This window comes from Micromonospora sp. NPDC049204 (assembly GCF_040647935.1).
GTDB lineage: Bacteria > Actinomycetota > Actinomycetes > Mycobacteriales > Micromonosporaceae > Micromonospora.
This window is the reverse complement of sequence record NZ_JBEZDC010000003.1, coordinates 168669-226339: the sequence shown is the minus strand read 5'-3', so window position 1 is coordinate 226339 and position 57671 is coordinate 168669. Positions and strand designations below refer to the sequence as shown.

51 protein-coding genes (2 of these 51 cut by a window edge) are annotated in these 57671 nt (G+C 70.4%); 23 read left to right on the top strand and 28 right to left on the bottom strand.

What is annotated here, in order from left to right; translation table 11 throughout:
* On the top strand, positions 1-463 hold the 3' portion of the coding sequence (locus AB0A90_RS07135; RefSeq protein ID WP_357243018.1) for a hypothetical protein. Its footprint begins 92 nt before the window's first position; 463 of the gene's 555 nt are visible here — the last part of the coding sequence; the start codon falls outside the window, past its left edge; its stop codon occupies positions 461-463.
* On the opposite strand, the gene AB0A90_RS07130 is transcribed toward AB0A90_RS07135, so the two are convergent.
* Positions 448-936, bottom strand: a complete 489-nt coding sequence (locus AB0A90_RS07130) for a MarR family transcriptional regulator (RefSeq protein WP_357243015.1) — start codon at positions 934-936, stop codon at positions 448-450. The genes AB0A90_RS07135 and AB0A90_RS07130 overlap by 16 nt on opposite strands.
* 118 nt (positions 937-1054) lie before the next feature.
* Here AB0A90_RS07130 and AB0A90_RS07125 point away from each other — a divergent pair, with 118 nt between their 5' ends.
* Positions 1055-1279: a hypothetical protein gene (locus tag AB0A90_RS07125; RefSeq protein ID WP_357243012.1), complete on the top strand. Its 225-nt coding sequence runs from the start codon at positions 1055-1057 to the stop codon at positions 1277-1279.
* Positions 1280-1289: 10 nt separating this feature from the next.
* Here the strand turns inward: AB0A90_RS07125 and AB0A90_RS07120 are convergent, their stop codons facing one another.
* From AB0A90_RS07120 to dnaA, 5 genes are all read right to left on the bottom strand, one after another.
* Positions 1290-1826, bottom strand: a complete 537-nt coding sequence (locus AB0A90_RS07120) for a DciA family protein (RefSeq protein WP_357244060.1) — start codon at positions 1824-1826, stop codon at positions 1290-1292.
* A gap of 61 nt (positions 1827-1887) precedes the next feature.
* Positions 1888-3021: a DNA replication/repair protein RecF gene (recF, locus tag AB0A90_RS07115; protein ID WP_357243008.1), complete on the bottom strand. Its 1134-nt coding sequence runs from the start codon at positions 3019-3021 to the stop codon at positions 1888-1890.
* A gap of 16 nt (positions 3022-3037) precedes the next feature.
* Positions 3038-3910: a phosphogluconate dehydrogenase (NAD(+)-dependent, decarboxylating) gene (gnd, locus tag AB0A90_RS07110; protein ID WP_357243005.1), complete on the bottom strand. Its 873-nt coding sequence runs from the start codon at positions 3908-3910 to the stop codon at positions 3038-3040.
* Positions 3911-3950: 40 nt separating this feature from the next.
* On the bottom strand, positions 3951-5084 hold the full coding sequence (gene dnaN, locus AB0A90_RS07105) for a DNA polymerase III subunit beta (protein WP_357243002.1): 1134 nt from the start codon (positions 5082-5084) through the stop codon (positions 3951-3953).
* Positions 5085-5856: 772 nt separating this feature from the next.
* Positions 5857-7686 (bottom strand): chromosomal replication initiator protein DnaA, encoded by a 1830-nt coding sequence (gene dnaA / locus AB0A90_RS07100; protein WP_357242999.1) that lies wholly within the window; start codon positions 7684-7686, stop codon positions 5857-5859.
* A 631-nt stretch (positions 7687-8317) separates the two neighbouring features.
* Here dnaA and rpmH point away from each other — a divergent pair.
* The 9 genes from rpmH (at position 8318) to AB0A90_RS07055 (ending at position 17319) form a co-directional block, all read left to right on the top strand.
* The gene (gene rpmH, locus AB0A90_RS07095; RefSeq protein WP_007453904.1) at positions 8318-8455 is read left to right on the top strand and encodes a 50S ribosomal protein L34; all 138 of its coding nucleotides are present in this window, start codon (positions 8318-8320) and stop codon (positions 8453-8455) included.
* Positions 8456-8488: 33 nt separating this feature from the next.
* Positions 8489-8905, top strand: a complete 417-nt coding sequence (rnpA, locus tag AB0A90_RS07090) for a ribonuclease P protein component (RefSeq protein ID WP_357242996.1) — start codon at positions 8489-8491, stop codon at positions 8903-8905.
* Positions 8902-9192: a membrane protein insertion efficiency factor YidD gene (gene yidD, locus AB0A90_RS07085; protein ID WP_357242993.1), complete on the top strand. Its 291-nt coding sequence runs from the start codon at positions 8902-8904 to the stop codon at positions 9190-9192. Before rnpA ends, yidD begins: the two co-directional genes overlap by 4 nt.
* A 2-nt stretch (positions 9193-9194) precedes the next feature.
* Entirely contained in the window at positions 9195-10190 is a 996-nt protein-coding gene (yidC, locus tag AB0A90_RS07080) for a membrane protein insertase YidC (RefSeq protein WP_357242990.1), read from the top strand.
* Between the two features lie 211 nt (positions 10191-10401).
* Complete coding sequence (locus tag AB0A90_RS07075) at positions 10402-11022, top strand: R3H domain-containing nucleic acid-binding protein (RefSeq protein WP_357242987.1); 621 nt, start codon at positions 10402-10404, stop codon at positions 11020-11022.
* 142 nt (positions 11023-11164) lie between these two features.
* Positions 11165-11875 (top strand): 16S rRNA (guanine(527)-N(7))-methyltransferase RsmG, encoded by a 711-nt coding sequence (gene rsmG, locus AB0A90_RS07070; RefSeq protein ID WP_357244057.1) that lies wholly within the window; start codon positions 11165-11167, stop codon positions 11873-11875.
* A gap of 256 nt (positions 11876-12131) precedes the next feature.
* Positions 12132-13451 (top strand): AAA family ATPase, encoded by a 1320-nt coding sequence (locus AB0A90_RS07065; RefSeq protein ID WP_357242984.1) that lies wholly within the window; start codon positions 12132-12134, stop codon positions 13449-13451.
* Positions 13452-13478: 27 nt separating this feature from the next.
* Positions 13479-14492 carry a ParB/RepB/Spo0J family partition protein gene (locus AB0A90_RS07060; RefSeq protein ID WP_357242981.1) on the top strand — a complete coding sequence of 338 codons (1014 nt, stop codon included), beginning with the start codon at positions 13479-13481 and terminating at the stop codon, positions 14490-14492.
* 1633 nt (positions 14493-16125) lie between these two features.
* A complete protein-coding gene (locus tag AB0A90_RS07055; protein ID WP_357242978.1) occupies positions 16126-17319 on the top strand; it encodes a hypothetical protein in 1194 nt (397 codons plus the stop codon).
* A gap of 239 nt (positions 17320-17558) precedes the next feature.
* Here AB0A90_RS07055 and AB0A90_RS07050 read toward each other — a convergent pair whose 3' ends face one another.
* Complete coding sequence (locus tag AB0A90_RS07050; protein WP_357242975.1) at positions 17559-18563, bottom strand: D-alanine--D-alanine ligase; 1005 nt, start codon at positions 18561-18563, stop codon at positions 17559-17561.
* 7 nt (positions 18564-18570) lie between these two features.
* Complete coding sequence (locus AB0A90_RS07045; RefSeq protein ID WP_357242972.1) at positions 18571-19887, bottom strand: PLP-dependent aminotransferase family protein; 1317 nt, start codon at positions 19885-19887, stop codon at positions 18571-18573.
* 295 nt (positions 19888-20182) lie between these two features.
* Here AB0A90_RS07045 and AB0A90_RS07040 point away from each other — a divergent pair, with 295 nt between their 5' ends.
* Positions 20183-20848, top strand: coding sequence for a GNAT family N-acetyltransferase (locus AB0A90_RS07040; protein WP_357242969.1), 666 nt, complete (start codon positions 20183-20185; stop codon positions 20846-20848).
* Between the two features lie 16 nt (positions 20849-20864).
* On the opposite strand, the gene AB0A90_RS07035 is transcribed toward AB0A90_RS07040, so the two are convergent.
* The 7 genes from AB0A90_RS07035 to murJ all read right to left on the bottom strand — a co-directional run bounded on the left by AB0A90_RS07035 (position 20865) and on the right by murJ (position 29212).
* Positions 20865-22028 (bottom strand): N-acetylmuramoyl-L-alanine amidase, encoded by a 1164-nt coding sequence (locus tag AB0A90_RS07035; protein ID WP_357242966.1) that lies wholly within the window; start codon positions 22026-22028, stop codon positions 20865-20867.
* A 163-nt stretch (positions 22029-22191) separates the two neighbouring features.
* Positions 22192-22515: a thioredoxin gene (gene trxA, locus AB0A90_RS07030; RefSeq protein ID WP_053651673.1), complete on the bottom strand. Its 324-nt coding sequence runs from the start codon at positions 22513-22515 to the stop codon at positions 22192-22194.
* A 31-nt stretch (positions 22516-22546) separates the two neighbouring features.
* On the bottom strand, positions 22547-23497 hold the full coding sequence (trxB, locus tag AB0A90_RS07025) for a thioredoxin-disulfide reductase (RefSeq protein WP_357242963.1): 951 nt from the start codon (positions 23495-23497) through the stop codon (positions 22547-22549).
* A 182-nt stretch (positions 23498-23679) separates the two neighbouring features.
* Positions 23680-24663, bottom strand: coding sequence for a hypothetical protein (locus AB0A90_RS07020; protein ID WP_357242960.1), 984 nt, complete (start codon positions 24661-24663; stop codon positions 23680-23682).
* Positions 24660-25376 carry an RNA polymerase sigma factor SigM gene (gene sigM / locus AB0A90_RS07015; RefSeq protein ID WP_357244054.1) on the bottom strand — a complete coding sequence of 239 codons (717 nt, stop codon included), beginning with the start codon at positions 25374-25376 and terminating at the stop codon, positions 24660-24662. Before sigM ends, AB0A90_RS07020 begins: the two co-directional genes overlap by 4 nt.
* 43 nt (positions 25377-25419) lie before the next feature.
* Complete coding sequence (locus AB0A90_RS07010; protein ID WP_357242957.1) at positions 25420-27027, bottom strand: protein kinase family protein; 1608 nt, start codon at positions 27025-27027, stop codon at positions 25420-25422.
* Positions 27028-27472: 445 nt separating this feature from the next.
* Positions 27473-29212, bottom strand: a complete 1740-nt coding sequence (gene murJ, locus AB0A90_RS07005; protein ID WP_357242954.1) for a murein biosynthesis integral membrane protein MurJ — start codon at positions 29210-29212, stop codon at positions 27473-27475.
* 127 nt (positions 29213-29339) lie between these two features.
* Here murJ and AB0A90_RS07000 point away from each other — a divergent pair, with 127 nt between their 5' ends.
* Positions 29340-30800, top strand: coding sequence for a CCA tRNA nucleotidyltransferase (locus tag AB0A90_RS07000; protein ID WP_357242951.1), 1461 nt, complete (start codon positions 29340-29342; stop codon positions 30798-30800).
* Between the two features lie 168 nt (positions 30801-30968).
* Here AB0A90_RS07000 and AB0A90_RS06995 read toward each other — a convergent pair whose 3' ends face one another.
* Both AB0A90_RS06995 and AB0A90_RS06990 read right to left on the bottom strand, forming a co-directional pair.
* Positions 30969-32504, bottom strand: coding sequence for an SPFH domain-containing protein (locus tag AB0A90_RS06995; RefSeq protein ID WP_357242948.1), 1536 nt, complete (start codon positions 32502-32504; stop codon positions 30969-30971).
* 28 nt (positions 32505-32532) lie between these two features.
* Entirely contained in the window at positions 32533-33054 is a 522-nt protein-coding gene (locus AB0A90_RS06990) for a hypothetical protein (RefSeq protein ID WP_357244051.1), read from the bottom strand.
* A 79-nt stretch (positions 33055-33133) separates the two neighbouring features.
* Here AB0A90_RS06990 and AB0A90_RS06985 point away from each other — a divergent pair, with 79 nt between their 5' ends.
* Positions 33134-33613, top strand: coding sequence for a methylated-DNA--[protein]-cysteine S-methyltransferase (locus tag AB0A90_RS06985; RefSeq protein WP_357242945.1), 480 nt, complete (start codon positions 33134-33136; stop codon positions 33611-33613).
* Positions 33614-33731: 118 nt separating this feature from the next.
* Positions 33732-34673 (top strand): hypothetical protein, encoded by a 942-nt coding sequence (locus tag AB0A90_RS06980; RefSeq protein WP_357242942.1) that lies wholly within the window; start codon positions 33732-33734, stop codon positions 34671-34673.
* A gap of 92 nt (positions 34674-34765) precedes the next feature.
* Here the strand turns inward: AB0A90_RS06980 and AB0A90_RS06975 are convergent, their stop codons facing one another.
* Both AB0A90_RS06975 and AB0A90_RS06970 read right to left on the bottom strand, forming a co-directional pair.
* Positions 34766-35845 (bottom strand): inositol-3-phosphate synthase, encoded by a 1080-nt coding sequence (locus AB0A90_RS06975; protein WP_357242939.1) that lies wholly within the window; start codon positions 35843-35845, stop codon positions 34766-34768.
* 23 nt (positions 35846-35868) lie between these two features.
* A complete protein-coding gene (locus AB0A90_RS06970; protein WP_357242937.1) occupies positions 35869-36507 on the bottom strand; it encodes a PadR family transcriptional regulator in 639 nt (212 codons plus the stop codon).
* Positions 36508-36683: 176 nt separating this feature from the next.
* On the opposite strand from AB0A90_RS06970, the gene AB0A90_RS06965 reads away from it, so the two are divergent.
* The gene (locus AB0A90_RS06965; protein ID WP_357242934.1) at positions 36684-37133 is read left to right on the top strand and encodes a DUF5318 domain-containing protein; all 450 of its coding nucleotides are present in this window, start codon (positions 36684-36686) and stop codon (positions 37131-37133) included.
* 139 nt (positions 37134-37272) lie between these two features.
* Here the strand turns inward: AB0A90_RS06965 and AB0A90_RS06960 are convergent, their stop codons facing one another.
* Positions 37273-38028, bottom strand: coding sequence for a hypothetical protein (locus tag AB0A90_RS06960; RefSeq protein WP_357242931.1), 756 nt, complete (start codon positions 38026-38028; stop codon positions 37273-37275).
* Here AB0A90_RS06960 and AB0A90_RS06955 point away from each other — a divergent pair.
* Positions 37991-40243 carry a transglycosylase domain-containing protein gene (locus AB0A90_RS06955; RefSeq protein ID WP_357242928.1) on the top strand — a complete coding sequence of 751 codons (2253 nt, stop codon included), beginning with the start codon at positions 37991-37993 and terminating at the stop codon, positions 40241-40243. The genes AB0A90_RS06960 and AB0A90_RS06955 overlap by 38 nt on opposite strands.
* Before the next feature lie 127 nt (positions 40244-40370).
* Positions 40371-41879 (top strand): glycosyltransferase 87 family protein, encoded by a 1509-nt coding sequence (locus tag AB0A90_RS06950; protein WP_357242925.1) that lies wholly within the window; start codon positions 40371-40373, stop codon positions 41877-41879.
* Between the two features lie 120 nt (positions 41880-41999).
* Here AB0A90_RS06950 and AB0A90_RS06945 read toward each other — a convergent pair whose 3' ends face one another.
* Positions 42000-44504, bottom strand: a complete 2505-nt coding sequence (locus AB0A90_RS06945; RefSeq protein WP_357242922.1) for a hypothetical protein — start codon at positions 44502-44504, stop codon at positions 42000-42002.
* Complete coding sequence (locus tag AB0A90_RS06940; RefSeq protein ID WP_357242919.1) at positions 44501-45292, bottom strand: deoxyribonuclease IV; 792 nt, start codon at positions 45290-45292, stop codon at positions 44501-44503. Before AB0A90_RS06940 ends, AB0A90_RS06945 begins: the two co-directional genes overlap by 4 nt.
* Positions 45293-45930: 638 nt before the next feature.
* Here AB0A90_RS06940 and rpsF point away from each other — a divergent pair.
* From rpsF to rplI, 4 genes are all read left to right on the top strand, one after another.
* On the top strand, positions 45931-46221 hold the full coding sequence (rpsF, locus tag AB0A90_RS06935) for a 30S ribosomal protein S6 (RefSeq protein ID WP_036391391.1): 291 nt from the start codon (positions 45931-45933) through the stop codon (positions 46219-46221).
* A gap of 80 nt (positions 46222-46301) precedes the next feature.
* A complete protein-coding gene (locus AB0A90_RS06930; RefSeq protein ID WP_181518404.1) occupies positions 46302-46838 on the top strand; it encodes a single-stranded DNA-binding protein in 537 nt (178 codons plus the stop codon).
* Entirely contained in the window at positions 46838-47119 is a 282-nt protein-coding gene (rpsR, locus tag AB0A90_RS06925; protein ID WP_051723758.1) for a 30S ribosomal protein S18, read from the top strand. Before AB0A90_RS06930 ends, rpsR begins: the two co-directional genes overlap by 1 nt.
* Before the next feature lie 14 nt (positions 47120-47133).
* Positions 47134-47580 carry a 50S ribosomal protein L9 gene (gene rplI, locus AB0A90_RS06920; protein ID WP_357242916.1) on the top strand — a complete coding sequence of 149 codons (447 nt, stop codon included), beginning with the start codon at positions 47134-47136 and terminating at the stop codon, positions 47578-47580.
* Between the two features lie 119 nt (positions 47581-47699).
* Here rplI and AB0A90_RS06915 read toward each other — a convergent pair whose 3' ends face one another.
* The gene (locus AB0A90_RS06915) at positions 47700-49250 is read right to left on the bottom strand and encodes a hypothetical protein (RefSeq protein WP_357242913.1); all 1551 of its coding nucleotides are present in this window, start codon (positions 49248-49250) and stop codon (positions 47700-47702) included.
* Between the two features lie 396 nt (positions 49251-49646).
* Here AB0A90_RS06915 and dnaB point away from each other — a divergent pair, with 396 nt between their 5' ends.
* Positions 49647-52469, top strand: a complete 2823-nt coding sequence (gene dnaB, locus AB0A90_RS06910) for a replicative DNA helicase (RefSeq protein WP_357242910.1) — start codon at positions 49647-49649, stop codon at positions 52467-52469.
* A gap of 22 nt (positions 52470-52491) precedes the next feature.
* Here the strand turns inward: dnaB and AB0A90_RS06905 are convergent, their stop codons facing one another.
* The 5 genes from AB0A90_RS06905 to AB0A90_RS06885 all read right to left on the bottom strand — a co-directional run.
* Positions 52492-53166, bottom strand: coding sequence for a maleylpyruvate isomerase N-terminal domain-containing protein (locus tag AB0A90_RS06905; RefSeq protein WP_357242907.1), 675 nt, complete (start codon positions 53164-53166; stop codon positions 52492-52494).
* 105 nt (positions 53167-53271) lie between these two features.
* Positions 53272-53646, bottom strand: a complete 375-nt coding sequence (locus AB0A90_RS06900) for a zf-TFIIB domain-containing protein (protein WP_357242904.1) — start codon at positions 53644-53646, stop codon at positions 53272-53274.
* A gap of 22 nt (positions 53647-53668) precedes the next feature.
* Positions 53669-54301 carry a phosphoribosyltransferase gene (locus AB0A90_RS06895; protein ID WP_357242901.1) on the bottom strand — a complete coding sequence of 211 codons (633 nt, stop codon included), beginning with the start codon at positions 54299-54301 and terminating at the stop codon, positions 53669-53671.
* A gap of 41 nt (positions 54302-54342) precedes the next feature.
* Positions 54343-55680, bottom strand: coding sequence for a glycosyltransferase family 87 protein (locus AB0A90_RS06890; protein ID WP_357242898.1), 1338 nt, complete (start codon positions 55678-55680; stop codon positions 54343-54345).
* Between the two features lie 67 nt (positions 55681-55747).
* Positions 55748-57671 carry the 3' portion of a bifunctional diguanylate cyclase/phosphodiesterase gene (locus AB0A90_RS06885; RefSeq protein WP_357242895.1) on the bottom strand. The gene runs 605 nt beyond the window's last position, so the window shows 1924 of its 2529 coding nt (coding positions 606-2529); the start codon falls outside the window, past its right edge; it ends in the stop codon at positions 55748-55750.

Below are 57671 nucleotides of genomic sequence, written 5' to 3'. Positions count from 1 at the left end.
CGTCGATCTGCCACGGATCTCCGCGCCGACGGCGGCGCTGGCCGAGCTGATCGCGAAGACCGGCACCATCCGGGCCACGGCGTACACCGAGTTGGTGGATCTGCTCCTCGGCCTGGAAGGTGTGTTGTACGCCACAGATGCCGCCGCCGAGGACGAGGACCCGGTGATCGACCCGGACGGCTGCGCCTGGATCGCCAGCGGCATCGAGCGGTTCGTGGCCGGGCACCGCCCGCACGGTGAGGTGGTCACCTTCGAGTCGGTGAGTACGGTGCTGCGCTCGCTGCTCGGCGACGGCAGATTGGCCGAGCAGCAGCTGCGGTGGCTGGAGAGCCGCCTCGACGCGCTGCGCGACGAGCGCGGCGACCCGCCGCAGTGGAACTTCACCTGCGCCGAGATGGGCGTGCTTGCCGCTTTCTACCGGCGCTGCGCGGAGCGCGGGTTCGCCGTCTACGCCGACGTCTGACCCGCCGCGTCGGCCTCCGAGGCGGCCGGTCGGTTGGCGGCGGCGATCACCTGGGTGAGCACCGCGTGCAGGTGTTGCAGGTCCTCGACCGGCAGCCCGAGCCGCTGCACGATCGCGGCCGGGATCAGCTCCGCCTGGCTCCGCAGGGCGGCGCCGCTGGCGGTGAGCGTGACGGCGAGACTGCGCTCGTCGCCGGGGTCGCGTTCGCGGCGCAGGTAGCCGGCCGCTTCGAGCCGCTTGAGCAGGGGTGAGAGTGTGCCCGGATCGAGCTGTAACAGGCGGCTGAGGTCGCGGCCGGACAGCGGGGCGTGTTGCCAGAGCGCCAGCATCACCAGGTACTGCGGGTGGGTCAGCCCCATCGGTTCCAGCAGCGGCCGGTAGACGGCCACCACGCTGCGCGCGGCCACCGACAGGGCGAAGCAGACCTGCTGCTCCAGCGCCAACGGGTCGTCGCGATCCGGTCGATCGCTCATCGGTTGCTCGTACCAGCCACGGTGACTACTCTACCGATCATTGGTGTACCAATCATTGGTGCCCCAACCATCTGCTCGTGGAACGGGCGGACGGACACGCGGCGGGAGAGGGCGGAAGATGAGCGAGGACGGTGCGGTCACCAGGGCGCCAGGCGAGGGCGGCCGACTCCTGAGCTGGGCCTTCCGGCACCTCGCCGGCCCGGCCGAGGGTGTCCAGGGTGCGGTTCAGGGCGGTTCGACCGAGGCTCGCGAGGCGTGGAAACGCGACCTGGCCGAACGCAAGCGCTACACCCGGGAACAGCGCGAACGCAGGCGAGCGGCCCGCGAGGCAGGAAAGGGCTGAGGAGCCCGACTCAGCCGTACGTGTCGCGGGGCCCCCGGCCGCGTACCCGGCGCGGCCCCTTGCCCCAGGAGGGCGCGGCCGGGCCATGGATGTGCAGCTTGCGCACCACGTTGTGGCCGACCTCGCTGGCGATCTGCTTGAGCAGCGAGCCGGCGAGCAGACGCAGTTGCGTCGCCCACGCGGTCGAGCGTGCCTCCACCGTCAGCTCGCCGTTCTCCAGTTTGACCGGGCGACTGTGCTGGGCGACCTCCGCGCCGACGACTCGCTCCCAGGCGCCGAACACGGTGGCCTCGGCCGCCGGCTGCTGCCAGCCCCGCGCCTTCACCAGCCGGTTCAGCACCGCGCTGAGCGGCTGCGGGTCGCGCGGGTCGGGGCCGGGGCCGGAGTAACCGCGCAACCGCCGTCCCGACCCGCCGGCCGTGTCGCCGCCCGCACCACCAGGGGTACGCCGGGCGCGGGCCGCCGCCTGCCGCCGGGACAGCGCCGCGTCGAGCACCGCCCGAGCCAGCTCCGGACCGCTGGCCTCCGCACCGCCCGCCGCTTCCACCCCCGGGGTACGCGCGCCCGCGGCGTCGCCCTTACCGGCCTCCGGTCGCTTGGGGCGTGGCTCATCCGACACGGCGTACCGTCCCTTCGCCGACCTGGTAGCGGGCACCGCGCAGAGCGGCTGGCACATCATCGTCCACCGCGCAGGTGACGAGCAGTTGACTCGCCCCGCCGACCAGCTCCGCCAGTCGCTCCCGACGGCCGGTGTCCAGCTCCGCGAAGACGTCGTCGAGCACCAGCACCGGCTCGATACCGTCGGCGCGCAGCAGGTCGTACCCGGCCAGCCGCAGCGCGAGCGCGAACGACCACGACTCGCCGTGGCTGGCGTACCCCTTGGCGGGCAGCGGGCCGAGAGTCAGCGCCAGCTCGTCCCGGTGCGGACCGACCAGGGTGGTGCCCCGTTCGATCTCGGCGGAGCGGGACGCGGCCAGTGCGGTGGTCAGCGCGTCGGTCAGCGCGGCCCGGTCGGTGGTCGGCTCGGCCAGTTCGATCGAGGGTCGGTAGGCGATGCTCGCCGCGCCCCGGCCGGCGGCCACCGCGTCGTACGCCTTGGCGACGTGCGGGGTGAGCGCGGCCACGAGTTCCAGTCGGCCGGCGAGCAGCTCCGCGCCGTGCTGGGCCAGGTGGGTGTCCCAGACGGCGAGGGTGCCGAGGTCACCGCCGCGCGACCCGCCGGTCTTGCGAGCCAGGTACGCGGTACGCAGCAGGGCGTTGCGCTGCTTGACGACCCGCTCGTAGTCGGCCCGCACTCCCGCGTACCGGGGCTGCCTGTTGACCAGCAGGTCGTCCAGGTAGCGGCGGCGCTCGGACGGGTCGCCCCGGACCAGCTCGAGGTCTTCCGGGGCGAAGAGCACGAGTCGCAGGGCACCGAGCACGTCCCTCGCCCGCCGCGCCGGTGAGCGGCCCAGCCGTGCCCGGTTGGCCTTGCCGGGCACGATCTCCAACTCGACCAGCAGCTCCCGGCCGTCGTGCACCACCGCACAGCGGATGACCGCGGCGGTGGCGCCCATCCGGACCAGCGGCGCGTCGGTGGCGACCCGGTGTGAGTCCAGGGTCGCCACGTAGCCCAGCGCCTCGACGAGATTGGTCTTGCCGACGCCGTTGGGGCCGGTCAGGACGTTCGCCCCCGGCTGGAGGTCGACGGCCACCCGCTCGTACGAGCGGAAGTCGACAAGTTCCAGCCGGTGGACATACACAGGTTGTGGATACCGCTCAGCGCTTGTGGACGGCGTGGCCACCGAACTGCTGACGCAGCGCGGAGACGGCCTTCATGGTGGGCGAGTCGTCCTGCCGCGAGGTGAACCGGGCGAACAGCGAGGCGGTGATGACGTTGAGCGGCACCCCCAGCCGGACCGCCTCGTCGACGGTCCACCGGCCCTCGCCGGTGTCCTCGGTGTAGCCGCTCAGGTCGGCCAGCTCCGGGTCCTCGTCGAGCGCCCGGTCCAGCAGATCGAGCAGCCAGGAACGGACGACGGTGCCCTCCCGCCAGGACTTGATGACGCCCGGCACGTTGGTCACCAACTCCGAGGCCGCCATCAGCTCGTAGCCCTCGGCGTAGGCGTGCATCAGGCCGTACTCGATGCCGTTGTGCACCATCTTCGAGTAGTGCCCGGCACCGACCGGCCCGGCGTGCACGAAGCCGAACTCTCCCTCCGGCTTGAGCGCGCTGAAGATCGGCATCAGCCGGTCCACGTGCTCCTGGGCGCCACCGACCATCAGCCCGTAGCCGTTCTGCCGACCCCAGACGCCGCCGGAGACGCCGACGTCGATGTAGCCGATGCCCCACTCGTTGAGCCGCTCGGCCCGGGGTGCGTCGTCGCTGAAGCGCGAGTTGCCGCCGTCGATGATGATGTCGCCCTCGCCGAGCACCTCGGCCAGTTCGTCGATGGTGGCGTCGGTGACACCGGCGGGCACCATGACCCAGACCGCGCGGGGCGACTCGAGCTTCTCAGCCAGGCCCGCGAGGGTCGTTACGTCGCTGATCTGCGCATTGTGGTCGAAGCCGACAACGTCGTGACCAGCGGTGCGCAACCGCTCCCGCATGTTGCCGCCCATACGGCCGAGTCCTACAAGGCCGAGCTGCATGTGTTTCTACCTCCGTGGATCTGGGTGTTGCTGGGCGCGATCAGCGCGAGACGCGGATCGGCATGATGAGGTACCGGTACCCCGGAATGACCTCTCCATCCTCGCCGGCGGGCGAGATCACCGCGGGCTTGAAGGCGTCGACGAACGAGAGCACGGCGGTCTGCGAGCCGAGGTTGGCCAGGCCGTCGATGAGGTACTGCGGGTTGAACCCGATGGTCAGCGCGTCACCGGTGAAGGTGGCCTCCATCGCCTCGCTGGCTCGTGCCTCCTCGGAACCGCCGGCCTCGACCACCAGGCCGTCCGCGCTGAAGCTCAGCAGCACCGGAGTGGTCCGCTCGGCGACGAGCGCGACCCGCTTGACCACCTCGATGAGGGTGCTCACCGAAACCCGGGCGGCGGCGTTGTGGGTGGCCGGGAAGAGCGAACGCACCGGCGGGTAGTTGGCGCCGTCGAGCAGGCGGCTGGTGGTACGCCGGGTGCCGCCGGCCAGACCGACCATTCCCTCGCCGGCAGCGCCCTGGGCGAGGGCGAGGGTGACCTCGCCGCCCAGCGGGCCGAGAGCCTTGGCGGTGTCGTTCAGGGTGCGGGCTGGCACCAGGGCGTTGATGCTGACCTCGGGGTCGTCCGGCTGCCACTGGATCTCGCGCAGCGCCAGCCGGTATCGGTCGGTGGCGAGCATCGACAGCGTGTTGCCGGAGAGCTCGACGCGGACGCCGGTCATCATCGGCAGCGTCTCGTCCCGACCGGCGGCGATGGCCACCTGGGAAACCGCGGTGGCGAACGCTGCCGCGTCGACGGTGCCGGCGCTCTGCGGCATCTCAGGCAGCGCGGGGTAGTCCTCCACCGGCATGGTGGGCAGGGTGAACCGGGCGCTGCCACAGACCAGCTCAAGGTGCGCGCCGACCGCGGCGATGTCCACCGGCTTGGCCGGCAACGCCTTGGTGATCTCGGCGAGCAGGCGGCCGGAGACGAGCGCGGCGCCGTCGGCGTCGCCCTGCACCTCGACGGTCACCTGGCTGGAGACCTCGTAGTCGAACCCGGAAACCCGCAGGTTGCCGTCGGTGACCCGGAGCATCACCCCGGCGAGCACCGGTACGGATGGCCGGTTGGGCAGGCTCTTCGCGGTCCACGCCACGGCCTCGGCGAGCGCGTCGCGCTCCACTCGGAACTTCATCAATGCCTCCGCGTCGACGTCAGCGACAACTCTCTCATGCCGACCGCTGCCTACCGTCCCGCCCGACCGTGCGGGTACCCATCGCACCTTAGGGCGCGGGGGTATCGGCTGTGCGCCCGACCCCATGGTTCGTGTCGGTGCTGACCTGTCGATCGGGCAGCGTTCGGCACGATCCACAGAAAGCCCAACGGTGATGATTGGTTTTTGTTCTCTTAGAAGAGATAACTCATCGTCTTCATCGCACCTGTGCAAACTGTGGAAAACCCGAGTCTGCGCAGCTCAGACACCTTATCTACAGGTGAATTGGCTGTGGAGAACCGGGGGTACAACCGGCCTGCCTGTCCACAGGCCGATCTCGGCGCTCGGTTGTCCACCGTTGTCCACCGGTTGTCCACCGGTAATCCACCGACTTTCTCCCCAAGCCTGTGGATGACGATGAAGATCACCATTGCCGTCATCCCCAGAACCTTCAACAGCTCGTACACAGCTGGACGGTTGTCGGTGGATAACTCGACGGTTGTCCCCAGGCGTCCACAGCTCCGTACACAGGGTTTCTCCACAGCCTGTGGGTAACCGGCGAGGGACGGACCGTAGTTATCCACCGACGGTGGACAACGAGCTGTGGACAACGAGTGGGAGTCGAGGCGGTCACGGCCTCAATGTGTGGCCTACACCATGTCGAGAGTCCAGCCCCAGGCCCGAAAAAACGCCCGACCGGAGACCCGGTCGGGCGTTTCCTGGGCCGCGTGCCGCCGCGACGGCGGCGTACGCCTCAGCTGTTCTGCTTGATCCGGTTGGTCAGCTCGGCGATCTGGTTGTAGAGCGAGCGACGCTCTGCCATCTGCTGACGGATCTTCCGGTCGGCGTGCATGACCGTGGTGTGGTCCCGGCCGCCGAAGGCCTGCCCGATCCGGGGCAGCGACAGCTCGGTCAGCTCCCGACACAGGTACATGGCCACCTGGCGGGCGTTGACCAGCACCCGGGACCTGGACTGACCGCGCAGGTCCTCCAGACTCACCCCGAAGTAGTCAGCGGTCGAGGCCATGATCTGGTCGGCGTTGATCTCCGGCCCGGCGCCGTCGGGCATGAAGTCCCGGAGCACCTCCTCGGCCAGGGACAGCTCGACTGTCGACCGGGTCAGGCTGGCGAACGCCGTCACCCGGATCAGCGCGCCCTCCAGTTCCCGGATCGAGTTCGACACCCGGGAGGCGATGAACTCCAACACGTCCGGCGGGGCGTACATCCGCTCCTGCGCCGCCTTCTTCTGCAGGATCGCGATCCGCGTCTCCAGGTCCGGTGGCTGGATGTCGGCGAGCAGTCCCCACTCGAACCGGGTTCGCATCCGGTCCTCCAGCGTGGCGAGCTGACGCGGCGACCGGTCGGAGGTGATCACGATCTGCTTGTTGGCGTTGTGCAGGGTGTTGAAGGTGTGGAAGAACTCCTCCTGCGTACGCTCGCGGTTCTCCAGGAACTGGATGTCGTCGATCAACAAGATGTCGACGTCGCGGTAGCGCCGCTGGAACGCGCTGGTCTTGTCGTCCCGGAGCGAGTTGATGAAGTCGTTGGTGAACTCCTCGGTCGAGACGTACCGGACCGAGCGGGCGTTGCCGAGCGTCGTGGCGTAGTGCCCGATGGCGTGCAGCAGGTGCGTCTTGCCCAGCCCGGAGTGCCCGTAGATGAACAGCGGGTTGTACGCCTTCGCCGGTGACTCCGCCACCGCCACGCTCGCCGCGTGGGCGAACCGGTTGGACGACCCGATGACGAACGTCTCGAACATGTACTTCGGGTTGAGTCGGTTGCCGCCGGTGTCGGCGCCGGGCAGCCGGCGGTCGTCGCGGCCACCCGCCCGGTGGTCCACTCCGCTGCGCCCCGGGCCGCTGTCCGTGCCACCGTCGCGGGGCATCGCGCGGATCACGTGCTGGTCGCGCGGCGACCCCGGATCTTCCCGGTAGCGCGGCTCGTAGGGCCGGGTGTCCGGGCCGGGTGGGTCGAGGCGACCGGCCTGCTCGTCGTAGCCACGCCGGTCCGCTCCCGGTCGGGGCGACCGCATCGGCTCCGCGAAGGAGGCGCTGAACAACGCCTCCTGCCCGTCCCTGCTGGCGGGGATCATCCCGGGACGATGCGCGTCGACGCTCGGCGCGAGCGGCGGACCCGTGGGTGCGGGTGGCGCGACCGGCTCGGGCGTACGCGGCGCGTGTGACTGCTCGGGGATCATCGTGTCGGCGTGCGCTCGTGCGCCGTGGTCGGTGTCGAAGGGCGCGGCAGCCGGACCCTCGACCTCGAACGGGCTGGGCTCCGGGGCGCTGCGGTAGACGGTGCCGGCCGGTCGGCCCGTGGCATCCTCGGCCACCCGAACGGTGACCGCCACCTGGATCGGCCGGCCGAGCCGGCGAGTGAGGGCCTCGGTGATCGCCGGGCGCAGCCGTGACTCGATCACGTCACGGGTGAACGCGTCCGGCACGGAGAGCAGCGCGGTGTCCTCGACGATCGCCCGCAGCCGGGTCAGTCGGAGGTAGGCGCGCTGCTGAGCAGAGATGATCTCGTCGGCAAGCTCGTCGGTCGCCGCTAACCACACTGCGGCAAGGTCGGTCGTACCGGCCACCGTCGTGCCACCCCCTCGCCTCTGCTCCCGGCCGCCGCTGTCTGCCAGCCGGCCGTCCCGGGCCCGCCGCGTTCGCGGGTGGAACAACACCCCACCCGGACGATCGACCGGTGGTCATCCACAAGTTATCCACAGCCTGTGTACCGACCGATTGTGGCCGCTGCCGGACTCGGGTGGGACCTGCCCCCTGCCTGACCGGGCGCTGAAGCGGGTTCACCGTGCCGAACGATTCACTACCTTGTCCGGTCTTGCCTGTGCGACGACCGGACGCTTCCGACGCTCACCGCAATCGGGCACGGTAACAGCGTTGTCCCTGCGCCATCAACCGGCGACGCGGCGGCACCCTTCTCGGCATCAGCGAAAACCACCCTCCTGCCCCGGGCGCGTCCTGTTGGCCGCTCCTCGGGGTGTTTGACGGTCATTGCCCCCCTGCGTAGGCTGGAACGGCTGCTTTCTCGCCCTCTGCTAGGGTGATGGGTGCTTGCTGTCCGCGGTCGCATGCCCCGCGTCGTCGAGGTCTCGCCCCGCCGGACAGCACCGATCGGGGGCCACCGTCGAGGTGGCCTGGACACCACCACACGACCCCGGCGATCCCGTCGCGCGGGGCGCGTACGAAAACGGAGAGCCTGACGTGAGCAAGCGCACCTACCAGCCGAACAACCGCCGGCGCGCGAAGACCCACGGCTTCCGGCTGCGCATGCGCACCCGTGCCGGCCGTGCCATCCTCTCGAGCCGTCGCGCCAAGGGTCGCACCACCCTGTCGGCCTGAGCCGACCGGGCCGGTCAGGGGACGTGGGCAGTCGTGCTGGCCGCCGCGCAGCGACTGCGGCGCAGCACTGACTTCGCCGCAGCGGTTCGCGGTGGCCGACGCGCCGGACGTGGCGCCGTCGTGGTCCACCTGAGCGTGCCGGTGCTCGCCGACCCCAACCTTTCGACCTCGTCGGAGCCGGTGCGGGACGACAGTGCGGAGCAGTCATCCGCGTCGCCCCGCGCCGGCTTCGTCGTGTCCAAGGCCGTCGGCAACGCGGTGATCCGTAACCGGGTCAAGCGTCGGCTGCGGGCACTGGTCCAGGACCGGTTGACCGCCCTGCCCGCCGGCAGCACGCTTGTCGTCCGGGCGCTGCCCGCAGCGGCGGAGGCGTCGTATCCCCGCCTCGCCACCGACCTGGATGCCGCCATCGCGGTCGCCCGGTCCCCCCGCGAGCGGCGGTCCCGATGACCGGTGCCGAGAAGACCAGTCCACGCGCGTCGACAACCGGTGCCAAGGTGCTGATCGCGCCCATCATCGCGTACCGTCGGTGGATAAGTCCGGCGTTGCCGGCCCGCTGTCGGTTCTACCCGTCGTGCAGCGCGTACGCCCAGGAGGCGGTCGCTCGGCACGGCGCGCTCCGGGGAGCCGCGCTGGCGGTCCGGCGGCTGTTGCGCTGCCACCCCTTCCACCCTGGTGGGTATGACCCGGTGCCGGAGCCGGGCGGCCGCCGTCGTGCTGATGTGACTGGAGCCTGAGAGTGGACTTTAGCCTCGACTGGATCTACTACGCGATCTCGTGGATCCTGCTGACCTGGCACTCCGCCTGGGACGCCATCGGGGTGCCGGTTGGTGCGGTGATCGGCACCAACTTCGCCTGGATCCTGTCCATCATCTTCCTGGTGGTCACCGTCCGGGTGATCCTGTTCCCGGTCTTCGTCAAGCAGATCAAGTCCCAGCGGGCGATGCAGGCGCTCCAGCCCAAGGTCAAGGAGCTTCAGGAGAAGCACAAGGGTGACCGGGAGACGCTCCAGAAAGAAATGATGGAGCTCTACAAGAAGGAGAAGGCCAACCCGTTGATGGGTTGCCTTCCGATGTTCCTTCAGATCCCGGTCTTCCTGGGTCTCTTCCACACGTTGAAGCGACTGGACCCGGCGAACCAGGGCAAGACCCTGTACGGGTGGAGCGTCGACCAGTTCGAGAGCGCCTCGCAGGCGAAGCTCTTCACCGCCCCGATCGCCGGCAAGTTCGGCTCGACGGCCGACGAGCTGGCCCGGCTCGGCGCCACCGGCAGCACCGTCAAGATCATTGCTGGCATCCTGGTTCTGGTCATGATCGCGACCACCTACCTGACCAGCCGTCAGATGATCCTCAAGACCGGTTGGGCGGAGGACCCGCAGCAGCGGATGATCCAGCGGCTGATGCTCTACGGCATCCCGGCGTCGCTGCTGATCTCCGGCGCGATCTTCCCGATCGGCGTCATCATCTACTGGGTCACCAACAACCTCTTCACCCTCGGCCAGCAGCAGTGGGTGCTGCGGAAGTTCCCGCCGCCGGTGACCGCCAAGAAGGCCGTCGCCCCCGCGGCCACCCGCAACCCGGTGCAGCCCGCCAAGTCCGGTGGTCTGTTCGGTCGCGGCAAGGCGGCCCCGCCGGCGCCGGTCAAGGCGACCGCGCCCAAGGTGGCCGGGCCGAAGCCAGGTGCCAAGCCGGCGAACAACCCGAAGAAGAGCCGTCCCGCCAAGCGGCAGGGCTGAGCTCAGAGGGCCGTCGCCGGGTGACCGGCGGCGGCCCGTTCCGCACCGCGCAGCCGCCGTCCGGTGGCGCCGAGCGGAACCGACCGCGCATCGTGCGGCCACGGGCGACACTGCCCGTACAGACGTGCCCGCGGGCACCGGCGACCTCCAGCCGGCCCCGGGAAACCAGTCGGACCCGAGGGTCCGGCCGAGCGAGTACGGAGATGAGACCGTGACCGAGACCAGCATCCCCCGCGCCGAGCAGGCCCTGGACGAGGAGGAGACCGCAACGCTCGCGGTGGACGGTGACGACACCGAGACCGACGACGACAGCGCGGCCGACGACGACACCGATACCGCTGCCGGCGGCAGGGTGAAGAAGGCAGTGAGCGAGAGCGACCTGTTCCGGCAGAGCGAGATCGCGGCCGACTACGTCGAGGGGCTGCTCGACATCCTCGACTACGACGGTGACATCGACGAGTTGGTCGCCGCGGGGCGCCCGATGGTCGAGGTCGTCGGCGAGCGGCTGCAGAACCTGGTCGGCCAGCGGGGAGCCACCCTGGAGGCGCTCCAGGAGTTGACCCGCCTCGCCGTCTTCCGGCAGACCGGAACGCCGAGCCGGCTGCTGCTCGACGTCGGTGGCTACCGGTCGAACCGCCGTAAGGAACTCGCCGCGGTCGCCAAGAACGCCGTCGAGAAGGTCAAGGAGTACGGCGAGCCGGTTCGCCTGGAGGCGATGTCCGCGTTCGAGCGCAAGTGCGTGCACGACGTGGTCAACGCGATGTCCGGGGTGGCGAGCGAGTCCGAGGGCGTGGAGCCGAACCGGCGCATCGTCGTACGGCCAGCGGACTGACCGGGTGACCCACGACGACAACACGGCCGACGCCGTGACCGGCCCGGGCGGTACGCCGCTCGGGCCGTCCGCTGTCCAGCCCGATGGGGAAGGTGCCGACCCAGATCGACTCGGCACCACCCCGTCGCCCGCCGACGCGGCGCTGCCGCCCGAACTGGCCCCGGCCGCACTCTCCCTCTTCGGCGATCGTCTCGACCTGGCTGCCTCGTACGCCGAGTTGTTGGTCACCGACGGGGTGGTCCGCGGTCTGATCGGCCCCCGGGAAGCACCTCGCATCTGGGACCGGCACCTGCTCAACTGCGCAGCGGTCGCCGAGCGGATCCCGTCCGGCGCGTCGGTCCTCGACGTCGGGTCCGGTGCCGGCCTGCCGGGTCTGGTCCTGGCCATCGCGCGCCCGGATCTCACGGTCACCCTGATCGAGCCGCTGGCGCGACGCACGTCATTCCTGATCGAGGTCGTCGAACGACTCGGTCTGGCCAAGTCGGTGCGGGTGTTCCGTGGTCGGGCGGACGAGGCGGCTACCGGGTCGAGCGGTCGGGAACCCATAAGCGGCGACGTGGTGACCGCCCGCGCGGTCGCGCCGCTGGATCGCCTGGCGGGCTGGAGTCTCCCGCTGGCGGTCCGTGGTGGCCGGCTGCTGGCGTTGAAGGGTTCGTCCGCGGCGGCCGAGATCGAGGAGCACGCCGAGGTGGTGGCGCGACTCGGTGGCGGGGAGCCGGCGGTGCACCTCTGTGGGACCGGGGTCATCGATCCACCCACCACCGTCGTGGAGATCGTGCGCGAGCGGATGGTCGGCCCGGCACGCGTGGCGGCCAACAAGCGCTCCCGCAGCGGTCGCCCTCGTCGACGCTGACACTTCGCGTCATCGGGCTTCCGGCGGGTGGGTTGCCTCGTTGTACCGGTGCGGATGGACAAGGGGATGAGAACCCGACGTGGACCGGCCGCGCCCGTCCGCCGTAGGCTGACCGCGCGTCGATAGTGTGGAGCGGGCGACGGACGTCGCGGGTCTCCGACCGCTCCCGTGAGCCGTACGCTCTGGGTTGCGAGCGTGGGTGTGGCCAAGTTGACCGGGGCGCGGACCGACCATCCGAAGCGGGCAGGGATGACAGGTGCATGACGACGGCAGGTACGACGATCCACGCGTGACCGGGTCGACAGGCGATCCCGTTTCACGTGAAACCGACTACCCGAGCTGGTCGCCGGACGCGACCGGGCCGGCGACTCGACCCGCGGACGGCGATCCGCTGGTGTTCGGCGGAGAGCCGGCGGCTCAACAGACCGGGCCCGAGGTCGTGGACCCGGCGGCGGCTCGACGGACATCGGAGGGGTCGAGCCGACCAGCCAATGTCGCGGAGGTGCGGCAGACGTTGGGACGGCGCAACACCGCGAGAGCGGTTCGCTTCGAGCCGGCGGTTCCGCACCAGCCCAACGCGGCGGCCGTCCGGGACGCCGCTCCGGTGATCGCCGACCCACCTGTCGCTTCGACCGAGTCGTTGGCTGCCGTGGCGGCCGACCCCACGTACGTTTCACGTGAAACCCCGACGCGCGAAGAGGATGACCCACCGTTGGCTATGGAGGCGATGCGCGCCGTGCAGATCCTGAATCCCAGTGGCGAGGTGACCATGCCTCGGCCCGACCGGACCCGGGTCATGTGCGTCGCCAACCAGAAGGGCGGCGTGGGCAAGACCACGACCACCGTCAACCTTGCGGTGGCGCTCGCCCTGCACGGCAACCGGGTGCTCGTGGTGGACCTCGACCCGCAGGGCAACGCCTCCACCGGGCTCAACGTCCCGCACCACACCGGAATCCCGGACGTCTACGACTGTCTGATCAACAGCGTGCCCCTGGCCGAGGTGGCCCAGGCGGTCGAGGGCATCCCCAATCTCTGGTGCGTACCCGCGACCATCGACCTGGCCGGCGCCGAGATCGAGCTGGTGTCGGTGGTGGCGCGGGAGTCGCGCCTGGACCGGGCGATCGCCGCCTACCCGGGCGAGTTCGACTATGTCTTCATCGACTGCCCGCCGTCGCTCGGCCTGCTCACGGTCAACGCCCTGGTTGCGGCGCAGGAGGTGCTGATCCCGATCCAGTGTGAGTACTACGCCCTGGAAGGGCTCAACCAGCTGATCAACAACATCAACCTGGTGCGCCAACACCTCAACCCGAAGCTCGATGTCTCCACGATCCTCCTGACGATGTACGACCGGCGTACCCGGCTGGCTGACGCCGTCGAGCAGGACGTCCGGAACCACTTCGGCGACAAGGTTCTCCAGGCGGTCATCCCCCGCAACGTCCGGGTCTCCGAGGCACCCAGCTACGGCCAGTCGGTGATGACCTACGATCCCGGATCGCGGGGAGCCACGAGTTACTTCGAGGCCGCCCAGGAGATTGCCGAGCGAGGCGTCAAGGAGCCGGTGGGCCGGAATGCGTAGTGCGGACGAGTCGCTGGGAGGCGAGGCATGAAGAACCGTCCTCGGGGCGGTCTGGGTAGGGGCCTGGGAGCGCTGATCCCGACCGGGCCGGTTCCGGGTGCCGCCGGCACCGTCATGGCGGAGCCGGAGAACGAGTACGCGGACGACACCGGCACTGCGGCCGTCTCGACGGTGCCCGTCGAGCCGACGGTGCACGAGCCGGAGCCCACGCTCAGTCCGGTACCCGGAGCGCGATTCGCCGAGATCCCCGTCGACGCGATCCTGCCCAACCCGAAGCAGCCCCGCCAGGTCTTCGACGAGGAGGCACTGGAGGAGCTCAAGACCTCCATCCAGGAGGTCGGCTTCCTTCAGCCCATCGTCGTCCGGCAGCTCGACGACGAGAAGTACGAGCTGGTGATGGGCGAGCGGCGTTGGCGGGCCGCCCAGGCGGTGGGGCGGGACAGCATTCCGGCGATCATCCGGGACACCCGTGATGACGCCATGCTCCGCGACGCCCTGCTGGAGAACATCCACCGAGCCAATCTGAACCCTCTCGAAGAGGCCGCCGCCTACCAGCAACTGCTGGAGGAGTTCGGGGCCACCCACGAAGAGTTGGCCCGCAGGATTGGTCGGAGTCGCCCGCAGATCTCCAACACGATCCGGCTGCTGAACCTGCCGGCCCAGGTGCAGCGCCGGGTCGCCGCGGGGATCCTGTCGGCGGGCCACGCCCGCGCGCTGCTGAGCCTCGACGGCAGCGAGGCGCAGGAGCAGTTGGCATTGCGGATCGTGGCGGAGGGCCTGTCGGTTCGGGCGACCGAGGAGATTGTCGCCCTGACGCTCAACGACGGGCCGGCGAAGGGGCAGGCGGCGAAGCGCCGGCCGAAGGCGCACGCGCCGGCCCTGACCGATCTTGCCGATCGACTGTCCGACCGGTTCGACACCCGGGTGAAGGTCGACATCGGCCGGAGCAAGGGCAAGATCACCATCGAGTTCGCGACCGTGGACGACCTTGAGCGGATCGTCGGGATCATCGGAGTGCAGCAGGAGGAGAGCGGCGACTGAGTGCCGCCCTCTCCACCGACGGCCGCGCACCCCTCCGGGTAGCGCGGCCGTTCCGTATCCGGCTCACCGCGTTTCACGTGAAACGGCCGCCGTTTCACGCGCTTCCGGGACGCGGGTTTCTGCTGTGCTGGCGTTGTCGGTGACCCCCGCCGCGAGGCCGACCGCGATACCCCGCGCCGTCACCTGTCAGCGCCCCCGGGACCAGCCAGCAGTCGGCGCTCGGCGAATCCGGGCGAGGTAGGGCTACGGCTCGGCGTGCAGGGTGCGGCGTCGGCCCGGGGCGGACCGGGCCGGGCTCGTTTCACGTGAAACGGAGATCGCTGGACGGGAACGCCCTCGGGCCCACCCGGGAATGACCATGAGGCGTCGTTGCGGCCGCTGAGTGGCTCGCTGCGGCCTCGCGTGCCGCAGGGTGACCTCCCATCGGCCCACGCCGCCGTGCAGGCCTCTCGACGCGAATGCGGCCTCAGAGGGCTCTGCCGCGACTCCCCGCTCTACCGCTCGACGTGTGGCTGCTGCCACCGATCGTTCCTTCCGGTGCTCGGCGGCGGTGCCTTCAGGTCGGTCTGAGGTAGGCCGGGGGTCGCCGGCCGTCGGTGGTTGACACTTGGCGTCGTACGCCTGCCGCCGGTTCCTGACGGTGGACAAGGTCCTCCGGCGGTTGTCCGACGGCCCGCGAGGTGCTCCGGCGGTTGGTGCCCGACCGGTGAGGCTCGGCAGAGGCATGCGGTCGCCGGTGCGCTGAGGCTCGGCGAGAGGCATCCGGTCGTCGGTGCATGACCGTGAGGGCTTCCCGGCCGTTGGTGCCCGAGGTTCGGCGGAGGGCTCCGATCGTTGGTGCTTGACGCTCGGCCGGCACCTCCGTCGTCGTCCGGGTGCTGCCGCGCGCTTCCCCGATCTCCGGCGGCTTCCGACGTTGCTGATGCGCCACGCATCATCGGTCCGTTGCGGAGGCGGCTCGCTCCACGCCCGTGATCGCGGGCCTCCGCTCCCCGAGGCGTGGACGCGGCGTCAGGCGACCGACGCTGCCCCACGTGCCTCGGTCCAACGCGGCACTCGCCCTCACTCCGCGGCGCTCGCCGCGCGGAAGCGCGGCGACCTCGCAGCGACGTGTCGGCGTGGACGTACCCTCGGGGGGCGACGGCACGGCACGGAGATCGTCTCCGGGAGGAGGCCGCCGCCCGCCGTAACCCCCGTCCTTCCCATGGGTGTCGACCACCTATCCGCTGCCGATACCGACACCAGGACTGCCGGCGCGTCCAGCGGCCGGCGTAGGCGGTTGCTGAGGTCAGCTTCCGCAGCGGCAACGGACGGCAGTTCGGCCGGATCTGGCCGGCGCAGTCGAGCAGTTGCTGCCGCTCGTCCAGCAACCCGCGGACAACGACCGACCGGCCGAAAAGTTATCCACACCCTTTGTCCACAGGCACCCCCTGTTTCACGTGAAACAGCGCGTGAGAGCGGGTGTGAGCCTGTGGATGACGGCCTGTATTGGGGATCTCGGCAGCCTGTGGATATCGGTTCACCGCTCGGTGGTGACGTGGCACACGTGGCCGACCGAGGCTACTGATCTGGTCGGTCGGGAGCGGTCAAACAGGTAGGGACAGCGGTGCCAGACTCGGTTAGGGTCAGCGTCGTGCACGACACCCCTCCCTCAGTCCCGGACTTCACGCAGTGGCCGTCGTTTCCCTTCGAGGGGGACCTCCACGTGAAGCAACTCGATGATCCGGTCCCGGTCGAGCCGCCCCGGAAGGGCGAGGGTCTCCGGGAATGCACCGCCTGCAACGCACCCGACGAGGCCTATATCTGGGTCGGCGAGCGGTGGCGGGTCCGTGCCATGGACCGGCCCACCGGCCTGCCCATGGTGCTCATCCTGGAATCGCGAACCCACCTCGACCTCGGCGACCTGCCGAACCTGCTCGCCGCCGAGCTGGGCGTGATGACCGTACGGCTGGAACGGGCCATCCGGTCGCTCGACGGTGTGGCGCGGGTGCACGTCAACCGGTGGGGAGACGGCTCGGCCCACCTGCACATGTGGTTCCTCGCCCGACCGTACGGTCGCCTCCAGTTGCGGGGCACCTTCCTGTCACTGTGGGATTCGATCCTGCCGCCGATCTCCGAGGCACAGTGGCGGGAGAATCTGGCGCTCGTCGCGGCCTGGCTTGCCGAGTTCGGCGGCCGTCCGCTTGCCGAGCCACCCCGGATTCAATGGCAGGCACCGTCCAGTCTGCTGGCCCAGTCCGCCGCTGCAGACGCCGCTGCCGCCGCCCAGGCAGCATCGGCGGAGGCAGCTTTGGCTGCCTCGGTCATCGAGGCAGCAGAGGAAATCCCGGAACCAGCGCCGGAGCCCGACGCCAGCGCCGATCAGACCGGTGGTGACGGAGCATCCACAGCCGGTCCCGTCGTCCTGGGCTCGGACGCCGGCTCGGCGGTCGATACCGAACCGACGGGTGGATCCGCTCGACCGGCATCCGCCAGCAATGAGCCACCCGGTGCAACCACCGACCCAGCAGCCGGCACCTCAGCAGCCGGCTCCCGAGCAGTCGGCGAGCCCGCATCCGGCACCTCAGCGGCCGGCGCCGTTGGTACCGACGAGTCGGCTCCCGGCGGGTCCGCAAACCTCGGCGGTGCCGCAGCCCTTCGTGAGCGGGCGGGCAACACCGATGTCGAAGCCGCCCCCAACGCAGTCAACGAGACCGCCCCAGAGTTTGACCCGGACAGGGCCGACCCGGACAGCGGGGCTGCGGACGGCGACACTGCGGGTGCTTCACCTGCCGTGCCCGCCCACGGCAACGGCCCGGACGCATCCGACGTACGTAAGGCTCGCTGAGCAGGGACCGACCAGGAGGGTGGCGCGGCGGTCCGGGCTCGCGGCAGCCGGGCAAACCTTGTGGTCGGCCCGTGAGCGGTGTCGCACCACGAGACGGTTCGGCCCGCGAGCCGTGTCGCAACCGAGACGGTTCGGCCCGCGAGCGGTGTCGCAACCGAGACGGTTCGGCCCGCGAGCCGTGTCGCAACCGAGACGGTTCGGCCCGCGAGCCGTGTCGCACCGAGGCGGTGGCGGGTGGGTCAGGCAGTGGTGACGCGGGCCGCCGCTCGGGCGACCAGGGTGCCGAGGAGCCGGCCGAAGTCCAGCCCCGCTGCCTGCACGGCGAGTGGCAGTAGCGACGTCTCCGTCATGCCCGGCGAGACGTTGACCTCCAACACGTGCGGCTGCCCGGCAGCGTCCACGATCACGTCGACCCGCGAGAGGTCCCGCAGACCGAGCGCGGTGTGCGCGGCGAGGGCCACGTCGGCGACGGTGGCGGACACCTCCGGGTCCAACCGGGCGGGAGCGTGCCAGGTGGTGCGCCCGGCCGTGTAGCGGGCCGCGTAGTCGTACACGCCGTTGCGCGGCACGATCTCCACCGGTGGCAGCGCCTGCGGTCCGTTGCCCAGGTCGATCACGGAGACCGCGACGTCCATCCCGGGCACGTACCGCTCCACCAGGGCGGTGGAGTCGTACGCGAAGCAGCCCACCATCGCGGCGGGCAGCGCCGCGGCGTCCCGGACCACCGCGCCCCCCAGCCCCGATCCGCCCTGTGCGGGCTTCACCATCAGCGGCAGGCTCAGTCGGTCGACGATCCGATCCAGTACGGCGACCGCGCCGAGCTCAGAGAAGCGGTCGTGTGGGAGGGCCACCCAGTCCGGGGTGGGGATGCCGTTCTCGCGGAGCACCGCCTTGGCCGACGGCTTGTCCCAGGCGACCCGGGAGGCGCGGGCGTCACAACCGACGTACGGGATGTCGCACAGGTCCAGCACGCCGCGCAGCGATCCGTCCTCACCGGTGGCGCCGTGCAGTGCGATGACGACCGCGTCCGGCGGGTCGGCGGCCAGTGCCGGCAGCAGGGCCACGTCGGCGTCCCGCAGCTCGGCTTCCACGCCGATGGCGCGCAGCGCGTCGAGCACCCGGCGACCGGAGCGCAGTGACACGTCCCGTTCGTAGGAGAGCCCACCGGCGAGCACGACGACCCGCAGGTCGGCCGGAACGGCGGGATCGGTCACGAGGAGGCGCTCGGCGGCGGTCGTACCCATGCCGGCATCATGCCAAGTCGGGCCCTGGCACGTCGGAGCCGGCCCGGCCGCGTCGGCCGGCGGCGCCGCCACCCACGGCGCCGAAGACCCGGCGCATGGCGATCTCCTGCTCCATCACACCGGCCAGCCGGCGGACGCCCTCGCGGATCCGCTCCGGCGGCGGGAAGCTGAAGTTCAGGCGCATCGCGCCGGTGCCGGTGCCGTCGGCGTAGAAGCCGGTGCCGGGCACGTAGGCGACCCGGGCGGCGACCGCGCGGGGCATCATCGCCTTCGAGTCGAGCCCGTCGGGCAGGGTGGCCCACACGAAGAGACCACCGGCCGGCGTGGTCCAGCTGGTGCCCTCGGGCATCAGGTCGGTCATCGCGTCGAGCAGCGCGTCCCGGCGTTCCCGGTAGACCTCGCGGTAGACCTTGAGCTGCTGCCGCCAGGGCATCGTGCCCAGGTAGGTCGAGACGGCGGTCTGGGCGTAGACGCTGGGGCAGAGGATCTGCGCCTCGCTGGCGATGACCAGCTTGTCGCGGACCGCGTGCGGCGCCAGGATCCAACCGACCCGCAGGCCGGGCGCGAAGGTCTTGGAGAAGGTGCTGAGGTAGAAGACCCCGTCCCGGCGACGGGCCCGCAGGGGCGCCGGCGCGTCACCCTCGAACCCCAACTGACCGTACGGGTCGTCCTCGACGACGAGCAGGCCGGCGCTCTCACAGATGTCGAGCACCCGTTCGCGGCGTTCCTCGCTCAGCGTCACGCCGGTCGGGTTCTGGTAGGTGGGAATCGTGTAGAGGAACTTCACCCGCCGCCCGGCGCGGGCCAGGTCGGCGATGGCCGCCTCCAGCGCCTCCGGAATCAGCCCGTCCGCGTCCATCGGCACGTGCACGACCTGCGCCTGGGCGGCCTGGAACACCCCGAGCGCACCGACGTACGTCGGGCCTTCGGCGAGCACCACGTCACCCGGGTCGAGGAAGAGTCGGGCCACCAGGTCCAGTGCCTGCTGCCCGCCGACGGTGACCACGACGTCCTCGGGGGAGGCACCACACGCGGCGTCGATCCCGGAGAGGGACATCACCTCGCAGATCCGCTCGCGCAGCTCGAGGGTGCCCTGGCCGATGCCGTACTGGAGGGTGGTCACGCCGTGCTCCGAGCCGAGCCGGCCGAGCATCTCACCGACCGCGTCCAGCGGAAGGGCGGCGATGTACGGTGCGCCACCGGCGAGCGAGACGACCTCTGGACGGCTGGCGACCGCGAACAGTGCTCGGATCTCGGAGGCGGTCATTCCGCGTACCCGCCGGGCGTACCGGTCGGTGTAGTCGTCGAGTGTCGTGCCGGTCATGACCTCACCTCGATCGCTGCTCGGGTGGCTGCCGCCCCGGGGTACCCCATCCCCTGATGACCATGGCGGAAGGGACACCGATTGTCGATCCTAATCCGCCGGTGTCGTGTCGTCGCCGTACCGAAGCGGATCGACCACATGGCGGACCCTCGTCGGCGTCCCCCGATCTGGTGGGCATCTGCGCGTCCCCTCCCGGATCGCCGATCGGCGGCGTACGATCGCTCGTCGGAGCAGGAAGGCGGCGCTGTCGTTGCGTGCCGCTCCTACCACCGAGCCTATTGTGGGGATGCGCCATATGTCGCGACGTCTGGTCAGCCTGACCCTCGACACCCTGGAAGACCTCCCTCGCCCGTGCCGGCAGTGCGTCTACTGGGAGCTTGATCCGGTCTCCGCGGACCGGGCCTGCGCCGCCGGCGATCCGGGCCTGGAGAAGGAGGCGTGGGTCTCCCAGACGCTGCTGGAGTGGGGCTCCTGCGGCAAACTCGCGTACGTCGACGGCATGCCGGCGGGTTTCGTGACGTACGCGCCGCCCGCCTACGTGCCCCGCTCGATGGCGTTCCCGACCTCGCCGGTCTCCGCTGACGCGGCGCTGCTGATGACCGCCAACGTGGTCGCCGCGTTCGCCGGTGGCGGGCTGGGCCGGATGCTGGTGCAGGGCGTCGCCCGGGACCTGACCAAGCGGGGGATCAAGGCCATCGAGGCGTTCGGCGACGCCAAGTTCGGCGACGCGGACGACCCCGTGGGCGGCTGCGTGGCACCTGTCGACTTCTTCCTCTCCGTGGGGTTCAAGACCGTCCGTCCGCATCCGCGTTTCCCCCGGCTGCGACTCGAGCTGCGGACCGCGCTGAGCTGGAAGTCCGACGTCGAGTACGCGCTGGAGAAGCTGCTCGGCTCGATGAGCCCGGAGACGCTGCTCCGCCCGGTCCGGCCCGCTCCGGCCACCCGCTCCACCAACACCTGATCGCCGAACCGGCGGATCAGTCGATCACCGTGCCGGCGGTGACGACGGCCCGCAGTTCGCTGACGTCGAGCGAGCCGGTGGGCACGTCGCGCTCGATCGGGTAGTACATCCGCTGCACGGCCGCCACGATCGCCTCCACCACCCGGTCGCGGAACCGAGGGTCGACCAGTTGGGCGCGGTCCGTGGGCGAGGTGAGGTAGCCGACCTCGACCCGGACGGCCGGCATCCGTGTCAGCCGCAGCAGGTCCCAGGTCTTGGCGTGGGTACGGCAGTCCCGGAGCCCCGTGCGGGCCACGATCTCCCGCTGCACCAGCCCGGCCAGGCGTTCACCGGTCGCCGACGTCACGCCGTTGTCGGTGCCGTAGTGGTAGGTGGCGACACCCTCCGCGTCGGGGTTGGCGTGGCCGTCCAGGTGCAGCGAGATGAACACGTCGGCGCCCAGCGAGTTGGCCAGCAGCGCCCGGTCGGTGTCCGGCAGGCACCTGTCGGGCGACGGGCCGCGGGTGAGCTGCACCCGTACCCCGGTCGCGGCGAGTCGCCCCTCCAGCCGGCTGGCCAGGTCGTGCATCAGGTCCGCCTCCGTCCAGCGCAGCGACCCGTCGGGCACCACCATCCCGGGGTCGGTGCCGCCGTGCCCGGGGTCGACGACCACCGTTTTGCCGACCAACGCCGGCCCGGACTGCCGGATCGCGTCGGACTCGCGCAGCCACTGCGGTCGGCCACCGACGACCTTGCGGCCGATCCGGCGCAACGCGTTCATGGTGTGCGGGCCGCAGGATCCGTCGGGGGTGAGGCCGACCTCACGCTGGAACTGGGCGACCGCCCGGGATGTCCGGATGCCGTAGATGGCGTCGGCCCGGCCCACGTCGTACCCCATCTCCAGCAGCCGCTCCTGCAGTGACCGGACGTCCTCGCCGGTGAGCGGGTCGGGGACCGCGTGGTAGAGGGTGCGGGCGCCGAGCCGCCAGCGGGCGGCGTCCAGGGCGCGCCAGGTCTCCGCCCCGACCCGGCCGTCCACGCTGAGGCCCCGGGACTGCTGGAACGCGCGGACCGCCCGCTCGGTGTCGAGGTCGAATTCGTCGGCGGCCGGTCCGGCGGCGGCGAGCAGGTCGAGGCCGGTCAGGATGCTGCGGATCTCCGTGACCGCGGGTCCCCGGTCACCGGATCGGATCGGACGCACGGCACGACCCCCTCTGCACGACACTGGCTGGCCGGGCGGCCCAGGGTTGAGGCTATGCGTTTCGGGGTGGCGAGGTGGCACGGCCGGGAAAAACGTCGGCCGGAAAGACACCGAACCCCGCACCCGACGAGCGGGTACGGGGTTCGGTGAATGTTTCTGCTGGTCAGAGAGCCGACTCGATGAGCCGGACCAGCTCGCCCTTCGGCTTGGCACCAGCGATCGACTGCACCGGCTGGCCGTTCTTGAACACGGTGAGCGTCGGCACCGACATGACCCGGTAGGCGCGTGCGGTCTCCGGGTTCTCGTCGATGTTGAGCTTGACGATGCTGACCCGGTCGCCCATCTCGCCGGCGATCTCCTCGAGCAGTGGCGACACCTTGCGGCAGGGGCCGCACCACTCGGCCCAGAAGTCCACCAGAACCGGCTTGTCGGCCTGCAGTACGTCAGCGACGAAGCTCTTGTCGGTGACCGCCTTGGTATTTCCCACTGTGCCCCTCCTCCGGGATGTGTTACTTGGTTCAGCTGAGCGTCGCGATGAACCGTTCGGCGTCGAGCGCGGCGGCACAGCCGGTGCCGGCCGCGGTGATCGCCTGACGGTAGGTGTGGTCGACCAGGTCACCGGCGGCGAAGACGCCGGGGACGTTGGTGCGGGTGCCGGGGGCTTGGACCTTCACGTAGCCCTCGTCGTCCATGTCGACCTGACCACGGAAGAGCTCGCTGCGGGGGTCGTGACCGATGGCCACGAACACACCTGTCACGTCCAACACCTTGGTGTCACCGGTGTGCACGTTGCGGACCCGTACGCCGGTGACCTTGCCGTCGTCGCCCAGGATCTCCTCGACGGCGCTGTTCCACTCGACCTTGATCTTCTCGTTGCTCAACGCCCGCTCGGCCATGATCTTGCTGGCCCGGAACGAGTCGCGGCGGTGGATGATGGTGACCGACTCGGCGAAGCGGGTGAGGAAGCTGGCCTCCTCCATCGCCGAGTCGCCGCCGCCGACGACCACGATGTGCTGGTTGCGGAAGAAGAAACCGTCGCAGGTGGCGCAGGAGGAGACGCCGTGGCCGAGGAACTCCTGCTCACCGGGCACGCCCAGCGGACGCCAGGCCGAACCGGTGGAGAGGATGATGGATCGGGCCCGGTAGGCGGTCTCGCCGACCCACACGGTGCTCACCGCGCCGGAACCGGCGTCGCCGGTGTCCACCAGCTCGACCCGGGTCACGTCGTCGGTGAGGAACTCGGCACCGAACCGTTCGGCCTGCTTGCGCATGTTGTCCATCAGCTCGGGGCCGAGGATGCCGTCGGCGAAGCCGGGGAAGTTTTCCACCTCGGTGGTGGTCATCAGGGCACCACCGGACTGCACGCCCTCGATGATCAGGGGCTTCAGGTTGGCGCGTGCGGCGTAGACCGCCGCGGTGTAGCCGGCCGGCCCGGAGCCGATGATGATCAGGTTGCGGACCTCGTCCACTGCCGTCTCCCGAGTGTGTGTGTTCAGCGTCGGTGAGCGCACCGATGCTGATCCGAGTTGCCGACGCCTGGGTGGGGTCGACAGCTGACTTCCAGAACGTCATCGTACGAAGCGGGGATTCCCGAGACGGGCATCTGGTGGGTCAGGTCACGTGGGTGGTCATCGTGCCGATGACCGTGGATTCACCCTACCCGCGCCGAATACCGGCTGTCCGCGCCGGACCCCGGCACTCCGCACTCCGGGCCGCTCACCCAGGCCCAGCGGGCCCCGGTCGAGTCGGTGAAACGGATGATCAGCGTCTGCTCGCCCTGGAAACGCGCGTAGTCGATCACTTCGACCGCCAGTGGAGCGGATCCGTGCTCCGCCGCCACCTCGGCCAGGCAGGTGCTCAGTGCCGCCTCGGTGGTAAGCCGGGCCAACTGGTCCAGCCCGTCGGGCGACGAGCGTCGCTCCTGCTCGGTGGCCACGCCCGGCTGGGAGCCGGGGGCGGCACCGCTCGTCCGGCCGGGTGTGGTCTGCCGGTCGACGTTCGGCGCGTTGCCGAGGGTCTGCGGGGTGTAGTCCGTACCGCTGCGCAGTGTCGGGCCGATGGTGCGGGCCGCCGCGGCGTCCGCGGGCGCGCGGACCGGTTCTTCCAGGGCGCTGGTGCCGGAGTCGTCGCCCGCGCGCATCGACAGCTGGTTGAGGCCCAGCGCGAGCGCGACGACGGCGATCGCGGCGGCAGCCACCGGCGCACCACGGCGGAGCCAACCGGTCCGACGACCTGGGCCGGTGGATGCCCGGCGACCAGAACGGACCGGTGCGGGGATGGCTGCCCATCGACCGGACCCGCCCTGCACCGGTACGACAGGCGATGTCGTAGGGCGGTCGACGTCGGCAGCCTCGTCGGTCGTGGTGTCTTCCACCAGCGGCCCCGCGTCGACAAGCGCGGTGGCGAGACGGTCGAAGATCGCCTGCGGCATCCGCGGCGACGGCTCGGCCCAGCGGTCCAGGTCCGCGCGGACCTCCGCGAGCGCGGGTGCCAGCAGGGCGTACGCCTCGGCCCAGGCCGGGTCCGTGGACACCAGCCGGGCGACTTCCTCCTGCTGCGGGGTGCCGTCCAACGCCCCGCCGAGGTAGTCAGCGAGGAGGTCGTCGTCGACCTCCCGGAACCCCTCGGTCGTCACGTGTCCTCCTGGTTGGCGTCCCGCCGGAATCGACCCGACCCCGATCCGACGCCCTCGGCCGGGCCCGGGTTCCCCGGCGTGACGCCCGGCACCTCCCCGGTCGGGCCGGGTGGGTCCGGGCGGGCCGACGGCGGCGAGGTGCCGGCGGGCCGAAGATGCCCGAGCAGCACGGCCAGCCGCGCCCGCCCCCGGGCGCACCTGCTCTTCACCGTCCCCTCGGCGACACCGAGGATGCGGGCAACCTCGGCGACCGGGTAGCCCTGCACGTCCACCAGCACCAGCGCGGCACGTTGCTCGAGGGGCAGCGCGGCAAGCGCCTCGCGGACCACGAGCGCGGTGTCGTGGTCCGGTGCGGGCGCGACCGGCTCGATACCGCCGGTGCCCGAGCCGTCCCCCGCGCGGTTGCCGTCCGGCAGCGGCACGGTCGGGTGCGCCTGCCGGCGACGGATCCGATCCAGGCAGGCGTTCACCACGATCCGGTGCAACCAGGTGGTGACGGCGGAGTCACCACGGAAGCGGGCGGCGGCCCGGTGCGCGTTGAGCAGCGCGTCCTGGAGTGCGTCGGCGGCCTCTTCACGATCGCCGAGCGTACGGAGGGCGACCGCCCAGAGCCGGTCGCGGTGCCTGTGGAACAGCTCGGCGAAGGCCTGCCGGTCGCCGTCGACGTGGGCGCGCAGCAGCTCCAGATCCGAAGCGGCGGCGCGCCCGTCCATCACCACGTCCTGCGGATGCGGTGCCACGACGAAGCTGCCAGGATCACGACCCCTGGACCGTGATCTCCTGGACGTCGACCTGGAAGCCCCGCTCACTGGCCGGCAACTCGGTGATCCAGAACAGCAGGTACTGGTATTTCGCGTCAGCGTCGAAGCCGTCGAACGCCATCGTGGTGCCGTCGTGGTCCTGGAAGGGCTGCCCGATGGTGGTCTTCTCGGTCTTGTAGTTGGTGATCAGTTGCTTGTCGCCGTCGGTGGTCGACGGCGGGTTGATGGTGCCGGTGAGGAGCTGGGCGGACGCGCCGCGGGCCGAGAGGACGGCCTGCACCGACTTGACCGTGTGCGGCGCGCCGAGGTCCAGCCAGACCCCCATGCCCTGCTTCTTGTTGCCAAACTTGGCGGTCGTGTACGTGTCGGTGCCCCAAACCTTGTCCGGGTCGCCGTCGGTCACCTGTTTGGCGCCGTCCAGCTCGTCGCGCACCTGGCTGTCCGGGTCGATGATCCGAACATCCTTCACCGGAAGCTTGCGAACCGCGACGGCGGCCGGAGTGGTCTCGTTGGCCGGGGCGCTCGACGACGGAACGGGGCTCTGGCCCGCCTGCGGCTCCTTGTCGCCGAGCGTGCTGATCCCGATCAGCAGACCGACCAAGGCCACCGCCAGCAGGCCGGCGATGCCGATGGCGACCTTACGACCGCCGGCCGCGGCCAACGGCGACGGCTCTTCTCCGGTCTCGCCGGCGAACCGCAGCGGGCCGCTGTTGTCGAGGTAGTGCTCCTCCTCGGCCGGCACGTCCAGTCGGGCCAACTCGGCGGCGAGCACATCGGAGGACGGCGGCGCGATCTCGGCGTCGAGCAGATCCATGGTCAGGTCGTCCAGGTACGCGGGCACGCCCGCCCGGACCTGACGTGGTGCCGCGATGCCACCACCGGCGTCCCGAACGGCGTCCGGGATGGCGGCCCGTCCGTGACCGGCGGTGGCGCCGTGCAGCGGCGCCTCGGCGTGTGGCCACGAGCCGGTGAGGGCGAAGTAGAGGATGCCGCCGACCGCCCGGATGTCGTTCTCCTGGCTGTCCGCGCCGTCGGTGCGTGCGTCGGCCAGGACCACGCGGCCCTCGTCGCTGATCATGACGGTGCCGGGGTGGACGTTGCCGTGGACCATGCCGGTGGCGTGCACGGCCGCGAGGGCGCTCGCGACGGCGTTACCGATCGCGGTGGCGCGGGCCGGGTCCAGGGGGCCGTCGGCCGCCAGGTCGCGCAGGGACTGCCCGTCGACCCACTCGCGCACCACGTACGCCCGCTCGGCCTCGTCGATCGCGTCGTAGACGCCGACCAGGTTGGGGTGGATGACCCGGCTCGCCGCGACGGCGGCCTGGAGCATCTCGGTGGCGGAGTCGCCACCCGGGTAGCGCAGCACCACCGCGACGGGACGGCGCAGGATGACGTCGACCCCGCGCCAGACCAGCCGACCCGCGCTGTCGTTGTTGATGTGCTCAACCAGCTCGTACCGCTCGGCGAGGACTTCACCGGCCGTGGGAGCACCGAAGGTCATGACCGGAGGAGCGCTTTCGTCCGCCTCCTGACCCTCGCCGACCTGGGTCACCCGTCCTCCCTCGGTGATCGTGTCGATCGATGGACCCGCACTGCTGGGCATGTGGCTTCCCGCTCTGCCGTTGAAGGAACCGGCCGACCGGTGTCGACGCGCAGCGTCGGCCCCTGCCGTACCCGTCGAGAGCGACCTTACCCGGGTTGCTCGTCTCCCCGACATGTCATCTTCCCGCCGTACCCGACGGGCTTCCGGCAGTCGAAGAACTCGTCCGGTTACGACCGTTGTCAGCCACGTTGCTGGCACATGTACTAGCTAATCTACGGCTTCACCGCAAGTAACCGACGCCGGGGCTGGGCTGGTGTGGCGCTCCCGCCCCGGTGCCTGTTCCCGCCGATCGGCTTACCACGCTCAGCCGTACGGTTGGTTATCCACAGGCTGATGCGGTGGTTGACCGGCGAATCGCGGAGTTATCCACAGCTGTGTCCCCAGCCTGGTGATCCCTGGTCACGTTCCGTGTGTATACCAACTTTTTGTAATCGATCACTGACGGTCAGCGGCCAAGGCGGCGGCGGACCATACCGACCACCTCGGTGATCTCGCCGATCCGCAACAGCATGGCCAGGCCCAGGTAGCTGCCGCCGACCACCGCGCCGCCGATGACGAGTTGGATCGCCGCCTCGATCCAACTTGGCCGGTCGCCGCCGGGCAGCAGGCTGATCACCAACCATCCGACAAGTGCCGCGCCGAGGGCGGCGACCACGACGCGGCCGAGGGTGCGCATGATGGCGCCCAGCCCGATCCGGCCGACCCGGGGCCGCAGCAACCAGGCCGAGGCGACCGCCGCCGCCACGTACGAGACCGCGTTGCCGATCATCATGCCGGCCGCCGCGAAGTGCGCGGCGAAGGCGGCGAAGAGCACGATCTGTACGCCCACCCGCAGCGCCACCACCGGGATGTTGATCAGGGCTGGGGTGCGGGTGTCCGGCAGCGCGTAGAAGGCGAAGGTGAAGAGCTGACTGATCGCGAACGGCACCAGGGCGAGCGCGGCGGCCAGCAGAACGGTGGACGTCGCCGTCGCGTTCTCGGCGGTGAACGCGCCGTACCGGAAGACCACCACCGAGATCGGGGTGGACAGCACGGCGTAGCAGACCGCGATCGGCGCGAGCACCGCTGTCACCATCCGGACACCCCGGGAGAGGTCGGCGGTGACGTCGTGGAACCGTCCGTCCGCTGCCGCCGCGGCCATCCGGGGCATCAGCGCGGTGATGATCGAGACGGCGATGATGCCGTGCGCCATCATCAGCAACAGGAAGACGTTGTTGTAGATCAGGATGCCGGCCTGGTCCGTGCCCGCGGCGCGGGTGAGGAGGTTGACCACCACGAAGAGGCCGAGCTGGTTGACGGCCACGTAGCAGAACATCCAGGCGCCGAGCTTGGCCAGCTCGCGCAGCCCCAGCTCGCGGAAGTCGAACCGCCACTTCCAGCGGAAGCCGACCTTGCGCAGTGCCGGCAGCAGACCGGCGGTCTGCACCGCCACGCCGAGCAGGGTGCCGCCACCCACCAGCAGAATCCGCCCGAGGCCCATCTCCGACGGCTGTAGCCCCTTCGCCCCGTAGACCAGGATGTAGAGACCGAAGACGCCGATCACCACCAGGTTGTTGAGGATCGGCGCCCACATCGGCGCGGCGAAGTGCCCCCGGGTGTTCAGGACCGCGGCGATCAACGCGCTGACGCCGGTGAAGAACAGCATCGGCAGGACCAGCCACGACAGGCGGGTGATCAGCTCGGTGTAGGCCTGGTCCTTGCCGCTGGCGTAGATGGCGGTCAGCCAGGACGCCGACGCCACGGCGATCAGGGCCGCTACCGCCAGCGCCAGCACCGCGAGGGTGAGCAGCCGTTGGGCGTACGCCTCGCCCCGGTCCGCGTCGCTCTTGCGTCGACGGACCAGCACCGGGATCAGCACGCTGGTCAGCACCCCGCCGAGCAGGAACTCGTACACCTGGTTGGGGAGGAAGATGGCTGTCGTGTAGGCGTTGCCGATCAGGTTGCCGAGGGCGGCACCGATCATCAGGTTCCGAATGAACCCGGTGCCCCGGCTCACCAGGCTGCCGATCGCCATGACCGCGCTGTTCGCGGCGGCGCTGGTTTCGCCGACGACCTCGGGCGGGGGCGCCGTGGCCTCCACCCCGGGCTGGTTCAGCGGCTCCGCGGAGATGAAGATCGCCCCGTCAGCCGGCGGCACGTTACCGTCCGGCGTGGCGTTGGCGCTGCGGTAGAGCCCGCCGCTCATCTCCAGCCTCCCAGGGGTACGTCGAGCCGGACACCGACCCGCACGCCACAGACCATAGTCAACCCCCACCCGTTACCCCGCGCCCGGCGGATCGGATCACACCCCGGCCCGATAAGCTGGCGATCCCATGTCCGACGCCTCCGCTCCCCACGCCGCCGACCGCCGCGAACTCACCGCCGCGCAGCGCAACGCCGTCGCCGAACTGCTCCGGGTCTCTCCGGTCGCCGACGAGTTGGGCCGCCGGTTCGTCCGCGCCGGTCACGAGTTGCACCTGGTGGGCGGTTCGGTGCGGGACGCCCTGCTCGGCCGACTCGGTGACGACCTCGACTTCTGCACCGACGCGCATCCCGACGAGACGCTGCGGATCCTCAAGGGCTGGGCCGAGTCGATCTGGGAGACCGGTCGCGAGTTCGGCACCATCGGCGCGCAGCGCGACGGCCTCCGGCTGGAGGTCACCACCTTCCGGGCCGAGTCGTACGACCAGGTCAGTCGCAATCCGGTGGTGGTGTACGGCACCAGCCTCGACGAGGACCTCAAGCGGCGCGACTTCACGATCAACGCGATGGCGGTCAGCCTGCCGGAGCACCGGTTCACCGACCCACACGGTGGCCTGGAGGACATCTCGGCCAAGGTGATCCGGACTCCGAGCACCCCGGGTGAGTCGTTCGGCGACGACCCGTTGCGGATGCTGCGGGCCGCCCGGTTCGCCGCCCAGTTGCGCTTCGCCGTGCACCCGGACGTGCACCTGGCGATGAGTGAGATGGCCGCCGACCTGGACCGGATCACCGCCGAGCGGATCCGGGACGAGTTCACCAAGCTGCTCTGCGGCACCGACCCGATCACCGGTCTGCGGCTGCTTGTCGACACCGGCCTCGCCGAGCGGTTCCTGCCGGAGCTGACCGGCCTGAAGCTGGAGATCGACGAGCACGCGCAACACAAGGACGTCTACGAGCACACCCTGACGGTCGTCGAGAACGCGGTCTCCTACGAGGAGGAGGGCTGCGACTTCATCCTGCGGATGGCCGCCCTCCTGCACGATGCGGGCAAGCCGGCGACGAAGGCGGTCGGGTCCGACGGTCGGGTCAGCTTCCACCACCACGAGGTGGTCGGCGCCCGGCTGACCAAGGCCCGGATGAAGGCGATGCGGTACCCGAAGGACGTCACCGCGAAGGTGACCGCCCTCGTCGCGCTGCACCTGCGCTTCTACGGGTACGGGCGGGGCGAGTGGACCGACTCGGCGGTGCGTCGCTACGTCGCCGATGCCGGTGACCTGCTGCCCCGGTTGCACAAGTTGACCCGCTCGGACTGCACGACCCGTAACCGGCGCAAGGCCGCCCAGCTCGCGGCGGACTACGACGCGCTGGAGGAGCGGATCGCCCGGATCGAGGCCGAGGAGGACCTGGCCCGGGTCCGCCCCGACCTGGACGGCAACGCGATCATGGAGTTGCTCGGCGTACCGCCCGGGCCGGTCGTCGGGCGGGCGTGGAAGCACCTCAAGGAGCAGCGCCTCGAGCACGGCCCGCTGGACCGCGACGCCGCCGAGGCCGAGTTGCTGCGCTGGGCCCGCGCGGAGGGCCTGATCACCTAACCCCGCCGGGTCGCGTCGCGACCCGCGCCATGATCGACTCGGTTTAGGAGAAGTCGCGGCATCCCGGCACTTTCGGATGGCCCGACTTCCAGGAGACCGAGTCGATCATCCCGGCGTACGCCGACGGCGCCCCTCCCGAACCGGAAGCGGCGCCGTCGGCGTTCGTCGTCAGCGGCTCTCGACGGCAGTCCCGTCGACGGAGACGGTGCCCTTGCCGGCGGACGTGCCGTTGCCGGCCGGGGTCGACGCCGCACCGAGCCGGCCCAGCAGGCCGGCCAGGTCGATCCCGGTCAGGTCACTGCCGAGCTGGAGCCCCTGGGCCACGTTGCCAGCCACCGACTTCGTCAGCGACGACGCGCCGTCGGTCGAGATGACAGTCATCTTGTCGATCGCCCCGATCGGCGCGCTGGCCGCCTCCACCACCTGCGGCAGCACCTTGACCAGCAGGTCCAACACCGCCGCCTCCCCGTACGCGGCGAACGCCTCGGCCTTGCGCGCCATCGCGTCCGCCTCGGCCTCACCCCTGGCCAGGATGGCCGCTGCCTCGGCCTGACCCTCCCGCTCCACCGCCTCGGCGATCGCGGAACGGCGGCGCTGCTCGGCCTCACCCTCCTTGGCGCCCTCGATCGCGTTCGCCTCGGCGAGCGCGGCACGCCGGGCCCGCTCGCCCTCACCGGTGAGCCGCGCCTGTTCGGCGGAGGCCTGCGCGGCCGCGATGACCGACTGCCGCTGCGCGTCGGCGTGCAGCACCGCCGCCGCGCGGGACGCCTCGGCCTCCTGCTCCACCTTGTACCGGGCCGCATCGGCGGGCTTGCGCACCTCGGTGTCCAGTTGGCGCTGCTTGAGTTCGGCGTTGCGCTCGGCGACCTTCTGCTGCTCGGAGAGGATCGCCTGATCCCGTTCCGCCTGGGCGAGCGGCCCGGCGGCGGCGGACTTCGCCTTCGCCGCGTCGATCTCGGCCTGGATGCCGGCCTGCTTCAGGGACAGGTTCCGGTTGGCCTCCGCGATGGCCTCCTCGGCGAGCAGGCGTTCCTGCTCCGCCTGCTGGCGGGCGCGCGCCTCGGCGATGGCCGCGTCCTTGAGCACCCGGGCGGCCTCCGGCCGGCCCAGGTCCTGCAGGTAGGAGCCCTCGGCGAGGATGTCCTGGAGCTGGAAGGTGTCCAGCACGAGACCCTGGTTGGTCATCGAGTGCTCGGCCTCCTCGGCGACCGCGCTGGCGAACGCCGCCCGGTCCCGGATGACCTCCTCGACGGTGAGCCGGCCGACGATCGAACGCAGCGCGCCGGCCAGCACCTCCCGGGTGAAGTTGTCGATCTCGTCCTGTTGGTGCAGGAACCGCTGGGCGGCGGCCCGGATCGCGTCCTCGGTCCCGCCGACCTTGACGATCGCCACCCCGTGCAGGTCGGCGCGGATGCCCTGCTTGCTGACCGCGCCCCGGATGCCGACGTCGATCCGGCGGCTGGACAGGTCGAGGGACTGAAGCTTCTGCACCACCGGCAGCACGAAGACCGAGGCGCCCAGCACGACCTTCTGCCCGGAGTTGTCGGTCGACCGGCCGCCGTCGGCGGTCTGCGTGGTGCGACCCTTGCGGCCGGTCACGATGAACGCCTCGTTCGGCCCGGCCACCTTGATCCGGGAGAGCACGAAGAGCACCAGGATGAGCGCGAGGAGAACCGCGCCGCCGATGGCGATGAGCAGGGCCATATGAGGAGTCCCGTCTACGAGGAGGAGATCAGTAGGTCTCGACGTGCACGCTGGTCTCGCTGAGCGCCTGCACGACGAAGACCTGGGCGCCGATCGGTATCGGCTGGTCCGCGCGGGCGCTGAGCTTCACCGGTTGGCCGGCGAGGCGTACCCGGACCTCGCCGTAGCCCTGCGCCGGCACCGGGGTCACGACCAGGCCGAGCGCGCCGACCAGGTCGTCGCGGGTGGGGGTGGGGTCGGTGTGCATGTTCCGCGCCGCCCGGCTCAGTCGGGACGCCAACCACGCGGTGGGCACGGCCGCGAGCACGCCGCCGGCCGCCGCACCGACGACCATGCCGGGGGTACGCGCACCGAGCAGTTCGTTGACGATGGCCCCGCCGAACCCGAACGCCCCGGCGAAGCCGGCAACCGTTTCGAGCGAGATCGGACCGTCCACGTCGGCGTGCCCGAACTGGAACAGCTCGGTGCCGAGCAGCGCGAGCGCGAGCACCCCGATGCCCGCCCCGCCGATGATCAGAAAGATGAGCGTCCCCGTTGCCACGACCTGCACGGTATCGACGTCACGCAACGCGGGCCGCCGCCGGGCGACGGGTCCGCCCGGTGTCGTCCGGGTCGGGGAGAATGGGGCGATGCGTTGGACCGTGCTCGACTCACCGATCGGTGAGTTCTCCGTCGCCACCGATGACACGAGCGTCTGCGGCACCCATTTCGGCCGGGTCGAGGCAGCCACCGAGGAACCCGACGACCTGCTGTCCCGGCAGGTCGTCGCCGAGCTGCGGGCCTACTTCGCCGGTGAGCTGACCGCGTTCACCGTTCCGGTGTCGACGCCGCGCGGCTCGGACTTCGAGCGGGCCGTGTGGCGGGAGATGACGCGCATCCCGTACGGCGAGACGCTTACCTACGGCGAGGTGGCGCGGCGGGTCGGCGATCCCGGGGCGGCCCGGGCGGTGGGTGTGGCTTGCAACCGCAACCCGGTGCCGGTGATCGTGCCGTGTCACCGGATCGTCGGCGCGGGCGGCAAGCTGGTCGGGTTCGGTGGGGGCCTGCCGCGCAAGGTCAAACTGTTGGAGCTGGAGGCCGTGGTCGCCCTGCGTCACGCCTGGTCCTGATCGGCCGACCGGCCACGGTGTCGCGGGCCAGATCCTGACTATCGGCCGACCGGTCGATGTCGGTACGTCACCGGAACGGTCATGATCGGGCGTCATTTCCACTTTCGCGGGGGTACCCATGACCGAAAACCAGGACAAGACCGTCGGCCGGCGGCAGTTGCTGCGCCGCGCGGGCACCGTGGCCGCCGGCGTCGCCGGCACCACGGTGGTCGGTGCGGCAGTCGCCGGCCAGGCTCAGGCCGACCCGGGTCAGCCGGTGATCCAGGCTGCCAACAACGTCGTCAACGGCGGTGGCACCACCGCGCTGGTCAACCCGGCGGTCGGACCGACCCTGCGGTTGGAGAACACGAACCTCGCGGCGAGCGGCGAATTCGAGTTGGCCGGCCCGCCGCTCGTGCTGACCCCCAGCGGTGACTTTCTGAGTGAACAAGCGCCGGTCGGCTCCATGGGCGTGGACCGGCGCGGCAACTTCCAGGTGATTTCCTTCCGGGACGGCGACATCTCCATCCCGGACTACGTGTTCACCACCGGCAACTCGAACCAGATCGTGCCAGTCGTGCCGCAGCGGGTCATCGACACCCGTGAGGCGGGTCGGCGCGGCCGGATCACGAATGCCTCGGCGACCACCCTGGATTCGGCCGGCCGCCTGCGGGGCGGTCAGACGATTCACGTCGCGCTGGATGACTTCGTGCATGCCGGTGACGCGCTCTTCGGCATCGTCACCGCGACGTCCGCGGCCGGCCCGGGCTTCCTGCAGATCTTCCCGTACGGCACCCCGCGTCCGCCGAGCTTCGCGTCGCTCAACCACGAGGCCAACGGGGTCTACTCGAACGCGTTCATGTCGGGCATCGGGTACGACGCCGACGCCATCTCCATCTACGCGCTCCAGACCACACACGTCGTCCTCGACGTCACGGCGTTCGTGGTCGGTTACGGCTGGGTCGAGACGGACTTCCTGCCGTACTCCGTCAACGCGACGGGGCGCAGCGCCGAGTCGCTGGCCGATCGCAAGGCGAAGCGGATGGCCCGGGCCATGAAGAACAGGCCGAGCGGGGCGTAGCTCGACCGCCGTACCGCGAAGCGAGGCATCGAACGCGGCGAGGGCCGGGTCCCGACGGACCCGGCCCTCGGCCGTACTTGCCGCTCAGCGGGTCAGCGCTCGACCTCGCCGGCGATGAACTCCTCGACGGCCTGGTGGGCGTCGTGGTCGGCGTACTGCACGGGCGGGGACTTCATGAAGTACGACGAGGCCGACAGGATCGGGCCGCCGATCTTCCGGTCCAGCGCGATCTTCGCGGCCCGGACCGCGTCGATGATGACGCCGGCCGAGTTCGGAGAGTCCCACACCTCGAGCTTGAGCTCGGCGTTCAGCGGGGTGTCACCGAACGAGCGGCCCTCCAGGCGGATGTACGCCCACTTGCGGTCGTCCAGCCACGGCACGTGGTCCGACGGGCCGATGTGCACGTCGCTCTTGCTCATCTCGTGCGGGATCTGCGAGGTGACCGACTGGGTCTTCGAGATCTTCTTCGAGACCAGCCGCTTGCGCTCCAGCATGTTCATGAAGTCCATGTTGCCGCCGAAGTTGAGCTGGTACGTGCGCAGCAGCTCGACACCGCGGTCCTCGAAGAGCTTCGCCAGCGCGCGGTGCACGATGGTGGCACCGACCTGGCTCTTGATGTCGTCGCCGACGATCGGCAGGCCCGCGTCGGTGAACTTCTGGGCCCACTCCGGGTCGGAGGCGATGAAGACCGGCAGGGCGTTGACGAACGCGCAGCCGGCGTCGATCGCGGCCTGGGCGTAGAACTTGGCGGCCTGCTCGGAGCCGACCGGGAGGTAGCAGACGACGACGTCGACCTGCGCGTCGCGCAGCGCCTGCGCCACGTCGACGGGGGTGGCGTCGGACTCCTCGACGATCTCGCGGTAGTACTGGCCCAGACCGTCGAAGGTCGGACCGCGCTGGACGGTGATGCCGGTCGGCGGCACGTCGCAGAGCTTGATGGTGTTGTTCTCGCTGGCGACGATCGCCTCCGCGAGGTCCATGCCCACCTTCTTGGCGTCCACGTCGAATGCCGCGACGAACTCGACGGCGTTGACGTGGTAGTCGCCGAAGGCGACGTGCATGAGACCCGGGACGCGGTCGTTCGGGTTGGCGTTCCGGTAGTACTCGACGCCCTGAACCAGGGACGAGGCGCAGTTACCCACACCGACGATGGCGACGCGGACGGAGCCCATAGCGTCTGCCTCCTTCTTTTCTGTCACGGCCGCTCATTCCTGGTCTCTCCAGGCGGAGGCGGGCTGTTGTCTTCTCGTCGGCCACCGGCCGTCCCGGTGTGCGGGACCGTCGGGGCTCGGCCGGAGCGCTCGTTGGCGATGAGCTCCTCCAGCCAGCGGACCTCGCGCTCACAGGCGTCAAGGCCGTGGCGCTGTAATTCCAAGGTGTAAGCGTCGAGGCGCTCGGCTGCCCGGCCCAGCACGTCACGAAGCCCTTCGCGACGCTCCTCGATCTTGCGGCGGCGACCCTCCAGAATGCGCAGTCGGGTCGCCTGGTCGGTCCGGGCGAAGAACGCGAAGTGCACCCCGAAGCCCGTGTCGTCGTACGTCTCGGGTCCGGCCTGTGCGATCAGCTGGGCGAAGCGTTCCTTGCCGTCCGCGGTGATTTTGTAGACCACCCGACCTCGTCGGCTGGTCAGCGCGGGAACCTCCTCGGCAGTGGCGGGTGTCTCAGCAGCTTCGGTGATCCAACCCGCCGCCTGGAGCCTGCGTAGGGTCGGGTAGAGCGAGCCGTAGCTGATCGCCGCCCGGATCGCGCCGAGTTTGGCGGTCAGCTCCTTGCGCAGCTCATAGCCGTGCATCGGAGACTCCTGCAGGAGGCCGAGGATGGCGAACTCGAGCACGTGCCACCCTCTCTTTCCCCTCCGGCGTGGAGCGGTGACCGCCGCGATGTATCGGACCGATACATCGCACGTTAGCGGGTTGCGCCGGCCAGGGCAAACCCCCCAATCTGAGACCCTGTCGTCACGGATCGTGAGCATGGTCGCCTGCTTGGGCCGGACCGCGTACCCTTCTTCGCATGCGTACGCAGCGCCAGGTCGTCGACTACTCGCTTCAGAAGCGAGCAGTGCTGCGTGAGCTCCTGGCCGGCCGGGTCGGCACGTACGACGTGTGCGACGCGTCGCCGTACCTGAAGAACGCCGCCCGGTTCCACGGAGAGCCGACGGACCGGCGCTGCCCGATCTGCCGCAGTGAAAACCTGACCCTCGTCCACTACATTTATGGCGACGAGCTCAAGCAGTCCGCCGGGCAGGCACGGACACTCACCGAGTTGCCCGTGCTGGCGATGACACTGCGTGAGTTTCAGGTCTTCGTGGTGGAGGTGTGCCTCGGCTGCGACTGGAACCATCTCGTCGAGCAGTACCTGCTCGGCCGGGATGGTCTGACCGGCGACAGCGACGGTGCCGGCGAGCAGAGTGTCGCGGCCGCCGAAGGTGCGGGTCGGCGGAGGCGAGAGGCGCAACGGTGATCGCAGCAGGTTGGACCGGCCTCGGGGCCATCGACGAAACCCGGGACGGCCGACCGCTCGTTGGTCCGATTGGCCCGATTGATACAGCATTGACCTCGGCGAGGCGGCACCCCTGTGCCGTCGTCGCGGGTGAAGCAACTCACGGCAACCCGGTGGCGGCGCAGTCGCGCCCCACCGCGACCGGCAGGGTGTGAGGAATGAACTCGTACGGCGATCCCAGTTCTGCGCGCGGCCGGGCCCAGTACCCGGCCCCGGCGGGCGACCCCGGGCCGGGCGCGGACGACGCGCGCCGCCGGCCCGGCGGTGACTCCGGCGGAAGTGGCTGGTCGGCTTCGGGGGGCGGAGCGGCAGCACCGGTTCGCGCCTCGGTGACGCCGCCGGCCGCCGGCGGGCGGGCCACGGTGGGCGGATCGGCGTCGGTGCCGCCGCGGGGTGGCGCGGCGGCCGGATCCGCCTCGGTTGGCTCGGCGACCCCGGGCCGATCAGGACGTGCCTCCGTGCCGGTGTCGCCGGCACCGGGACGCGCCTCGGTGCCGGTGTCGCCCGGACCTGGCGCGGCTGCCGGACGTGCCGGCGCCGGACGGGCCTCGGTGCCGGTGTCCCCGGCACCCGGAGCGCCGGCGGGTCGGGCGGTGGTCGGTGCCGCCTCGGTCGGTACCGCCTCGGCGGGTCGAGCCAGCGTCGGCTCCGCGTCGGTGGGTGGCCGGGCCGCGGTCGCCCGGGCGAGCGTCTCTCCGGTCTCCGGTGGATCAGGTGGGCCGGGTGGGCCCAACGGTCCCGGTGGACCCAACGGCCCGGGTCGGGGCGGTCGTGGTGCGGGCGGCGCGGGCGCGGCGCGCTCGAAGAAGCGCAAGCGGATGAACCTGCTGATCGCCGGCGTCGCGATCTTCATCATGCTGGCCGGTGTCGGCGTGGTCGGGTTCACCTACTACTCGACGAACGTGGTCATGCCCAACGAGTTGCCGCTGCCGCTGTCCACCACGGTGTACGCCAAGGACGGCAGGACCCCGTTGGCCAAGCTGGGCAGCGAGAACCGCACCTTCGTCACCATCAACCAGATCCCCGTGCACGTGCAGCACGCGGTGGCTGCCGCCGAGGACCGCAACTTCTACCGGCACTCCGGCGTCGACTACAAGGGCATCGTCCGGGCCGGATGGAACAACATCACCGGTGGCGACAAGCAGGGTGCCTCGACCATCACCCAGCAGTATGCCCGCAACGCGTTCGAGAACCTCCAGGACGACTCGTACGGCCGCAAGGTGAAGGAGGCCATCCTCGCCTCCAAGCTGAGCGAGCAGTACGACAAGCCGGAGATCATGCAGCACTACCTCAACGTCATCTACTTCGGACGCGGCGCCTACGGCATCGAGGCCGCGGCACAGACGTACTTCGGCAAGGCGGCGAAGGACCTGTCCGTGGGCGAGGGCGCGGTGCTCGCGGCGGTCATCAAGCAGCCGGTGGCGAGCAGCAGCCACAAGGGTTTCGATCCCGCGGTCAACATGCCCGACGCCAAGTCACGGTGGGACTACGTGATCTCCGGCATGAAGAAGGAAGGCTGGGTGGACGCCCCGGGGGAGCCCGCGTCGCCGACCGCCTACCCGAAGGTGCTGCCGCCGAAGAAGGGCGGGAACGGGTTCGGTGTCGACAGCCCGCGGGGCAACGTCATCAACTACGTCCGCGAAGAGATGGACGCGATGGGCCTCTGCTCCGACAGCGGCGCGGAGGGCAAGACGAGCTGCGTGGACGCGCTGCGGGACGGCGGCTACCGGATCACCACCACCATCGACCCGAAGCTGCAGACCGCCGCCGAGAACACGGCGATGCAGTCCAAGAAGGGTTCGTTGCTCAACGAGCAGCCGAAGAACCTGATGGCGGCGGTGGTGTCGATCGACCCGTCGAAGGGTCGGGTGCTCGCCTACTACGGCGGTGACAGCGGCGCCGACTTCGACTACGCCGGCAAGAACGTCGACAAGAACGGCGACCTGACCGGTGGCCACCAGCCGGGCTCGTCGATGAAGGTGTACACCCTTGCCGCGGCCATCGAGGCGGGCATCTCGGTCAAGTCGCACTGGGACCCCACGCCGTACAAGCCCGAGGGCTCCAAGGTGGCGATCGGAAACGCGGGCCGCACCAACCTCAAGTGCGGCAAGTACTGCACCCTCGAAGAGTCGACGGTCCAGTCGTACAACGTGCCCTTCTACTGGGTCACCAAGGAAATCGGCGTCGAGAAGGTCGTCGACATGGCCCACAAGGCTGGCGTGACCACCATGTGGGGCGTCGACCCGCCGCAGGCCTTCGACCTGTCGAAGAAGGGGCCGAACCCGTTCGACAACTACACCGGTTTCGGTAAGTACCCGATCACCGTGTTCGACCACGCCAACGCGATGGCCACCTTCGCCAACGACGGCAAGTACATCAAGGCCCACTTCGTCATCAAGGTGGAGCAGCAGGACACGGACACCGGGAAGTGGAAGGTCGTCGGCAGCGAGCGCATCAAGCCGGAGCAGCGGATCCCCAAGAAGATCACCGACGAGGTGACAGGTGTCCTGAAGCAGATCCCGCGCCCCAACGACATCTCCCTGGAAGACGGCCGTCAGGCCGCCGCCAAGACCGGCACCTGGGAGTACGACGACAAGGACAACTCGCACGCCTGGACGGTCGGCTACACCCCGCAGAACGCCACCGCGGTGTGGGTGGGCAGCCGGGATCCGAAGAAGCCGCAGATCAAGCTCGACAACGACAAGGACATCGGTGGTTCGACGCTCCCCGGCCCCATCTGGGAGAAGTACATGAACTCCGCCCTCAAGGGCCTGGAGGAGATCCCCCTACCCAGCGTCACCGGCGAGGGTGACGTCACGAAGGGCAACGGCAAGGAGCCGCCGCCCCCCACTCCGGGCCTGCCCGGTCTCCCGGGCCAACCGGGCTGCGACCCGCTGACCGACCCGTTCTGCACGGTCCCCGGCGGTAACCCGGGTGGTAACCCCGGCGGCAATCCTGGTGGCAACCCGGGCGGTAATCCCGGCGGTCCCGGTGGGCCAGGCGGACCCGGTGGACCAGGTGGCGGCGGCGGTGGTGGACTGCTGCCCGGCGTACCACCGAACCGGGACTGACCCGCAACTTCGCACGACGCCGCCGCCGGCCGGACGATCTGTTCGGCCGGCGGCGGCGTTTCCGTACCCAGATCTCTCCGCGTCGGGACGGGACGACCACCCCGGTCATACGGCAGGATGCCTTCTCATGAGCACCCAGTCGACGCCCGGCATCGACGACGCCGGAACCACCGACCACCCGTCCCGATCCGACGGGTTCGTCCGCGGCCTCTCCGGCGCGATCGGCGGCCCACTGGGCGACCACGCGACCGCGCTGGACCAGCCGGCCGGCCAGGAGCGTCGCTTCTGGACCGCCGTCCGGATCGTGCTGGCCCTGGCCTGCCTCACCCTTGCGCTGCACTGGGTGCAGAAGTCGCCCTGCCAGGACGGTGCCTGGCAGAACAACGTCCAGTACAACCGGTTCTGCTACACCGACGTCCTCGCCCTGTACTACGCCGAAGGGCTCAACGAGGGCAAGGTGCCCTACCGTGACCACCCGGTGGAGTACCCGGTACTGACCGGCTACTTCATGGGCGCGCTGGGCCTGCCGGTGCACGCCGTCGGTGCCGGCGACCCGAGCATCAACCAGGGCCAGTGGTTCTACAACCTCAACGCGCTGGTGCTGGGCGCGCTGGCGGTGGCCACGGTGGCGGTGCTCCTGGCGCTGCGCCGCAGACGACCCTGGGACGCCGCGCTGTTCGCACTCGCCCCGGCGCTGGTGCTCACCGCCACCGTCAACTGGGACCTGCTGGCCATCGGGCTGGCCGCCTTCGGCCTGCTGGCCTGGGCCCGAAAACGACCCGCGCTCGCCGGCGTACTACTCGGACTGGCCGGCGCGGCGAAGCTGTGGCCGTTGTTCCTGCTCGGGCCGATCCTCGTTCTCGCGCTGCGGGCCGACCGGCTCCGCGCCGCGCTCACCGCCACCGGTACGGCGGTCGCCGCCGTGGTGCTGGTGAACCTGCCCGCCGCACGGGCCTACCCGGACAACTGGGACCGGTTCTTCGAGCTGAACACCACCCGGCCGATCGACTGGGGCACCCTCTGGTACATCGGGCGCTACCTGGACGGCAAGGTCGGCAACGACCCCGGCCAACTCGGCCCGTTCGAGTGGCTGAACGCCAACATCCCCACCCTCAACAACCTCTCGTACGCGCTGTTCGGGTTGGCCTGCCTCGGTGTGGCCGTGCTTGCGTTGCGGGCGCCGCGCCGACCGCGGCTGGGTCAGCTCGCCTTCCTGGTGGTCGCGGCGTTCCTCATCTTCAGCAAGGTCTGGTCGCAGCAGTTCGTGCTGTGGCTCCTGCCGCTGGTGGTGCTGGCCCGACCCAAGTGGGGTGCCTTCCTGGCCTGGCAGATCGCCGAGGTCTGCTACTTCGTCGCCTTCTACGGTGAGCTGCTCGGCGCGGCCACCACCCGCCCGGTCTTTCCGGAGGGGGTGTTCGTGCTGGCCTCGACGTTGCGGCTGACCACCGTGGTCGTGCTCTGCGTGTTCGTCATCAAGGAGATCCTGCACCCCGAGCGGGACGTGGTGCGGGCCACCTACCCGGACGACCCGGACGGCGGCGTCCTCGACGGCGCACCGGATGCGCCGTGGCTGGACCGCTGGCGCCGCAGAGAGACGAGCAGCGAACCCCGACCCGAGCCCGCCGCAGCTACCTGACAATTAGGCCGAACGCGGCCTGCACCACGTCGGGGTTTTTCGGGGGAGCCCGCCCGGCGCAGGGATCAAGCCTGACCGCCCGGAGCCGGGTGGGCTCCCCCGAAAACCCGCCCTAAAGCTTCACAGGCGATAGACGACCGCGTCCCCGACTTCCTGGCGGGTGATGCCGAGCGACTCGACAGGCGCGTCGATGGTGATCTCCCACGGCGTGCCGGGCACCTGGTCGCGCAGCAGCACCACCGTCCGGACGCCGAGCGTGCGTAGGTAGTCGACGCTTGTCTGGTTGGGGAACGACTGGCTCACCCGACGGACGTCGTCAAGCTGACGGGGTGTGAAGCCGCTGCCGCCGTTGACCACATCGGGGAACCCGCTGGTCGACCAGAGCATCACGTGCTGATCCAGGTTCTGGCTGCTGGGCAGCACCAGCAGTGGTCCCTCGGCCGAACGCAGCGCGGCCGGCTGGGTCGGCACCACCGGATGCGGGGTGCTGTTCAGGCCCTCGACGGTCACCAGCAGCAGCGGCAGCAGCGTGGCCATCCGCAGCCACGGCCCCGGCCACGACGGGATCCGCTGCGCGGTCAGCTCACGAACCCGGTCGGTGAGCGCGGTGACCGCTCCCGCCGCGAGCAGGCCCAGCAACAACGTGGTCCACAACATCAACCGACCAGGGGTACGCAGAGCACTCCAGCCCGGCACGTGCTCGAAGAGCGGCACGTAGGTGAAGGTGCCGTCGAAGAAACGGGTGCCCATCGCGAAGGCCATCGTCACCAGCACCCCGGCGAGCAGCAGCAGCCGGTGCCGCAGCCGCCAGACCGAGAAGAACAGCCCACCCAGGGCGAGCGCGTAGAGCACGTAGCCCGGCAACAGGGTCATCTCCGGGTGCCATGGCAGCGCCGCACGGGCACCCTCGTGCAGTCCACCCCAGATCCGCGACTCCGCCGGCGCCGTCACGAAACCCGACGCCGGCGGCGAGAAGATGCTGACGTCGTCGATGGTGCGCTCGGCGTACGGGTGCAGCTCGGTGACCCGGAAGAACGGGAACGCCAGGAGCACACCCACACCGGCGAACAACACCCCACCGAGCACGTTCGCGACGATCAACCGGCGACCGAAGGGCACGGCCTGGCGGGTGCGCAGCCGCCGCACGACGAAGAGGACGACGGCGACCAGCACCGTGCCGCCGAGGATGTACGCGAACGGCAGCCCGATGCCGAAGCCGAGGCTGAGCTGCCAGGCCGCCACCAGCCAGCCGCCGTAGACCCACCCGTCGTGCCGCTGCTCGGGTCGGTAACCGTGCCGCAGTGACCAGCCGTGCCCGCGCGCCAGCATCGCCAACGCCAGCGGAATCCCGCCGTTGGAGAGCACGTGCAGATGCCCGGCCTGGGACAGCAGCCACGGCGCGTAGGTGTAGGTGACGCCGGCGACAGCGGCGCCGATCCGGCCGGCGCCGAGCTGCCGAGCCAGGGCGTACGCCCCGAACGTGGCGAGCGCGTGCGCCAGCACGAACATGATGTTGTAGCGCAGGATCGCGTCCTCGGGGCCGCTGCCGAGCATCCCCGCCGGGGCGTACCCGAGCAGCGTGTCGGAGAACGCGAAGCTCCACAGCTCGGGGAAGAACGTGTTGGACTGCCACAGGTGCGCCGGGTCGGTCAGCAGGATGTGCCCCGACCAGGCCATCTGCCAGGCCTGCAGGCTCGGATCCCAGTAGTCCTGCGGGAGTGTGTAGCGCGGGTAGCGCAACGTCGGCCAGGTCATAAGCACGGCCAGTGCCAGCGCGCCGAGGGCGGCCAGGGTCCACTCGTGGATCAGGAACCGGCCGACGGCGCGGCTGGACCGGGTGAGGATGGAGGGCTTCGGCTCCGGAGCGGAAGCGAACGCCTCCCAACGATCCGGGTCGGCCGGCTTCGTCTTGCCATCGGCCTGTGCCGGACCGTCGGCGTCGCCCGCCTTGCCATTCTTGGCCGTACCGCCGGTCTTGGTCGCGTCGTCCTTCGTGTCGCCGTCCTTGACCGGTTCATCGACCTTGGTGGCGTCTGCTTTGGTGTCGCCGTCCTTGACCGCGTCATCGACCTTGGTGGCGTCTGCTTTGGTATCGCCGTCCTTGACCGGGTCGCCGTCGTTGACGGTACCGGCCTTGGCGCTCTCCCCCTTGGCCGCTTTGCCGCGTCGGGTCAGGCGGTTGATCCAGCCCCGCTTGGGCGCGTCCGTGCCGGCGACGTCCGGGGTCTTACCGCTGGCTTCGGCCGTACCGCTGGTCTTGGCTGTGTCGCTGGTCTTGGCCGTACCGCTGGCTTCGGCCGCGTCGCTGGCTTTGCCCGTACCGCCGGTCTTGGTCGTGTCGTCCTTCGCGGGGCCGGGTTCGATGTCGCCGGTGGCGGCGCTGGCACCCGTGGGCTTGCCGTTCGTCGCCGGTGCGGGCTTCGCGCCGTCGGTCGATCGCGCGGGTCGCCCGGGGCCGTCCGCGGTCGTCGCAGCCGTGGTGGAGACGGGCGCGCTGTCGGCGTCGGAGGTGCCGGTCGGCCGGGTCGGGCTGCCCGTCGTGGACGCGGTGGCGGGCTGCTTCCCGGCATCCGGGCCGGCGGAGGAGGGCTGGGCCTTACCGGTCCCGGGCTGTCCGGTCGTCATGCTGCCCGGCTCTCCGTCCCGAGCTGCTGACGGAGGAAGTCGATGTCGGCGGCCTGACCGGCCACGCCTCCCGGTGTCTCGACGACCACCGGCGCCCCGGCCGCCCGAATCACCGCCACCACCAGTTCCGGGTCGATCGTTCCGCCGCCCAGGTTGTCGTGCCGGTCCTGGCCGGAGTTGAACGCGCCCTTGGAGTTGTTGGCGTGGACCAGGTCGATCCGTCCGGTGATCGCCTTGACCCGGTCGACGAGCCCGAGCAACTCCTCACCGCCCGCGTACGCGTGGCAGGTGTCCAGGCAGAAGCCGACCTCGTGATCACCGATGGCGTCCCAGAGTCGGGCGAGTGCGTCCAGTCGTCGGGCGCACGCGTTGTCGCCCCCGGCGGTGTTCTCGATCAGGACCGGCAGGCCGAAGCCGCCGGAGTCGGCGGCGTACGCGAAGGTCTTGCGCCAGTTGTCGAAGCCGACGGCCAGGTCGTCCCCGGCGTTGACGTGCCCGCCGTGGACGATCAGGCCCTTGGCGCCGATCGCGGCCGCGGCGTTGGCATGCCCGAGCAGCAGCTTCCGGCTCGGAATCCGGATGCGGTTGTTGAGGGTCGCCACGTTGATGACGTACGGCGCGTGCACGTAGAGGTCGACCTCGGCCGCGCGCAGCCGCTCGGCGTCTTCCCGAGGCTTGGGCGCCTTCCACCCCTGCGGGTCGGCGAGGAAGAACTGCACGGTGTCGGCGGACCGGGCAGCCGCCTCCGCCAGCGGGTCGGTCGAATCGACGTGGGCTCCGATACGCATGCGAGCGAGCCTACGTCGCGACCCTGACCGCCGCCGCGACGGTCGGGGCGGTGTCGTGGGTCGTCGACGTCACCGCTCGGACCGACGGTCGTTGATGGGATTGAACCGGCGACCACTGCCCGGTCAGCAGGCGGCGCGAGCGCCGCGTACGGCGACCGGGGTCGACGGCCGACAGCGAGGTTGCCTCCGCCACGCGGCCCGGCGCGGCGGGGGCGGCCCCCTCGTCCGGCAGATTCCGACCGTTGAAGAATCTCGGAAATTTGTGCTTTTTCCTCCGACAAGGTACGAGTGCTGTTGTATCGTCAGATAACAACACGATAAAGCTCCGCGGGGCGTCTCCGGTCCAACCTCATCGGTGTGGTCGTTCCTCCCCAGGTCCCACCCAAGGAATGCGGACGGGACGCCCCGCGGCCTCGTAGGACGGGGGTCCACCACCGACCGGTGCACGGTCGGACGGTGGACCCCCGTCAGCCTGTCCGGGTGCCGACCCGACCTCCCCGGGCATGATCGTTCGGACCGGGTATCCTGGTCAGGTTGTCCGCGTCCGGTCGGGTTCCCTCGGCGCGTGCGGGCAACGACACAAGACCTCCTGCCACGGAAGGACCGTGGCCGCTTAGCCCACAGGAGGTGAGCACGTCTTGCGTCACTACGAACTAATGGTCATCCTCGATTCCAGCCTCGAGGAGCGCACCGTCGCACCGTCGCTCGACACGTACCTGAACGTGATTCGGACCGCGGGTGGCTCGGTTGAGAAGACCGACGTGTGGGGCCGCAGGCGCCTCGCGTACGAGATCAACAAAAAGGCCGAAGGCATCTACGCCGTCATCGACCTGCAGGCCACGCCTGCTGCGGTGGCCGAGCTGGACCGTCAGCTCCGGCTCAACGAGTCCGTGCTGCGCACCAAGGTCATCCGACCGGAAATGCGCTAGAGCATCCAACCCCGGTTCGTCCGGATCAGCCTCCGCGACTCTGTCGTACGGCTCTGCGAGCCTGTACGACGAGACGCTGAGTGCGCGAGGAGATGGTCATGGCAGGAGACACCACCATCACGGTCATCGGCAATCTGACCGATGACCCCGAGTTGCGGTTCACCCCCTCCGGGGCTGCGGTCGCCAAGTTCCGAGTCGCTTCGACGCCCCGTTTCATGGACAAGGCGTCGAACGAATGGAAGGATGGCGAGCCGCTGTTCCTCGCATGCACCGTGTGGCGGCAGGCCGCCGAGCACGTCGCCGAGTCGCTGCAGCGTGGCGCTCGGGTGATCGTGTCGGGCCGGCTGCGTCAGCGGTCGTACGAGACCCGCGAGGGTGAGAAGCGCACTGTCATCGAGCTTGAGGTCGACGAGATCGGCCCGTCGCTGCGCTACGCCACGGCGAAGGTGCAGAAGATGTCCCGCTCCGGCGGCGGTGGCGGCGGCTTCGGTGGCGGCGGTGGCGGTGGCAACCAGGGCGGCGGCGGAGGCAACTTCGACGACCCCTGGGCTTCGGCTGCTCCTTCTCCCGCGCGTGCCGGTTCGGGCGCCAATTTTGACGAGGAGCCACCGTTCTAATGGCGCCTAGCGCTCGCGATCGCAAACCAGGAGCACGTGCAACGGCCAAGGCTGCGGCACTGCGCAAGCCGAAGAAGAAGGTGAACCCGCTCGACAAGGACGGGATCGCCTACATCGATTACAAGGACACCGCGCTGCTGCGCAAGTTCATCTCCGATCGCGGCAAGATCCGCGCTCGTCGGGTGACCGGCGTGACCTCGCAGCAGCAGCGGCAGATCGCCCGTGCGGTCAAGAACGCCCGTGAGATGGCGCTCCTGCCCTACACGGCCACCACCCGCTGAGAGGAGGCACCGATATGAAGATCATCCTGACTCAGGAAGTGTCCGGCCTCGGTGCCCCGGGCGACGTCGTCGAGGTCAAGGACGGCTACGGCCGTAACTACCTGCTGCCGCAGGGCTTCGCGATCGCCTGGACCAAGGGCGCGGAAAAGCAGGTCACGGTCATCAAGCGGGCCCGTGGGGCCCGCGAGATCCGCGACCTCGACCACGCCAACGAGGTCAAGGCTCAGCTCGAGGGTCTCAAGGTCAACCTGAAGGTCCGCGCCGGCGACGGCGGGCGGCTCTTCGGCTCGGTCACTCCGGCCGAGATCGTCGACGCCGTCAAGGCGGCCAGCGGCCCGGTCCTCGACCGTCGCCGGCTGGAGGTGCCCGGTCACATCAAGTCGACCGGCACCTACCCGGTGAAGATCAAGCTGCACCCCGACGTGACCGCGTCGTTCAACCTGAACGTCCTTCAGGGCTGACGTCCGCGACACCACCACGAGGGCCCGCACCGAGCGATCGGTGCGGGCCCTCGTGCGTACGTCGTCCGCACCACGCTCAGGTGCTGTCCCCGCGCGACACGGCCCCGACTCTCAGCCGCTCACCCGATCGGTTGACCGGTCACCACGCTGATCAGCACCGTGGACAGGCCACCACCCACCACCGCCGCGGCCAACGCGATGGTCGCCGAACGCCACGTCGTGCCCACCCGACGCAGCAGCGCCGCCACCACCAGACTGCTCACCAGCGCCAACCCGAAACGCGGCGAGCCGGCGAGCAGCGACCCCAACGCACGGGACCGAGGTGAGTCACACCCGCCCCCGCTGATGTCGGTCACACAACCAGCCGGCGCCTGACTGTCCAACGTCAACAGCCACACGAAGATCAGCACCGCCGGCGTCAGGTAACAGGCCGCCGTGTACAGCAACGGCCGGAACGGCCCACCCGGATCCGGGTCGAGCAGGTCGTCCTCCAAGCGGCGAGCCCACGCGCCCGTGGCCGCCGACTCGACCCGCCGACGCACCGACGCCGCCCCGGCCGCCGGCCGGTCCGCCCGACGCCGTGGCGCACCCACAGGTGGCACAGCCGCGCTGCGCGGCCTCGGGGCCGTGTAGCCCACCACCGGCGAGCGGGGCGCAGACGGCAGCGGATCAGTCCAGCGGGGGTCATCGCCGGCCAGCCGGGTGCCAGGCCAGAAGCTGTCGTCCCGGGCCGGCCAACCCTCCGCCTCGGCAGCCCGATCGGAGCGCGGCGGCAGCGTACGGTCCCAACTGTCGTCCTCGACGACGGACCGCTCCCATTGACCGGTGCGGTCGGACCGCTCCCAACCACCGACGCTCTCCACCGCCGACCACTGCTCGCTCAGATCCGTGCCGTCAGCACCGGCACCGGGCGGCCACGCGTGCACCCCCGAGGCGTCCCACGGATCCACCGCGGGCGGGTACGACGGCTCCGGCTCGACCACCCGATCCGACCCCCGTGCCCACGGGTCGGCCGCCGGCCGGGACCACGACTCCTCCGCCGCGCGACGGCTGCGCCGGGTGGGTCGGGTCGGCTCCGGATCCGGCACCGGCTTGCTCGGAGCGGACTCCAACTCCCCGCCCGACCAGATCACCTGCGGACGGCCAGCCGGCGCGCGGCGGGGACGGCGGTCCGGGAAAACGCCGGAAACCGGCTCGTCCTCCCCGGCGTTGGCGCGTCGGCGGCCCGCGTACCCCTGGTCCTGCGGACGGTCGAGCGTCCACTCCCGGGTGTGGTCCGACTCGGGGGCCGCGCCGATCGCCGCCTGCTCCCGCCAACTCGTCTCGCTGCCCCGCCGACGACTGCCCGACGACTCGATGGACCGCCTTCCGGCACCGGAAATCGGGGGCTCGGCCTCGCGTTCGGGCTCGGCCTCATCCTCGTCCGGTGCCGCGTGGCGACCGCCGCCGTCAGCGTGCCGGACACCCGACTCCAGAGCCCACCGGGGCAGGTAGGCGTCGACGGGCTCGTCCTGGCCGCGGTCCAATGCGCGCCGTCGACTGGAGGTGCGGTAGCGACCGTCCTCGTCGTACGGATCAACCGGAAGAGACGCCGCGCGCTCACCCCACGAGGCGGTCGGCTGGCGCTCGCGCGGGCTGCCATCCCCGCGTCCCCAGTCCCGGTAACTCACGGCCGGAGTGTGACCCTTCTGAACCGAAAGCGGAATCCGCTGTCCAGGTGTAGCCGTTCGCTGGAGATAGTACGGGACGATCGTGTCACAGGCCCGACCGAAATATTCTCCTCCACAGGCTGGGGAGTATGTTCCAGCAGGTCAGCGGCCTAGGGCCGAGAATTCCCCAATGGTTATCCACAGGCTGTGCACACCCTGCGCACATCATGTCCCCCGGCATCCACAGGTTGTCCCGAGGCTCGTCCACCGGCGTTGTTGAGTCTCTGACCTCGGGGTCCGTATGGTTGGCCCCCGACCGCCGGCGCGATGGCCCCCGATCGACCGGCCCGGTCGGACGGAAGTGTCAGACCCCAGCGGTAGAGCTGGAATCAGATCCGACGCACTGGAGGGGGACCCGTGTCGGTCACCGACGACAGGCGGGCGGAGTCACGATCCGGCGGCGGCCAGACATCCGCGCCGCGCGACGGTCAGTTCGACAAGACTCCACCCCAGGACGTCGCCGCGGAGCAGTGCGTCCTCGGCGGCATGCTGCTCTCCAAGGACGCCATCGCCGACGTCGTCGAGATCCTCAAGACCAACGACTTCTACCGGCCGGTGCACGCCACCATTTTCGACATCATCCTCGACATCTACGGGCGGGGTGAGCCGGCCGACCCGATCACCGTGGCCGCCGCCCTGACCGACTCCGGCGATCTGGCCCGCATCGGCGGCGCGCCCTACCTGCACACCCTCATCGCCAGCGTGCCGACCGCCGCGAACGCGGCCTACTACGCGCGCATCGTCAGCGAACGCGCTGTGCTGCGCCGGTTGGTCGAGGCTGGCACCAAGATCGTGCAGCTGGGCTACGGCACCGCCAGCGGCGGCAGCCGTGACGTCGACGACGTCGTGGACCTCGCCCAGCAGGCCGTCTACGACGTCACCGAACGGCGGGTCAGCGAGGACTTCGCGATCCTGGCCGACATGTTGCAGCCGACGCTCGACGAGATCGAGGCGGTGGGCGCGACCGGCGGCATGATGACCGGCGTCCCCACCGGCTTCAGCGACCTGGACCGACTGCTCAACGGCCTGCACGCCGGCCAATTGATCATCGTGGCCGGCAGGCCGGGTTTGGGCAAGGCGCTCGCGCTCGACACCCCACTGCCGACCCCGGATGGCTGGACCACCATGGGTGAGGTCAAGGCCGGCGATCAACTTCTGGCGGCGGACGGCAGACCCACCACGGTCACACACGCCTTCGACGTCATGCACGACCGCCCCTGCTACGAGGTGGAGTTCTCCGACGGCACGGTCATCGTGGCCGACGCGGAACACCTGTGGAAGACGACCAGTCGGGCCAGCCGGCGGCAGGGGCCGGCGCGGCAGAGGCGGCACTGGTCCGAATCGGCGCTGACCAACGTTCGCACGGCACACGAGCGGCTGAGCTCCCTGCGGAATCAGCCGATCACTCTCTTCGACACGATTGAACAGGTCGGCCCAGAGTTTCGGCATGTCCTGCACACCGTGGCCCGTGAGGTCGGATCGGTCGGTCGGATCAGCCGTCCCATCGTTCGCAACGGCAAGCCGCAGAACTGGACTGCGCCCGGCTATCCGGCTGGTCCGCTCCTGGGCGCGCTCCTGGAACGAGCCGAGCGGGAGGTCAACGCCGGCAGCCGGGTCGACCACGACGGCGTCGTCACCACCGCCGAGATCGCAGCCACGCTGCGCACCGACACCGCCCAGCGGCGGCTCAACCATGCCGTACGGAACTGCGCTCCCATCCAACTTCCGGACCGTGAGCTGCTGGTCCCGCCCTACACCTTGGGGACGTGGCTCGGTGATGGGCACAGCGACGCCAGCCGCTTCACAACGGCAGATCCGGAGATGGTCACGCACGTGGAGGCGGACGGCTTCGTCGTGCGGCCCAACGGACCGATGGTCTACACCATTCTGCCGCAGCCCACGTCCGCTGCTCCGGGGAACGGTGTCTGCGTGGACTGCGGCGTTTCCACCAGGGCGTTGCGAGAGAATTCAGCGACCCGGAAGTGTGCCGACTGCCGTCACCGGAACGGTTCCTTCCTCGGCCTCCTGCGTCAGGTCGGGGTAGCGGGGAACAAGCACATCCCGGGCGTCTATCTGCGTGCCTCGGAGGCTCAGCGCAGGGCGTTGCTCGCCGGGCTGATGGACACCGATGGAGCCGTCGCTCCCTCCGGCAACCTGCAGTACACGTCGACCTCGAAGCGGCTGGCTGACGACGTACGCGAACTCATCGTCAGCCTCGGCTACCGCTGCACCGTCAACACGAAGCCGGTGCGCGGCCGCACCCGCGAGTCGTCGATCGCGTACACGTTGAACTTCTCCACCCCCGATGTCATCTTCCGGCTGAGGCGCAAGCAAGACGCACACGCCGAACGTCGCCGTACCACCTCCGACGTTCGAACCACCTCGCGGTTCATCGTCGACGTCCGACCGGTCCCCAGCGTTCCGGTGCGGTGCGTGACCGTCGACAACGACGACCACCTGTACCTGGCCAGCCGGGCGATGATCCCCACCCACAACAGCACCGCCAGCATGGACTTTGCCCGGAATGCTGCTATTCGCGCCAACCAGGCTGCCGCGATCTTCTCGCTGGAAATGAGCAAGGTCGAGATCGTCATGCGACTGCTCTCCGCCGAGGCGCGGGTCCCGCTGCACGTGCTGCGCAGTGGCCAGCTCTCCGACGACGACTGGACCAAGCTGGCCCGGTGCATGGGTGAGATCAGCGAGGCGCCGCTCTTCGTCGACGACACGCCGAGCATGAACCTGATGGAGATCCGGGCCAAGGCCCGGCGGTTGAAGCAGCGGCACGACCTCAAGATGATCGTGGTCGACTATCTCCAGCTGATGACCTCGCCGAAGCGCACCGAGAGCCGCCAGCAAGAGGTCGCGGACCTGTCCCGTGGCCTGAAGCTGCTGGCCAAGGAGGTCGAGTGCCCGGTGATCGCGGTCAGCCAGCTGAACCGTGGCCCCGAGCAGCGCACCGACAAGCGACCCCAGCTGTCCGATTTGCGTGAATCGGGATCAATTGAGCAAGATGCCGACGTTGTTATTCTTTTGCACCGCGACGACTACTACGACAAGGAGTCGCCGCGGGCGGGCGAGGCGGATTTCATTGTTGCCAAGCATCGGAATGGACCAACTGACACCGTGACCGTGGCGGCGCAGTTGCACCTGTCGCGGTTCGTGGACATGGCCATCGGCTGACCGGCGCGGCACCTGCTGTCGGTCAGCCGAGCAGCGGAAACCAGCCCGCTGACTCGCCCAGCTCCAGCCGGTCCCGATCGGTGAGCGGTACGCGCCCGGTGGCCTTCAGCAGGAAGTCCTGGTCGTCCCAACCAACGGGGCGTACCGTGTCGTCGCTGAGCAGGCCCTCCATGGTGGTCACCGCGACCCGCGCGGCCAGCGGGCCGGGCGGTGGCGCGGCGGGCAGTTCCGGGGTCAGATCCAGGTGGTGGACGACAGCCTCGGTGGTCAGAGTGGCGAGGAAGTCGGGTACGCGCAGCACGTGCCCCTGCGTGGTCACGTACCCCTCGGGGTTTGCCGACCTGGCGGCGCGGACCGCCGCGGGCGCGGTGTCCCGCCAGAGCTGGACGATCCCGGTCGGACGGTCGAACGCGGCGGCCGACCGGCGGACCCACCAGGCGTGCCGGTTGCTCTCGTCGCCGGCCGGAAAGTCGCGCCAGTAGCTGACGTCGTCGACGTCGGCCGGCCCGTCAACGGGGCTGGCGAGTGCGACAAGCGCGCGCTGGGCGTCGCCGAGTACGTGCAGGAGCAGGTCCGCGACCAGCCAGCCCCGGCAGCGGGTGGCTCGTTGCAGGCCGGCGTCGTCCAGGTCGCGGACCACCGCGGTGATCCCGTCGTACGCCTGGGCCAGCGCCTCGTCCGGTCGGATCGTGGTCATGCGATTCAGCCTCGCATGAACCATCGCGCCCGCCAACGTTCGACGGCCCGGGTGGTGTGCCCGGGCCGACACGTGGATCGACCCGGGCGGGAAGGCCGTTCTGGATCAGCCGAACATGTCGTCGAGGAAGCCCTTGCGCTTCTTCTGCCGGTAGTGGCCGTGGTAGCCGTGGTGCTGCTGCTGGCCGTAGGCCGGCTGCGGCGGGTAGCCGTGGGCGGGCGGGGGCGGCGGCGGGACGGCACCGTATCCGGGCTGGTGCGGAGGCGGCGGAGGCGGGTAGCCGGCCGGCTGGTGGGTGGGCTGCGGCGGTGCGCCACCGGTCTGTTGGCGGCTCCAGTTGGCCTCCGCCTCGAACAGCTTCTCCAACTCGCCGCGGTCCAGGAAGATGCCTCGGCATTCCCCGCACTGGTCGATCACGACGCCGCTGCGCTCGTACTGACGCATTTCTCCGTGACACTTGGGGCAGGTGAGACTACTCATCGCCCGACGGTACCTGGTGGACCTATGCAGTTGCTGTGAGCGCCTCGGTGACTTCTTCGTCGGAGACCTCGTGGAAGTCGTCGTAGTAGACGCTCACCGCGCCGAAGTCCGGTGGGCGTTGGGCACAGATGACCTGGTCCGCCTCCGCGGCGAGAAGTTCGTACGCCTCCTGTGCGCCGACCGGGACGGCGACCACGACCCGGTGTGCTCCGAGGTGGCGGACGACCTGCACGGCGGCGCGGGCGGTCGCACCGGTGGCCAGGCCGTCGTCGATGATCAGCGCGGTCCGGCCGGTGAGGTCCAGTTGTGCGCGACCGCCTCGGTAGAGCCGTTCCCGCCGGGCCAGTTCGGCCTGTTCCCGTTGGCTGACCTCGGCGATGTCGTCGCTGCTGAGTCGGCTGGCCACCGCGTCGTTGAGCACCTGGACCCCGCCCGGCCCGAGTGCCCCGAAGGCGACCTCCCGGGCCCACGGCATGCCGAGTTTGCGGACGACGAGCACGTCAAGTGGTGCGCCGAGTCGTTCGGCGACGACCCGGGCGACCGGTACGCCGCCGCGGACGAGGCCGAGGACGACCACGTCCGGATCGCCGACGAGCGCGGTGAGCCGTTCGGAGAGCACCCGGCCGGCGTCGGCCCGGTCGCGGTACGTCGTCATGCCTTCAGGTCTACGCCCTGGCGGGGCGTTCCGCCCAGCAGTTACGCCGATGTGGTCCGAGCGGGCAGGTCGGGAAGCGGGGTGGCCGGCGTGTCGACCGGGCGGTGCAGGGCGGGTGCCCAGGTGAGCAGGGCCATGGGGTAGAGCAGGTACCCGAAGCGGGTCGAGGGCATCAGGGCGATGGCGGCGAGTAGCCCGTACCCGCAGATGAGCGCGGTGGCGACGGCGGTGCGGGGCGGGCGGCGGGCGAGCCGGACGGCGATGGTCGCTCCGGCGGCGACCAGCAGCGCGGCGGCGACGAGCCGGCCGGCGGGTAGCGCGGTGGCGATCAGGTAGCCGGGAAAGGGGGACTGCGCGGGGCTGGTGACCAGGCCGTGGCCGAGGGGGAAGCGCAGCACGTTCTCGGTGAGCGCGTCACGGTCGACGAGGATGGCGGGGATCAGGGCGGCGACGGGTAGGCCGATCGCGCCGGCGGCGACCCGGGTGCCGGCGCGCTGGGTGAGGCCCCAGACGATCAGGACCAGCGCCACCGGCCAGGCGAAGAGCTTCAGCGCGCCGGCGAGCCCGACCGCGAGGCCGGCCCGACCGGGTCGGTCGGCGGCGGCGAGTGCGAGGGCAAGCAGGCAGAGCGCGAGTACGGGGAGGTCGTCGCCGCCGGTGGCGAGGGTGAGGGCACAGATGGGCAGTACGGTGGCGGCCTGCACGCCGCGCAGCAGCGCGGAGTCCCGCCGGTGAGCCGCCGGGGCGGGGAGGGCGGTGGCCGGTGTGGTGCGTAGGGCGGTCACCGCCAGGGTGAGCGCCAGCGCGGTGCCGACCGCGAACCAGACCCGGGAGTCGGTCCACCAGGTGTCGGCCAGTGCCCTGGGCAGCCCGAACATCGCCATGCCGGGTTGGTACGGGGTGTAGCCGAGCAGTTGCTCGCCGGGTGGCAGGGCAGCGATCGCGTCGGGTCCGAGGTACGGGGTGCCGTGCTCCAGGAGGCGGGTGCCGGCGTGCTCCACGACCAGGACTTCTTCCTGCGCCCGGTCGGTGCGTCCGTTGGCCCGCTCGATGCTCTGCCAGAGCAGGGGGAGCAGTGCGGTGCCTGCCCAGGTGAGGCCGGTGATCGTCCAGCGGGCTACGAGACCGACCAGCCGTGCGGTCGGGTGGTGTCGGCGGAGCAGGAGTTGGGTGAGCACCGCCAGCGTCGCCACCAGGTATCCGACGGCGGCGATCGCGCCCCAGGCCCGGTGCGGGAGGAGGGTCGACGTGACCGCGGTGATCGCGGCGAAGATGGTCGAGACGGCGTAGAGGCTGAGGTCGACGGCGAGCCCGCCGGCGGCGGTGTCGAGCCTCCGCCAGTGCCAGGGGCGGCGGGCGGTCGGGGCGTCGGCGATCACGGGCGCCAGTCTGGCAGACCGGGCGGCACCTGCACCGGATCGTGTGGTGCGGTCGGCCGGTCCCCGGTCAGGCGGGCAGGTGCGGGAGGCGGGCGCGGGCGGCCTGGCGGCGGTTCTGGCTCAGCCGGATCACCGCGCCGGCGTCGTGCAGTGGTGCGACGAGGGCGCCGGGACGTCCGCCGGAGCCGCGCTGCATCGCCGCGAGCAGGGTGCCGGCGGGCACCGGCCGCGAGAACAGGTGGCCCTGGCCGGCGACGCAGCCCAACTCCCAGAGGGCCCGCCGTTGCGGTTCGCTCTCCACCCCCTCGGCCACCACCGCCAGGTCGAGACTGCGACCCAGGTCGAGGGTGGAGCGGATGACAGCGGCGGCCTCCGCTGAGCTGTCCATCGTCGTTACGAAGCTTCGGTCGATCTTCAGCTCGTGTACGGGGATGCGGGAGAGGAGTGAGAGCGAGGAGTAGCCGGTGCCGAAGTCGTCCAACGCCAACCGGACGCCCTCGTCGCGCAGCCGGCTGAGTACCCGGTCGACCACGTCGAGTTGGCTGAGCGTGAGCGTCTCGGTCAACTCCAGCACCAGCCGGTCCGCGGGGAGGTCGTGAGCGCGCAGACGGGCCAGCACGGAGCCGGGGAACCGCGCGTCGAGCAGGCTGCGGGGGGACACGTTCACCGCGACCGGTACGTCGAAGCCGGCGTCACGCCAGGTGGTGGCCGCGATCAGTGCCTGGTCGAGGATCGCCTCGGCGAAGGCCGGCAGCAGACCGGAGCGCTCCACCGCCTCCAGGAAGCGCAGCGGGTCGATCATGCCGTGGGTGGGGTGGCGCCAGCGGGCCAACGCCTCGGCACTCGTCACCTCGCCGGTGCCCAGGTCGACGATCGGTTGGAAGTTGACGATGAACTCGTGGTCGGCGACCGCCCGGGGCAGGTCACCACCGAGGGTGAGGCGGCCCAGGTCGGCGGTGTCGCGGGTGGTGGCGTAGGTGGAGATTCGCTGCCCGGCACGCTTCGCCTGGTACATGGCCACGTCGGCGCGGCGCAGCAGCTCGGTCATGCCACCGTTGGACGGGGCGACGGAGATGCCGCCGCTGGCTTCGACGCTGATCCGCATGCCGTCCAGTTCGAACGGCTCGTGCAGGGCGGCGAGGAGCGTCTCGGCGCGATGCGCGGCCACCGCCGGGGCCGGCAGCCCGCGCAGGAGTACGGCGAACTCGTCGCCGCCGAGGCGGGCCACCAGGTCGCTCGCCCGTGCGGCGCCTCGTAACCGGTCGGCGACCTGCACCAGCACCTGGTCGCCGGCGGCGTGACCGAGGGTGTCGTTGACTTCCTTGAAGTGGTTGAGGTCGATCAGCACCAGTGCGGTGACCCCGTCGGCGTGTCGGGCGCTCAACTGTGTGGTGCCCTCGTCGAGGAGGTGCCGGCGGTTGGCCAGTCCGGTCAGTGCGTCGTGGGTGGCGGCGTAGGCGTGTTCGTTGGCGACCCGGGCCAGTTCGGCGTACGCCTGGGCGTTGCGGACGGCGGTGCAGAGCGCGGAGGCGAAGGTGCGCAGGGTGTACTGCTCCCGTTCGGAGAGCTGCACCGGGCCGCGGAAGCGTAGTCGGAGCATGCCGATGTCGACGGTGCGGTCGTGCCCTTCGAGCGGGGTGGGGATGACGGTGCGGTGCACGTCGCTGGGTGTGCCGATGGGACCGTCGAAGGTGATGCCGCCGGTGCCGCCGCGCACGGCGCGGTCACCGTCGCGCAGCTCGATCTCGACCTCGTCGGCGGAGAACAGTTCGGCGGCCTGGGTGACGGCGGTGGTCAGGACATTGTCCAGGTCGACCACGTTGAGCGCGTCAGTGGTGCGAGCGAGCCGCTGCCACGCCTGCTGCTCCGTCCTGGAACGGATTCTCGTGGAGTAGGCCAGGTGCAGGCTGAGCACGAGCGGTGGAACGGCGACCAGGAGTCGCAGGTCGGCTTGGAGGAGGAGCAGGGTGCAGATGGTGACGAGGAACCGC

Excerpts from the sequence above, each read along its gene's own strand:
- AB0A90_RS06965 (WP_357242934.1), top strand. The coding sequence starts at position 36,684 with ATGCGTACGCAGCGCCAGGTCGTCGACTACTCGCTTCAGAAGCGAGCA.
- AB0A90_RS07040 (WP_357242969.1), top strand. The coding sequence starts at position 20,183 with ATGTCGCGACGTCTGGTCAGCCTGACCCTCGACACCCTGGAAGACCTC.
- AB0A90_RS07010 (WP_357242957.1), bottom strand. The coding sequence starts at position 27,027 with ATGCCCAGCAGTGCGGGTCCATCGATCGACACGATCACCGAGGGAGGA.
- AB0A90_RS06955 (WP_357242928.1), top strand. The coding sequence starts at position 37,991 with ATGAACCTGCTGATCGCCGGCGTCGCGATCTTCATCATGCTGGCCGGT.
- AB0A90_RS07045 (WP_357242972.1), bottom strand. The coding sequence starts at position 19,887 with ATGACCGGCACGACACTCGACGACTACACCGACCGGTACGCCCGGCGG.
- AB0A90_RS06975 (WP_357242939.1), bottom strand. The coding sequence starts at position 35,845 with ATGGGCTCCGTCCGCGTCGCCATCGTCGGTGTGGGTAACTGCGCCTCG.
- AB0A90_RS06945 (WP_357242922.1), bottom strand. The coding sequence starts at position 44,504 with ATGACGACCGGACAGCCCGGGACCGGTAAGGCCCAGCCCTCCTCCGCC.
- AB0A90_RS06905 (WP_357242907.1), bottom strand. The coding sequence starts at position 53,166 with ATGACCACGATCCGACCGGACGAGGCGCTGGCCCAGGCGTACGACGGG.
- rplI (WP_357242916.1), top strand. The coding sequence starts at position 47,134 with ATGAAGATCATCCTGACTCAGGAAGTGTCCGGCCTCGGTGCCCCGGGC.
- yidD (WP_357242993.1), top strand. The coding sequence starts at position 8,902 with ATGACCGGTGCCGAGAAGACCAGTCCACGCGCGTCGACAACCGGTGCC.
- AB0A90_RS07125 (WP_357243012.1), top strand. The coding sequence starts at position 1,055 with ATGAGCGAGGACGGTGCGGTCACCAGGGCGCCAGGCGAGGGCGGCCGA.
- AB0A90_RS07130 (WP_357243015.1), bottom strand. The coding sequence starts at position 936 with ATGAGCGATCGACCGGATCGCGACGACCCGTTGGCGCTGGAGCAGCAG.
- AB0A90_RS06895 (WP_357242901.1), bottom strand. The coding sequence starts at position 54,301 with ATGACGACGTACCGCGACCGGGCCGACGCCGGCCGGGTGCTCTCCGAA.
- AB0A90_RS06980 (WP_357242942.1), top strand. The coding sequence starts at position 33,732 with ATGACCGAAAACCAGGACAAGACCGTCGGCCGGCGGCAGTTGCTGCGC.
- murJ (WP_357242954.1), bottom strand. The coding sequence starts at position 29,212 with ATGAGCGGCGGGCTCTACCGCAGCGCCAACGCCACGCCGGACGGTAAC.
- rpsR (WP_051723758.1), top strand. The coding sequence starts at position 46,838 with ATGGCGCCTAGCGCTCGCGATCGCAAACCAGGAGCACGTGCAACGGCC.
- AB0A90_RS06900 (WP_357242904.1), bottom strand. The coding sequence starts at position 53,646 with ATGAGTAGTCTCACCTGCCCCAAGTGTCACGGAGAAATGCGTCAGTAC.
- AB0A90_RS06950 (WP_357242925.1), top strand. The coding sequence starts at position 40,371 with ATGAGCACCCAGTCGACGCCCGGCATCGACGACGCCGGAACCACCGAC.
- AB0A90_RS07060 (WP_357242981.1), top strand. The coding sequence starts at position 13,479 with ATGAAGAACCGTCCTCGGGGCGGTCTGGGTAGGGGCCTGGGAGCGCTG.
- dnaN (WP_357243002.1), bottom strand. The coding sequence starts at position 5,084 with ATGAAGTTCCGAGTGGAGCGCGACGCGCTCGCCGAGGCCGTGGCGTGG.
- AB0A90_RS07050 (WP_357242975.1), bottom strand. The coding sequence starts at position 18,563 with ATGGGTACGACCGCCGCCGAGCGCCTCCTCGTGACCGATCCCGCCGTT.
- AB0A90_RS06995 (WP_357242948.1), bottom strand. The coding sequence starts at position 32,504 with ATGGCCCTGCTCATCGCCATCGGCGGCGCGGTTCTCCTCGCGCTCATC.
- AB0A90_RS06960 (WP_357242931.1), bottom strand. The coding sequence starts at position 38,028 with ATGATGAAGATCGCGACGCCGGCGATCAGCAGGTTCATCCGCTTGCGC.
- sigM (WP_357244054.1), bottom strand. The coding sequence starts at position 25,376 with ATGGACGGGCGCGCCGCCGCTTCGGATCTGGAGCTGCTGCGCGCCCAC.
- gnd (WP_357243005.1), bottom strand. The coding sequence starts at position 3,910 with ATGCAGCTCGGCCTTGTAGGACTCGGCCGTATGGGCGGCAACATGCGG.
- AB0A90_RS07000 (WP_357242951.1), top strand. The coding sequence starts at position 29,340 with ATGTCCGACGCCTCCGCTCCCCACGCCGCCGACCGCCGCGAACTCACC.
- AB0A90_RS06985 (WP_357242945.1), top strand. The coding sequence starts at position 33,134 with ATGCGTTGGACCGTGCTCGACTCACCGATCGGTGAGTTCTCCGTCGCC.
- AB0A90_RS06940 (WP_357242919.1), bottom strand. The coding sequence starts at position 45,292 with ATGCGTATCGGAGCCCACGTCGATTCGACCGACCCGCTGGCGGAGGCG.